Source organism: Vibrio rarus, from assembly GCF_024347075.1.
In the GTDB taxonomy this organism is placed as follows: domain Bacteria; phylum Pseudomonadota; class Gammaproteobacteria; order Enterobacterales; family Vibrionaceae; genus Vibrio; species Vibrio rarus.
Genome location: NZ_AP024900.1, coordinates 634,388 through 691,815 on the forward strand (window position 1 = coordinate 634,388; position 57,428 = coordinate 691,815).

Genomic DNA, 57,428 nt, shown 5'->3' on the forward strand with positions numbered 1-57,428 from the left:
TTTTAAGTGGTTGTGACCAAGCGCCTAAGCAAGTGGCTTTGCAGGGGAAAACGATGGGTACAACCTATCATATTAAATATATTGCGGATAAAAAGGGGAGCGATTCTCAACAAATGCAAACTCAGATCGACTTTCTTTTAGAGAAAGTAAATGATCAGATGTCAACCTATCGTCCTCACTCTGAACTCAGCCAATTTAATCAGTATAAAGGCAGTGAACCTGTTGCGCTGTCTCAGGATATGACCACTGTGATAGCCGAGTCTATCCGCTTAAATAAGCTCACAGAAGGGGCATTGGATGTCACCGTTGGTCCATTAGTTAATTTGTGGGGGTTTGGCCCAGAAGCTCGTCCTAATAAGATGCCGACAGAAGATGAGTTACAAGCGCGACGTGACATGATAGGGATTAACCACCTCTCGTTAACGAAGCAAGGTTTAGCTAAAGATCTACCGGATTTATATGTGGATCTATCAACCATTGCTAAAGGTTGGGGTGTGGATGTTGTAGCGAACTTCTTAGAGTCTCAAGGTATACACCGTTACCTTGTTGAAGTGGGAGGGGAGCTCAGAGTTAAAGGTAACAATAGCAAAGACATTCCTTGGAAAATCGCCATTGAGAAACCTACTGTGGATGCCCGTGAAGTAGAACTTATTGTTCAGCCAGGGAATATGGCAATGGCAACCTCTGGGGATTATCGTAACTATTTTGAACGTGATGGTGTGCGTTATTCACACATAATCAACCCTAAAACTGGTAAACCAATTGCACACAAGGTAGTCTCAGTGACAGCGATTCATCCATCCTGTATGACTGCGGATGGTTTGGCGACGGGCCTGATGGTTCTGGGTGCAGAAGAAGGCATTCGAGTGGCTAATCAAAATAATTTGGCTATCTTAATGATAGTTAAAACTGACGATGGCTTTGAAGAGGTATCTTCAGATGCTTTTGCTAAGTATTTGAATAAATAAGGCGATATTATGACAACATTCTTAGCCACTTTTGGCATTTTCCTCGGGTTTATCATTTTGATGTCCGTTGGCTATATCTTGCAAAAGAAAGTTGTAAAGGGGAGTTGTGGGGGCTTAGATGCCATGGGCATTGATAAAGTTTGCAGTTGCCCTGAACCTTGCGATGCACGTAAACGCCGAGAAGCAAAAGCTGCGGCTAGAGCTGAGAAGATAGCAGCTTGGGATAAAGATCGTATTGCCTAATTTGCCCCATCAAGTCTCTAGAATAATGCGTGATGCACCTTTTTGCGTATAAGCATTAATGGGATATAAACATAAAAAATGCCAAGCTAAAATAGCTTGGCATTTTTGTTTAAAAGATAAAATTCAGACGTTATTTCTTAGGTTCATCTTCAGTTTGAGCGATATCTGCACTCGTAGAGCCACTTAATTCTTTAGGCAGAATTAGGTTTAATAGAATCGCCATGATTCCACAAAGGCTAATACCATGAAGGTTAAAGTCGCCAATATTAACGCTCATGCCACCGATACCAAATACCAAAGTGACACCCACGATAACAAGGTTACGTGAGTTGTGTAAGTCAACGCGGTTTTGAATCAGAGTGTTCAAACCTACAGTGGCAATTGAACCAAACAACAGCATCATGATGCCGCCCATTACTGGACCTGGGATAGTTTGTAGTACACCACCTAATTTACCTACTAGCGCTAGAGCAATAGCCGAAAATGCTGCGTAAGTCATGATTTTAGGGTTGAAAGCTTTAGTGAGCATAACCGCACCAGTCACTTCACTGTAAGTGGTGTTCGGTGGAGCGCCCATCATGCTTGCCGCCATAGTCGCCAGTCCGTCACCCGCCATGGTTCTGTGTAGACCCGGTTTTTTAAGGTAATCTTTACCAGTCACATTTGAGATAGCAAGAATATCACCAACGTGCTCTACCGCAGGGGCAATGGCCACTGGCAACATGAACAAGATGGCATTAATGTTGAACTCAGGAGCGGTAAAGTTAGGAATGGCAAACCAAGCCGCATTGGCTACTGGAGTGAAATCCACGATACCGGCAAACAGGCTTAAAATGTAACCCACCACAATACCACCAAAGATAGGTAGCAGTTTTAAGAAGCCTTTAGAGTAAACGCTGATAAGAATAGTGGTAAGCAATGAAGCTAGTGAGATAGACAATGCCACTGTGCTATCAATCGCTTGCACGTCACCACTTTTACCTAGTGCCATATTGACCGCAACAGGTGCTAGGCCTAAACCGATCACCATAATTACAGGACCCACTACAACAGGTGGTAGTAGTTTATGGATAATAGCAACGCCACGAATGCGAATGATGCTACTAAAAATAAGGTATACAAAGCCTGCCGCCATTAGGCCACCCATAGTGGCTGGTATGCCCCATGTTTTTACGCCATATAGGATAGGTGCAATAAACGCAAAAGAAGACGCTAAAAAAATAGGTACAGAGCGTTTTGTGACTAATTGAAATATTAGAGTACCAACACCTGCACCAAACAGTGCAACGTTGGCATCTAGCCCCGTTAAAAGCGGGACCATAACGAGAGCACCAAATGCAACAAATAGCATTTGCATACCCTGTAAAATAGAAGCCATGATTTTCTTTCTCCATTTTTGGAAATCGACGAATACTATCATTAACTTACCAAATGTTACATTTATCAGATCAATTTTTCTTTAATTGATTTAATTTAACGCAAAATAATGAGTACTTAGTTTCAAATAACCTAAATGATGGGGTTTTATTCTGTACTGCAACGGCTGTGCTGAGTAAAAAAATGGTGTTAGCTTGACCTGCTATAGCTGTTTGTTAGGGGGTATCTTCATGTTTTTTCGTACACTTGACGTAAAAATATTTACTTCTGTTTCCCTTTCAGTACAATGAATTTAATTCGTACAGGAGACCCATTATTAATTGCGGAGGATATTCGCGTCATTATTAAAGGGCGCTGTCGTACTATCAATTATCTTTAGGCCAATATATGAATCCGTTAACTCAATCAATTTTTGCCAAAATAGCGGCAACACACCTATTAAATGACTGCAAATGGACTGAACACGAAGGCAGAGATTTTAAACATCAAGACTCTGTTTATTACTACACACCAAGCAAGCAAAGTAACGGCCGATTTAATGATATAAAAAAAAATCATAAGATCGTGACTCTGCGCAAAAACGCTAATGGCACCGTCAATGCGCTGACGGTCATTGTTAATGAAGTGACGATTGTTACTGCTACTCAAGGTGAGGTACGTGGACAGATTACACAAGTTGAGCATTTTAATGATAAATATCATGCAGCCGTAGAGTACCCTGAAATATTCGCTAAAAATGGCAACTGGAAACGAGCAAACATAGTTGGGCTTTAATTTGCACTTAATGCGTACACGTAACGAAATATTTTGACATGAACATCAAAGCATTCCGTTTAGTTATACCATTAATGACGACGATGGTATTTTAGGTGCATTAGCATTAACCACGTCACTCGTTGGATACGGTAAGCTGTTGGCACAAACCGTTGAAAGTTGCAGGTCTCGCTCATGAATAATGCACTTAGTGGCATCGAATATCGTCATAACTGAGCTGACTTTGCATGAGCTCAGTTGCCTAAAATGATCACTGATTTAATTGAAGATAAGGAGTAACTATGCCAAATCAAGGTGACTTATGTCCATTTTGTGGTTTGATCATTGTATTTCCGCCCGCTATTGACCCTATTTGTATGGGGTGCGGTGAAGACGTGACTGATGAGAGTGACGAGGATTAAGTTGAGGGAGTTATCTCAACTTAATCCTTGTTAGGGAGTTCAAGTTCTAGCAGATACCAAACTTGGAGTGCTTATTCATCTAACATTAACATCCTGATGGTAATTCCTAAGAGTTCGTCCGTGAGAGAGTAACTGGCGCCTGTTGAGTCGCTTACTAAGTCATACAAACGCTTGAGTCCAGCAGAAGCTTGAGCATTTTTTTTCTCTGTGGCGGTTGCGATTAATAACTCCATGACATACCTGAACTTCATATCGCTCATTGCGGTAACCCAACTGGCTCTTAATTCCTCAGCAGAAGTGAAGTCCAACTTTTGTATCACCACTGGGAATATTTTGCCTTTAGTGGCAGCCATTGGCCCATTCGGATAGTAACTCTGTAACGTACTACGTTGAATCCCCAGCTTTTTTGCGATAGCGCCTAATGTGACGGCTAAGTGGCCTTCATTGAAGAATGTGTCGAGTATGACTGCGTCGTATCGCTCTTGGTTCGCAGCTCTCTGCTGTGCGGAAATTTTTGCCATGTTGGCTCCTGTTCTCTTTTAAGTGGCATATCATATCATTGCGTCATCTGTACGCAAAACCGTTGCAATTGACGAGGCTGTTTGCTTGGATATAATTACTGGGTATATAAACAGTAATTTGTGAGCGGCAACATGTCTTTATTACATATCTGGGTGCAACTATGGGTGATGTAACCGCAGTACAGAAAATCATTCATGTGGATATGGACTGTTTCTTTGCCGCTGTGGAAATGCGCGATTTCCCTCAATATCAAGGTCGTCCTTTAGCGGTGGGAGGAAAAGAGCGGCAGCGCGGTGTACTGAGTACCTGTAATTATGAAGCTCGTAAATTTGGTATTCACTCAGCCATGGCCACTGCACAGGCGATGAAACTCTGTCCTCAGTTGTTGGTTGTGCCGGGAAGAATGCAGGTCTATAAGGAAGTCTCGGCTAAAATTAGAGCCATTTTCAAGCGTTACACCTCAATAATAGAACCCCTTTCATTAGATGAAGCGTACCTTGATGTTACAGATAGCCCACTGTGCAATGGCTCTGCAACGTTAATCGCTCAATCCATACGTCGTGATATTCAATCTGAACTTAGGCTTACTGCATCGGCAGGTGTTGCACCGCTTAAATTTTTGGCAAAGGTTGCTTCTGATATCAACAAACCGAACGGACAATACGTTATCCCACCCCATCAAGTGCAAGACTTTATAGACAGTATGCCATTACAAAAAATACCTGGCGTGGGTAAGGTGGCATTAACAAAACTGCATCGAACCGGGTTATATGTAGGAGAAGATGTACGTAAGGCCGATTACAGAGAACTGTTAATACGTCACGGGCGCTTAGGGGCGTCATTGTGGCAACGCTGTCATGGAATGGACAAGCGAAACGTACAGGTATCACGAGAAAGAAAGTCTGTTGGTGTGGAGCGAACGTTTAACCAAAATATACATTCCCTAGAGCAGTGCTGGGAGGTGATAGAGCAGCGTCTCTTTCCTGAGTTACTGCACAGAATGAATAAATTGAACAGTAAAGGTCAGCGGGCGATTATCAAGCAAGGCATCAAAGTGAAGTTTGCCGATTTTCAAGTGACGACCATTGAGACAGGATCTTGCGCCTTAAATTTAGCCGCGTTTTATCCCTTGTTAGAAGACATTTTAAAACGCCAGCAACAGCGAGAGATACGTTTACTGGGGCTGAATGTTATGTTGCAACCTGAAGCTCAAGCCAAACAGTTAAGTTTATTGGAGAGATAAGCAGTTTGGAGAAGTAAGCAATAGGCGTTACAGTAACCTCAACATCAGCTTACAAGGATATTTTAATGTTTAAGCGTTTTATCTATGGCTTATTAACAGCTTCTCTTTTTATGACGTCTCTGTCTCAAGCACACGTTATCGGTGGGTATAAAGCATGTAAAGTTGATTTACACCATGAGTTACATTTAGATGGGCAAGGGGTTCAAATCATCGATGCCGAAGGGCGTAAAGCGATCATAGACGCCAAAAAAGGGTTAGTAATAGAAGATAAACCCATTCATTTAAGCGCCCATCAACAACAGTTACTGCAACAGTATCGTCAACACTTAAACAGCGCTATCCCTAAGGTGAAAGAGGTCGGGCAATCTGGTGTCGCATTGGCTAATGAAGTGATTGATGAGGTGTCTACTAAGTTTAATAACACCCATGCCTTTGACAACGTGCGTCAATCAGTTAGCGACTTTTATAACAAGCTAGAACAGCGTTATCATCATAATGGTGAGTGGGTGTTTAAGCCTAAGGCATTAAGCGCTATGCACGATAATTGGCAGAAAGATTTTGCGGATGCCAAAAGGGTGTTTAACGCCGAGTTTTTCGCTAGTGCTTTCACTTTGTTACAACAAAAGATGTCGACTGATGAAGGCATTAATTTTACGGAATTACAAAAGCAATTGGCTGAATTGAAGGGGACAGTGCGACAAAAACTAAAGTCTCATTCAGCTGAAATCACTAAAAAAGCACAAGGTTACTGTGATGATATGGATAAATTAGCTAAAGAAGAGCGATCTTTGGTTGAAACTATCCCAGAATTACAGAATTATCAGCTGTTTAATATCTAAATGTTTGTAGCGTGGTTTCAGTGGCTTGAGATATTCCGCTTCAATGACACGGAAAATATCTAAAATTAACCACAGAAAAACGTTTACAAAGCCATAAACTTCTGTAGCATATGAATCGCTTCGTAAGGCAAAGTTATTAGATAAAAGTAAGCAAAAGCAAGTTTCAAATTTTATTGTAAAAAGTAAAGTAGTGTTTTCTGTTTTTCCCTTAACTTAATAACTAAAGCTTACGGACGTGTCGCATAAGCGACGAATAATTAATCTTAAATACTAAGGGACATCACATGTCAAAGACTACTGGTACAGTAAAATGGTTTAACGAAGAAAAAGGTTTCGGTTTCATTTCTCAAGACAACGGCGGTGCTGACGTATTCGTTCACTTCCGTGCAATCGTTTCTGACGGCTTCAAAACTCTTGCTGAAGGCCAAAAAGTATCTTTCGAAGTTGAACAAGGTCAAAAAGGCCCTCAAGCTTCTAACGTTACTGTAATCTAACTTAAAGTTTAGATTTAAAGTTTCTAAAAGCTCGCTGTTTCAGCGGGCTTTTTTGTTGCCTGCTCTATAGTAAAGTGGTTCCTCTTGCCTGTTAAGCGATGGTCATTCATAGCAAAGGCAACGCTTTATCAGCGCTACCTCATCCCGCACTATCTCTTGTTAGCGAAATTGCTTCGCACCTTCTAACCAGTCAAACCCGGCCAAAGAGAGTTTGTTACATAGCGCCTCTTTATCAATGTCATAATACTTTACGAGTTCATCTAAGTTGCCATTGAAGTCATCGCGTAACTTCATATTAATGATACTCATCAACATAACCGCATCCATAGATTCAAAGTTAGCTAAGTTCATGATTTAGTCCTCAAAGTCTGAAATAAGTAGGTTGGCTGCGGCAAAGGCAGCACGCTCGCGTGTCTCTTTTGGTAAATGAGTATCCGCAGCAATATCATTTAATGTTTTAAGGGCACAGGTGATGGCCTGTGGAATATAGCCTTGGTCGCCACTGCCAATCTGGGCGTACAGTTCACGGATTAGCTCACAGCAGTCATAGATCTTCATGGTGTTCTCCAAAAATGAATAAGGCAGCCTAAGCTGCCTTTATTAGAATGTATTGCCTCTTAGTAAGGAAAGCGTAAGGCTTATCTTATTTAAGCAACTGTTGGATATGGGGAACAATGTTTTCCATAGCCACAGGCACTTTCTCACCATCACGACGATTCTTGTATTCGAAGTGACCGTTGTCCATGCTGCGGTCGCCGACCACAACAGTATGCGGGATACCAATAAGTTCGATGTCTTTAAACATTACCCCTGGGCGCTCTTTACGGTCATCAAACAATACTTCAATGCCTTGTGCGGTAAGATCGGCGTACAGTTTTTCTGCCGCTTCTTTTACGCGCTCAGATTTATGCATATTCATTGGCACGATAGCCACTTGGAATGGAGCAATCGCTGCTGGCCAGATAATACCGTTATCATCGTGGTTTTGCTCAATAGCGGAAGCAACCACACGAGACACACCAATACCATAACAACCCATTTCTAGGATGGCACTCTTACCGTCAGGACCTAATACGCTACAGTTCATTTTCTCTGAATAGTTAGTACCTAATTGGAAAATATGCCCAACTTCGATACCACGTTTAAGTTGAATGACACCTTGACCGCATGGGCTTGGATCCCCTTCAACTACGTTACGTAGATCTTCAACTTGGCCTAACTCCACGTCACGTCCCCAGTTAATACCGAAAAAGTGTTTATGGTCAATGTTCGCACCGGCACTAAAGTCACTGATTACCGCAGCACTGCGATCAACAATAAACGGCAGTTGTAGGTTAACAGGACCAAGTGAGCCAGGACCTGCGCCAATAATGGCGCGGATTTGCTCATCGCTTGCCATCTCAAGAGGCGTGGCTACTTGAGGAAGGTTTTCCGCTTTCACTTCGTTCAATTCGTGATCGCCACGGATGATCAAACCAATGATCTCAGCGTCAACCTCATCAGAGGCTTTAACAAACAGGGTTTTTACTGTTTTCTCAATAGGTAGCTCAAATTGTTCAACAAGCTCTGCAATTGTTTTTGCGTTTGGCGTGTCGACTTCAGTCATCTCTTGAGTTGCAGCAGGCGTTGCTTCTGTTGGGGCTAACGCTTCTGCTTTTTCGATGTTTGCCGCATAATCCGATACGCTAGAGAAGGCGATGAGGTCTTCACCACTTTCGGCCAGTACATGGAACTCGTGTGAACCACTACCACCAATGGCACCGGTATCGGCAAGAACTGGACGATAATCCAGACCCATGCGATCGAATGCTTTACAGTATGCGTCATGCATAGCGGCATAAGATTCTTTTAGACCCGCTTTATCAATATCAAAGCTGTAAGCATCCATCATGCAAAATTCACGAGCACGCATTACACCGAAGCGTGGACGGCGTTCATCGCGGAATTTAGTTTGGATTTGATACAGGTTAATAGGAAGCTGTTTGTAAGAGCTAACTTCGTTGCGAACTAAGCTAGTAATAACTTCTTCTGCTGTAGGACTAAGAACAAATGGACGGCTATGACGGTCAGTAAAGCGCAGTAGTTCTGCCCCCATTTTTTCTGAACGGCCAGTTTCTTCCCAAAGTTCAAAGGGTTGCACAACGGGCATTAATGTTTCGACAGCGCCAGCACTGTTGATTTCTTCACGAACAATATTTTCCACTTTACGCAATACGCGTAAACCTGTGGGCAACCAAGTGTAAAGGCCTGAGGCTAGTTTACGAATCATACCTGCACGAAGCATTAACTGATGGCTAACTACTTCTGCATCGTTCGGCGTTTCTTTTAAAGTAGAAACTAGGTATTTACTGGTACGCATTGATGCTTTCCGTTGTAGATGTTTAGAAAAGTTAGAGTGTAAGAACCCTAAAAACAGCCTTATATAATAGCAGTCAATTGACTTACGCTAAAGGGGCAATATTGAGCACATGGATACCTTTATCATCGGCACAAAAGCTGACGTTCCAATCAAATAGACTGGCTGCATAGACTTTGCTGTCGGTCTTTCCTTTTTTATACGCAGGACGAGGGTCTTGGGACAAAATCTCGCTTAGCGCTTGTTTGCGGTAGCTATGGTCAGGGTGCTTATTTAAAACAGAATTGGCCTCTGCTGTAAAATGCACCGGCATAGAGATGGGAGCGCTATCAGCATACCCTCCCTGTGCCTCGGCAATGCTGTCGGAGTAGGGGATATAGGGTTTGATATCAATGATCGGAGTACCGTCAACCAGATCAACATTGCCAAGTTTAATAATCACTTGTCCTTGCTTTTGTTCAACCCCTAATAACTTCACCGCAGACATACCTATGCCATTAGGTCTAAATGTGGAGCGACTGGCAAATACTCCCACTCTTTCATTGCCCCCAAGGCGAGGAGGGCGCACGGTAGGCTTCCAGCCTGCTTGTAAATTTTGGTCAAACAGAAAGAGAAGCCATAAGTGGGAAAACTGCTCTAATTCACGCACTGCCGCTTCGGTGTTCGCCGCTCCGCTTAAATGCAATTCAGTGATAACACTGGGCGCTAAACTAGGTTGTCTTGGGATAGCGAACTTTTCTTTATAGGGGGTATGGATGGTACCTACAGGGGAAATAGTGTGCATTACTTGAGGCTCCTCATAGATTTTTCTGGCTCGAAATAAAGGGAGTTTGCCTCTAAGTATCACTTACTTACAAATGTTGATAACAGGTTTTGTTGCTATTTGTAAGTGCGACAGGTTATCCCTTACCCTTTATTCTACCTAAGTTTTTTGGTTAATTTCCTTTTAAAACTGCTCTTTTTACGCCTTTTTTACCTCATTTTGCTCCTACCTGCCTATTTGGGCTACTTTTCAATTCTTGAGCTGTGGGGTATGTTGCCGGCACCTTTTTGCTGCGTTAAGGACACAATGCCGATGGTAATAAATAACGGATTCAGCCTAGCGGTTTGAACACTTGATAACCAGGTTGAAGTTTTTGAATGTAGAACGATTACAGGTCAAAACTATCCCCGAGTTTTCCAGTGTTTTTCCTAAGCTATTTCGTAAACATGATCTTCCTATTATCGGTATAACGTACCCCAACATTGAGTTGTGGAGCAAAAAGAGAGATACAATAATTAAAGGAGAACTCAGATGAGCACGTCTGCTTCACAAGCACAGCAACCCCCAAAGAAACCGTTATTCACCCGATTTTTGGATAGCGTTGAATATTTAGGCAATTTATTACCACACCCCATCACTTTATTTGCCATTTTTTGTATAGCAATTTTAGTGATGTCCGGCATTGCAGGGTATTTTGATGTATCGGTGATTGACCCTCGCCCAGAAGGTGCTCCCGGTCGTAGCGCAGATGGCGTAATTCAAGTAGTTAGTTTATTAAATGGCGATGGCTTACGCTTAATCGTGACTAATTTAGTGACGAATTTTACGGGATTTGCCCCATTAGGCACAGTGCTAGTGGCGATGCTTGGTGTGGCCATTGCAGAACACTCTGGCATGTTGTCAGCAGCCATGCGTGGCTTAGTTATGAATGCTTCGCAACGTATGGTGACAATTACCGTTGTATTCGCCGGTATTATTTCTAATACGGCGTCAGAGCTTGGCTACGTGGTACTTATCCCTCTTGCTGCTATGTTGTTCCACTCTTTAGGTCGCCATCCATTAGCGGGTTTAGCTGCCGCCTTTGCCGGTGTGTCAGGTGGTTACTCGGCTAACCTTCTCATCGGTACGGTTGATCCATTGCTTTCGGGTATTACAGAAACAGCGGCCCAGATGATCGATCCTACTTATTCAGTAGGCCCTGAATCAAACTGGTACTTTATGTTTGTTTCCACTTTCTTTATTTCCATCACTGGTGCATTTGTAACGGAAAAAATTGTTGAGCCAAAGCTGGGTAAATACAATGCAGAGCAGGCAGGGGAAGATTTATCGAATGACAGCATGGGGGCACTTAAGGCCGAAGAAAAACGGGCTTTGAAGTTCGCAGGTTTTGCTGTAGTGGCGGTGAGTGCCATGCTAGCGTTGACCGTTGTTCCTGAGTGGGGTCCGTTGCGCCACCCAGAAACAGGGCTTGTCGCCGGCTCCCCGTTTTTGAAAAGTATTGTCGCTTTTATCTTTATTTTCTTTGCGATTCCCGGCTTTGTGTATGGTCGAGTCGTTGGCACTATGAAAACAGATCGTGATGTTATTGATGCCATGGCGAAGTCCATGTCTTCGATGGGGTTGTACATCGTATTGGTCTTTTTTGCAGCTCAGTTTGTGGCGTTCTTTTCTTGGACTAATTTTGGTCAAGTATTTGCTGTAGCGGGCGCGGACTTTTTACAAACGATTGGTCTTACCGGACCTATGCTGTTCTTTGCCTTTATCGTTATGTGTGGCTTCATTAACTTGATGATTGGCTCGGCTTCAGCGCAGTGGGCAGTGACGGCACCTATTTTTGTGCCTATGTTGATGCTGGTGGGGTACGCTCCTGAGACGATTCAAGCCGCGTATCGTATTGGTGATTCTACCACCAATATTATTACGCCAATGATGAGTTATTTTGGTTTGATTCTAGCGGTAGCGACTCGCTACATGAAGAACTTAGGTATAGGTACATTGGTTGCGACCATGCTTCCGTACTCGATCTGCTTCTTGTTTGGTTGGTCACTACTGTTTTATATGTGGGTATTTGTGTTTGGATTACCTGTAGGTCCAGGAGCTGCAACCTTTTACACCCCATAAATAAATTAAGCGCGTAGAAATGAAAAATGGTCAGCAATTGCTGACCATTTTTACAGGAGTTTTGCAAAGCGCGACTGCCAACATTCCATATTGATTCCTTGTCACGTCAATGCCCAAGTAGCATAAACCACTGTGGGTATATCTGTATGGATTGCAAGATTAGATTTGATTACTGATATTAAACAAGTGGCAATGAGGCGCAGGGAAGGTGTCACGATGACAACGGCAGAGATGAAAAAAGCGCTATTGAACACAATAGCGCTTTTTGTTTGTGCGCCGAGCATGGTGTCAACCTAGGAGGTGAAAGTCCTCTACGTGCCTTGTCGAGCAGGAAGCGTTAGCCTATGCAAGGGTGTCCATCGTGAGGTGGAATCTGAAGGAAGCAAATGGCAAAACATAGCTTTGACGAACAGAAATCTGATAGTAGGCATAATCAACTTGGGTAACCTAGCAATATATAGATTAGCCCGAAGTCTCGAACAGAAGTGTGATTATGTAAATCAGGCAGAGCTATGGGAAAGGGTGGCATCTTACCTCGGGAGGTCTTGTCAATTGTCTGAGAGACTAGGCTAGCAGTGATGCTAGACGAAGATTGATAAGAAGTCAGCAGAGGGCATAGTACCCACAGTGTGGGGAAGGCCTGAACCAAGGTATTAAGCCTACAGTTCACAGATTCTCAGTGTGTATGGAGTCTCAGTCAAAGTAGAAACCCTACAACTACGTTAGGAATGATGGTGAAGTCGGAAACGGATCTGTCACTAGCGAAGAGAGACAAGCCACATTGGCGTTGAAGTTAAATAGTAGATTTAAGCTAACGGAAGTTAGCCTACCTTGGAACCGCCGTATGCGACCCACGCTTGTACGGTGGTGTGAGAGGACGGAGGCCGTGAGGCCTCCTCCTACTCGATTTAGTGTGACTAGCTTGTCATTAAAGGGGGATTACCAGCCTTTAACTACGCCGTCGTTAAAGATTTTAGCCGCGCCTTGGTATACCGCTTCTGTTTGGTAAGCTTTCACAAAGTTTTGTACGTTTTGGTCGTTAACATTTTCTTTACGAGCAACGATTAGGTTTACATATGGAGACTCTTTACCTTCAACAAACAGTCCGTCACGTTGTGGTGCAAGGTTGATGGAGCTAGCGAATGTAGTGTTGATGATAGACAACGCCATATCGTCAAGAGAACGAGTAAGCTGTGCAGCATCTAGCTCAACAATTTTGATTTTCTTAGGGTTAGCTGTGATATCACGAACTGTTGCTAGAAGACCTGCGTCATCTTTTAGGGTAATTAAACCTTGTTGTTGAAGAAGAAGCAGTGAGCGACCTAGGTTAGTAGGGTCATTAGGCACGGCAATGCGATCACCTTCTTTAAGCTCATCAAGAGATTTGATTTTCTTAGAGTAACCAGCGATAGGGTAAACAAATGTATTACCCGCAATGGCTAATTTGTAGCCACGATCTTTAATTTGTTGATCAAGGTATGGTTTGTGTTGGAATGCATTTACATCGACAGAGCCATCATCAAGAGCAGCGTTTGGCGTAACATAATCGGTAAAAGTAATTAGCTCAACATCAAGGTTGTATTTTTCTTTAGCCACTTTTGCCGCAATTTCTGCTACTTGAGTTTCAGCCCCAGCAATAACGCCAACTTTAATGGTATTTTGATTTGTTTCTTTGTCTCCGCAACCACTTAGGATAAGTGCTGATGCCGTTACCGCAACTGTGAAAATGTGCTTTAGATTAAATTTCATTTTTATCTCCGTATAACAATAAGTGTCTTATCTGTGGTCGAATTTTTTCACCAGTGCATCACCCACTGATTGAATAATTTGTACTAAAACGATGAGCATGACAATGGTGACGGCCATGATGACAACATCGTAGCGATAAAAGCCATAGCGAATGGCCACATCGCCTAAACCACCGCCACCCACAGTACCTGCCATTGCAGAGTAACTGACCAAGGTAACTAGGGTAATAGTGACCGAGTTGATGATTGTCGGTAGTGCTTCGGGTAATAGTACTTTTTTAATAATTTGTAATGGTGTTGCGCCCATTGATTGAGCCGCTTCTACTAAGCCACTAGGTACTTCCAATAATGCCCCTTCCACTAAACGGGCGACGAATGGAATAGCACCAATGGTGAGAGGCACAATAGCCGCAGTCGTACCGATAAAGGTGCCGATGAGCAATTTGGTAAATGGAATGATAGCGACCATTAACACAATGAAAGGCACACTTCGACCAATGTTAACAATGGCACCAAGAATAGAGTTTAATTTGGGATTTTCTAATAGTCCGCCACGTTTAGTGGTATGCAATATCACCCCAAGAGGGATACCAACGGCAAAGCCAACGATGCCTGAAAACGCAACCATGTACAGGGTTTGCCATGTTGCCTTGAGCAGCAGGGCATTATTTGTATCAAACCAGTCAACTAATACATCATAAGACATAGCCTAGGACCTCTACTTTAATTTTTTGATCTTTAAGATATTGCATTGCCGAATCATAAGACGCCTCGTCACCGAATACTTCAGCAACCATCATGCCGAACTTAACGCCACCGGCGTAATCAAGATCGGAGCTTAAGATTGAAATATCAATATTGAATTTACGAGCAATTTGACTAATTACAGGTGCATTGACGCTGGCTCCGGTAAATTCCAATCGAACTAGGGCATAACTGCCTTCGCTTCGTTCTGGTTGCAAACGTAACTCATAATCTTCTGGGATAGACAGATCTAATGTAGAGCGAATAAATTGGTGAGCCAACTCTGTTTTAGGGTGCGCAAAAATCTCACCAACAGTGCCTTTTTCTACCAACTTGCCGTCACCAATAATCGCCACTTCATGACAGATGTTTTTTACTACATCCATTTCGTGAGTAATGATCAAAATAGTAATGCCTAGCTTACGGTTGATGGTTTTGAGCAAGCCTAGAATCGATTGTGTGGTGGCAGGGTCAAGAGCACTGGTGGCTTCATCACACAGTAATACTTTAGGATCGCTAGATAAGGCGCGAGCAATAGCCACACGTTGTTTTTGTCCACCACTCAAATTAGATGGGTAAGTATCGCTCTTATCAGTAAGGCCAACTAAGCCTAATAGCTCGGTGACTTTTTTAGCGATGTACTCTTTGCTTTTACCTGCAAGCTCTAAAGGAAGTGCGATATTATCAAAAACGGTGCGTGATGAAAGCAGGTTAAAGTGTTGAAAAATCATGCCTATGTTACGACGAGCTTCGGACAGCTCAGTTTTAGACAGTTTAGTGAGATCTATGCCATCGACAATCACTTCACCACTGCTTGGCGCTTCGAGCATGTTAACACAGCGAATAAGAGTGCTTTTACCTGCACCAGAAGAACCAATCACACCAAAGATATTACCTTTGGCGATGGTTAGGTTGATATCTTTTAAGGCATTAATAGGGGTAGAGCCTTGGTAGAATATCTTGTTAACTTGCTTAATCTCTATCATCAAAAAGCCTGCTTGATTAGGGAGAGGGTTGTAAACTAGCGTCGATGCTAGATATTTCACTGGCTCAAGTCAATAGATATTTTTACGTCTAGACGTCTAAAAGTAAAACCTAGGTGCGATAGACAGGAAAGCGTGCGATAATTGTTCGCATATTAAGGAAGCTAAACAGAGTAATTTACCGTGTCTAAACCCGCTGTTTTTTTGGATCGTGATGGTGTCATTAATGTGGATCATGGCTATGTGCATGACGAGCATGATTTTGAGTACATACCAGGAGTGTTTGAAGCTAGCAAAAAGCTACAACACATGGGCTACATGTTGGTGTTAGTCACCAATCAGTCAGGTATTGCTCGAGGTAAGTTTAGTGAAGAACGATTTGAGTCTCTAACCCAATGGATGGACTGGAATTTCTCTGATCATGGCGTTGAGCTTGACGGAATTTATTATTGTCCTCACCACCCAGAGCACGGTATTGGAGAATATAAGCAAGAGTGTGATTGTCGTAAGCCGAAACCCGGTATGTTTATATCTGCTCGAGATTTTCTGAAAATAGATATGAAAAACTCCGTTATGGTGGGTGATAAAGCAGAAGATCTGATGGCAGCAGAAGCGGCTGGAGTGGGGACTAAAATATTAGTGCGCACTGGCAAGCCGGTTACAGACAAAGGCGAAGACTTGGCTACCGTTGTGCTAGATAGTATTGCTGAAGTACCGTCTTATCTTGAGGCGAATTAGTCTCAATAGTTTCAACAACGGCTATTGCCACAATATGGAGGCAGTAGCCTTCCATGTTGTGGCACTGATAAGCGGATTATTTGTAGTGAACGGTATAGCGTGTCGGTTTATGGTTCATCCATAATATTAGGTTAATAAAGACCGCCCCTAAGATAGACCAAGCAATAAGAGACAAAGAGATAAAATACAGCGAACACAGCAAAATAGTGGTATCAAACAGCAATTGCGTCTTGCCTACCGAAATTCCCAACTTATCTTGAATCACCAAACATAATACATTAGACCCCCCTAAACTGGCTCGATGTCGAAATAGCACAAGCAGCCCTAAACCAATAAATGTGCCTCCAGATATCGCCGAGAAAATGGGGTTAAGAAGTTCAAATTGCAACACATAATGTAGGTTGTCGGCCATTAAAGAGACCAAAGAGACACATATAATGCTATTGATCGTAAAGCGTTTACCTAGTCGAGACCATGCCAAAAAATAAAAAGGGATATTCACCAAAAAATACATAGTACCGAAGCTTAACGGGATAAACTGAGTAAACAGTAAGCCTAACCCTGCCGTGCCTCCCACAATCATTGATGATGATTTTAAAAAATAGAGACCAATGGCAACTAATAGCGTGCCGGTAAAGATAGCTGCGCAATCTTCAAGAAAACTGTGTTTGTTCATTGTATTAACCTTGTGAAAACAGCGGCAAATAGTATAAGAAAAGGGCCCGTTACCGAACTCTTTGCATAATATTCTCGTGAATGCCGTGTAATTTTTCATTTACACGCTGTAAATTTAAGCAATTTGGTTAAGAGAATGGCAGATAGCTCTTTCTTCTGTAGTCGATTTAAGCGAATATATCTATAGAAAACAGGGATAAAAAATTTGTTATACAAGTTTAATTCGGTAAAATGCTGCTATCATCGTGACGAAAACGTTTGCTTTTGGTCATTGTGTGGTTTTTTGCTATTTACAGTTTAATCTGAGTCAGGAGATACAGATGCTAAAGCGTGACATGAACATCGCTGATTATGATGCGGATCTATTTACCGCTATTCAAGAAGAAACAGTGCGCCAGGAAGAGCACATTGAGCTTATTGCTTCAGAAAACTACACTAGCCCACGTGTAATGGAAGCTCAGGGTTCTCAGTTAACGAATAAGTATGCAGAGGGTTACCCTGGCAAGCGTTACTATGGCGGTTGTGAGTTCGTTGATAAAGTGGAAACACTGGCTATCGAACGTGCTTGTAAATTGTTTGGTGCAGAATACGCGAACGTTCAGCCTCATTCAGGCTCTCAAGCTAACAACGCTGTTTACATGGCATTGCTTAATGCGGGCGATACAGTGCTAGGCATGAGCCTTGCTCATGGTGGTCACTTAACTCACGGCTCTCCAGTTAACTTCTCAGGTAAACTGTATAACATCATCCCTTACGGTATCGATGAAACAGGTCAAATTGACTACGAAGAAATGGAAGCATTGGCTGTAGAACATAAACCAAAAATGATTATTGGTGGATTCTCAGCGTACTCACAAGTGTGTGATTGGGCTCGTATGCGTGAAATCGCAGATAAAGTTGGCGCGTACTTCTTTGTAGACATGGCGCACGTTGCCGGTCTTATTGCCGCAGGTGTGTACCCAACCCCTGTTCCTCATGCGCACGTTGTAACTACAACAACTCACAAAACTCTTGCTGGCCCTCGTGGCGGTCTAATTCTTTCTAACGAAGGTGAAGATCTTTACAAGAAACTGAACTCAGCGGTCTTCCCTGGTGGCCAAGGTGGTCCTTTAATGCATGTTATCGCAGGTAAAGCGGTAGCCTTTAAAGAAGCACTAGAGCCAGAGTTTAAAGAATATCAAACTCGCGTTGTTGCCAATGCTAAAGCAATGGTTGCCGAATTCTTGTCTCGTGGCTACAACATTGTTTCAGGCTCAACTGAGAACCATTTGTTCCTTGTTGACCTAATCGACAAAAACATTACAGGTAAAGAAGCGGATGCTGCTTTAGGTTCTGCTAACATCACGGTTAATAAAAACTCAGTACCAAACGATCCACGTAGCCCATTTGTGACTTCAGGTATTCGTGTTGGTTCACCATCAATCACTCGTCGCGGTTTCACTGAAGACGATGCGAAAAACCTTGCTGGCTGGATGTGTGACATCTTAGACAACATGGGTGATGAGTCTGTGATTGAAGCAACCAAAGCGAAAGTACTAGAAATTTGTAACCGTAAACCTGTTTACGCGTAAGCGTTTTTAATACCGATAAATACAGAAGCGAACCGAAAGGTTCGCTTTTTTTATACATGTTAGGATTGTTCTAGAGACATCATAAACAGACGTGCATCTAACTCTAACTGATGATAACTCGGCTCCATATGGCAACAGAGTGAGTAAAAGGCTTTGTTGTGTTCCTTTTCTTTTAAGTGTGCCAGTTCATGTACGATCAGCATGCGCAGTAGAGGCTCAGGGGCATTTTTAAAGACACTGGCAATGCGGATTTCATTTTTAGACTTCACTTTATTACCCTGAACTCTATTTACATATGAGTGCAGGCCAAGGGCATGATTAATCAGGTGAATTTTGCTGTCATAGATAACCTTGCTCAATGGTGGCGACTTTTTTAAGAAGCGCTGTTTAATGGCCATAGTGTAATCAAACAGGGCTTTTTCACTTTTGATGGTGTGATTGTCTGGATAACGTTGTTTGAACCAAGCGGTAAAACGGCCTGACTCAACCAGTTGCCCTACCGGTGTGGTGATGTGCTCTGGGTAGCCTTGAATATATCGAAGAGAAGGATGCATATAGAGGCCAGTAGAAAGATTAGAAGCGCATGATTTTACCTAATTATTCATTTAAAAAACATAACATCTGTTTTTTTAAATATAAGATAGATAGCAAGGTCTAATCTTTCATACCACTCGCCGATTATGGGTTTTTATTGATGCTTAATTGCGTCCCTGATTTACAGCGGAAGGTGTAGTAGCGACGGCTTTCATTGAACTTAGATAACCCCTCACCAGAGCAGTAATCCACATTGATATCCCGCATTATTTCTAATGTTTCTTCGCTACTTAAAGCAAATTTTGAATCATCAGCACAAATAATTCGTACCTTACCATCATCGCTTACAGAGTAGAGAGAGACCTCGGTGTTACACAGTTCAAATGATGCATCTAAGTAATTGTCTTCTTGCGTGTTTTTATCAGCGCAGCCCAAAAGGAATAACACTGATAGGGTACATAATAGCCGTTGCATTTAAATGCTCTCCTTGGTAAATAACCTATATCCTATAAGCATAATTGGGATTACCGAGAAAGCAAAAAAGCACTCAAAATGAGTGCTTTATAATAAAATTGCTAAGCCAATATGAGTGAGAAGTTACTTCACTTCTTCCCCTTTAGCTTGTAGATCCGCATGGTATGAAGAGCGGACAAATGGGCCACAAGCGGCATGTGTAAAGCCTAGCTCAAGAGCAATCTCTTTGAGTTCATCAAACTCAGCGGGTGGCACATAACGTTCAACAGGCAAATGGTGACGACTTGGTGCAAGGTACTGGCCTAAAGTCAACATAGTGACACCATGGGCTCTTAAGTCTTTCAGTACTTCAACAATTTCTTCTTTTGTTTCACCTAAGCCCATCATCAGTCCTGATTTAGTCGGAACGTCGGGATGTTGCTGTTTGAATTTTTGCAGTAACTGTAATGACCACTTGTAGTTTGCACCAGGGCGCACACGACGATATAGGCGTGGTGCCGTTTCTAAGTTGTGGTTGAAAACATCGGGTGGATTAAGCTTTAACTCTTCAAGAGCTTTGTCCATGCGACCACGGAAGTCAGGTACAAGAGTCTCAATACGAATAGTTGGGTTTAGTTTGCGGATTTCTTCATTGCAATCAGCAAAGTGTTTAGCGCCACCATCACGCAGATCGTCACGGTCAACAGAGGTGATCACCACATATTTTAGCTTCATATCTTTGATCGTTTGCGCGAGCTTTTGTGGTTCATTGGCTTCTGGGGTCACAGGACGACCATGAGCAACATCACAGAAAGGGCAACGACGAGTACAAATAGCCCCTAAAATCATAAAGGTAGCAGTGCCATGGTTAAAACACTCAGCAAGGTTTGGGCATGATGCTTCTTCACACACAGAATTGAGATTGTTTTTACGCATTGCGGATTTGATGTCTTGAATGCGTTGACTGCTGGCCGGAAGCTTAATCTTCATCCATTCAGGTTTACGAAGTACTTCACTGCGTTCAACGGGAACGGATTTTGTCGGGATCAGTGCCATCTTATCAGCGTCACGATATTTGACGCCTTTTTCCATTTGAATTGGTTTACTCATCGCTTTCTGCCATTTCTATTACGTCGGTGTAATCAAGTAAATTCGTTAACTCTTTTACCAGAATACTTTGAATGTCTGTACGTTGTTCTTTGCTTGTGAAGTCAGCAACTTGAGCCATTTCCATGCCAGCATAACCGCACGGGTTAATGCGTAGGAAAGGGGTGAGATCCATATCGATATTAAGAGCCAGTCCGTGAAAAGAGCAGCCTTTGCGGATTCTCAGTCCGAGTGAGCAAATCTTTTTATCGCCAACATAAACCCCAGGGGCGTCGGAGCGTGCTGCTGAGTTGATATTCAGTTTGCTTAGGGTCTGAATCACAATATTTTCGATGTCGGTGACAAGCTCACGCACGCCTAAATGACGGCGACGTAAATTTAATAGGAAATACACCACCATTTGCCCAGGCCCATGGTAAGTCACTTGACCACCACGATCACTTTTCACCACGGGAATATCACCGGTATTGAGCAGGTGTTCTTCTTTACCTGCTTGACCTTGAGTAAATACTGGGTTGTGTTCAACAATCCACACTTGATCTGCGGTATGTTCATCTCGCTCATCGGTAAACTTGTGCATTCTTTGCCATATTGGCTCGTAGTCTTGACGGCCAAGATGATGAATTTCTAGTTTATTAACCAAGGATGATAGCGATGTATCGGCTTGTTTATTTAGGTCGCTGGGCAATTCGTCACTTCCATGAATCAACGATATCGATGTACGCACATTACTAGTAAGTGAATGTTATTTCTACTAGAAAAGGGCGAACTTAGTATATTTGTATTATAAAAGACAGCGCTAACATCAAGCATTACTTTAAGATCAATGGCTTAGATGTTAGCCCTTGTTTTATAAAGGGTTATAGCACAACTCGCACGATTTCAATATCGGAAAGCTCTTTATACAGCGTTTCGACTTGCTCTATAGAGGTTGCAGTAATAGTGACAGAAACGGCATTGTAGGTGCCTTTGCCACTTGGCTTGATGGATGGGCTGTAATTGCCAGGAGCATGACGTTGGATAACTTCCAGTATAAGATCTGGTAGCTCAGGTTTTGCGTATCCCATTACTTTGTAAGTGAATTGACACGGAAACTCTAACAAGTCTTTTAGCTTTGCCTGCTCTTGCATGGTGGCGACTCCAAGTGGAAATGATGAAAAAAGGGCCAGTTAAGGCGCGCATATTACTTTGAATGATGCAAAAACTCAATATGAGGTTGCTAGGATGGAATTTCAAGCGGGCAATAAAAAAGAAGCGACTCTAAAGCCGCTTCTTTTTAGTATTGGGTAAAGCGGTTTAGTTAAAACCAGCTATTAAAGAGCAATACAATGTAGTCGATAAGTCGGCTAAATAGGCCACCTTCATCCACATTCTCTAAAGAAAGTAATGGGTATTGAGCAATGTCTTTGCCATCGACTTGATAGAAGACACGGCCAACAACATCACCTTGTTTGATTGGCGCTTTCAGTTCTTTATCTAGCACAAAGCTTGCTTTTAGGTTTTTAGCAACGCCACGAGGAAGCGTCACATAAGTATCTTCAGCAAGACCCAGCTTAACTGTATCTTGGCTACCCATCCAAATTTTCTCTTCAGCAAACACTTCACCTTTTTTGTGTGGTGCTACTGTTTCAAAGAAACGGAAACCGTAGTTTAGAAGTTTCTTACTTTCAGCTTTACGAGCGTTTGAGCTCTTGGTGCCCATAACAACCGCGACAAGACGCATTTGACCTTCAGTACCAGATGCAACTAAGTTGTATCCTGCTGTACTTGTGTGGCCTGTTTTAATGCCATCAACGTTCATGCTTTTATCCCAAAGCAAGCCGTTACGGTTGTATTGAGTGATGCCGTTGTAAGTGAATTGTTTTTGAGCATAGAGAGCGTATTCGTCAGGAACATCACGAATAAGCGCTTGGCCTAATAGAGCCATGTCGTATGGTGTTGAATATAAGCCGTCGTTATCAAGGCCATGCACGTTAGCAAAGTGTGAGTTAGTCATCTTAAGAGACTTAGCCCAAGCGTTCATAAGATCAACGAAGGCATCTTCTGAACCTGCAACATGTTCTGCCATTGCCACACAAGCATCGTTACCTGATTGGATAATAATACCGTGGTTTAGCTTATCAACAGTAACCGTGGTACCCACTTCAATGAACATTTTAGAAGAGTCAGGGAAGTTTTTCGCCCAAGCGTTTTTGCTGACTACAACTTCATCATCTTTCGAAATGTTGCCACGTTTTAGCTCTTGACCGATGACGTAACTGGTCATCATTTTAGTTAAGCTTGCAGGGTGAAGTTTAGTGTTCATTTCTTTCTGAGCAAGGACTTTGCCAGAGTTGAAATCCATTAGTACATAACCTTTTGCTGCGATTTGTGGCGCATCAGGAAGTACATTTGGTGCGGCCTGTGAGGCAGCAGAGAACGCAACGGATGCAAGGGCACCAGTGACGGCTAAAGACTTAAGTGATTGGGTTATTTTTTTCATCTTGTTCGTGTCATGTCCAAAGTGAAGGCAATACTGAGCGTATAAAAACTGAGTGTATAGTAGCAGAATCAAAAGCCTAAACTAGAGAGGCCGCCACTAAGCTTGCCAAAATGTATGTTAATTCCAGTCACATTTATTTCGGTTGATGCTTTTTAATAAATGCGCTCGGATGTCCGTTTTGTTGTAATTTTTTTAGAGTCTTATTCGCCTCTACAATATTAGCGATGGGACCAATAAAGACTCTATTGATACTGTTTTTTTGTTCTACATAGCTTGGTTGCTGGTACTCACTACTTAATTGCTTTGACAGCTTTTGCGAGTTGCTAGCGCTCCCTAGACTGGCAACTTGTATGGTATAGCTAGGGTGAGCGCCCTGTTTTGCCTTATTACCTTTAGGCTGAGTAGAAATAAACGCAATTTCCACATTCGCGACACCACTCTTAATTACTCCAAGTTTAGTCGCTGCTGCATAACTAAGATCAATAATTCGGCCATCATGAAAAGGTCCTCGATCATTGACTCGAACAATTGCAGTTTTACCGTTATCTAAATTGGTGACTTTAACGTAACTGGGTATAGGCAAATTTTTATGTGCTGCACTCATTGAGTACATGTCATAGGTTTCGCCATTTGAGGTTAAATGGCCATGGAATTTCTTGCCATACCACGAGGCTTTGCCTCTCTCTTTAAAACCGTCAGGACTATGTATCACAGAATAGGATTTGCCACGTACGGTGTAATCTTTGTTTCCACCTAAGCTATAGGGTTCATAGCGAGGTGTAGCGTCCTCTATATGCTGCAAAGATATAGGCGAATCAGGGGGAACGTCTTGTGATAGGGCGTAGCGATCCTTACCTGAACAACCAAAAAGTAGGGTTAGGCTAATGCCTAAAATAAGTATTTTAAGTTTGTGCATTAGTTCGCCTTTGAGAGCATTTTTCTATGAGTTTGTATGGACATTAATATACCGAATCCCGCCATTAGGGTAACCATGGAGGTACCGCCATAGCTGATCAGTGGTAGGGGAACCCCCACTACGGGTAAAATGCCACTTACCATGCCGATGTTAACAAAAATATAAACAAAGAAGCTAAGGACAATACTGCCTGCCATCATGCGACCAAATGCGCTTTGGGCTTGACTGGCAAGGTACAACCCTCGACCAATAATAAATAAATAAACAGATAGCAGTAAACAGACGCCAATTAACCCCCATTCTTCAGCAATAACTGCAAAAATGAAATCCGTATGACGCTCGGGAACAAACTCCAGTTGCGATTGAGTCCCATGGAGCCAACCTTTACCCATTAAGCCACCTGAACCTATGGCGATTTTACTTTGGATAATATGGTAGCCTGCGCCCAATGGATCGGACTCTGGATTAAATAAGGTTCTTACGCGCACTTTTTGATACTCACGCATTAAGAAGAACCATAAAATAGGGACAAACGCCCCAACGGCTATCGCCGCGGAGAAAATGATTTTCCAGCTGATACCGGCTAAGAAAATCACAAAAATGCCAGAAGCTGCAATTAAGATAGAAGTTCCGAGATCCGGTTGTTTGGCAATTAAAATAGTGGGTAACATTACCAGTAGCAATGAGGTTACTAATACTCGAAAGCTGGGAGGCAACGGGCGATTACCAATATAGCGTGCCACCATTAATGGCACAGCGAGCTTCATTAATTCCGAGGGTTGAAAGCGCACAATACCTAAGTTTAGCCAACGTTGCGCCCCTTTTGATGCTTCACCAAAAAACAACACTCCCAGTAATAGCACAAGACCTGTGGTAAATAAGAGCGGGGCAAGAGACTCATAAGTTCTAGGAGTGATTTGCGCCATGAGCACCATAATCGTCAGCGCTAACACCATACGCATCATTTGACGTTCCATCATCGCTAGGTTTTGTCCGCTAGCACTGTACATGATCACTAATGCGCACCCCATAAGGATGAGAAGCCCTAAAATTAAGGGAAGGTCGAGGTGCATCCGCTCGAACAGCGAGCGGTTCTTGCCTGTTTCAGGATCTAGTTTCATTTTTCAGGCTCAATATAGTCATAGTTTTTATCTAATAAAATATGGTCAAAGATCTGTCTGACCACCGGTGCCCCATGGCTTGAGCCGCCCCCTGCATTTTCCAGTACTATGGTGACGATCACTCTTGGATCGTCATAAGGTGCGAACCCTGTAAATAGAGCGTGATCGCGAAGGTGCTCGGCAATTTCATCAGCATTGTATTTTTGGTCTTCAGCAAGGCCAAATACTTGTGCTGTACCTGATTTACCGGCACTTTTGTATTTTAACCCAGCAAAAGCATGGCGTGCTGTGCCTCGTTTACCATGGTTAACCAGATACATACCGTGTTTTGCAATGGTCCAAAACTCTTTTTTGACACCGGTAATCGGAGGGTAAAGCTCCGGTTGCTTTAACTCTTCTACAGTGCGTTTATCGTCAAGGGTTTTGATGGTTGAATGCAAAATTTGCGGAGCCATCACCTTACCGTTATTGACCAGTACAGAGGTGGCTTTAGCGATTTGCATTGGTGTGGCAGTCCAATAACCTTGACCTATACCTACAGGAATAGTATCCCCTTGATACCAAGGCGTTTTATGTCTGGCTCTTTTCCATTCGCGAGTGGGCATGTTCGCTTTACTTTCTTCATAGATATCAATACCGGTATAGTCGCCAAAACCAAATTCTTCCATCCATTTAGAGATGCGATCTATGCCTAAGTCAAAGGCCACTTGATAAAAGAAGGTATCAACAGATTCTTCGATGGCTTTATTGATATTAACCTTGCCATGTCCCCAACGTAACCAGTCTCTAAATGGACGGGTTTTGGAGTTAGGAATACGCCAATAACCGGGGTCATTACGGGTCGTTGTTGGCGTAATGACTTTTTCTTGTAATGCCGCTACTGCCATAAACGGTTTTACCGTAGAGGCGGGTGGGTAAATACCGAGTGTGGCACGATTTACCAGTGGGCGATTAATGTCGTTGAGAAGCGCTCGGTAATCCTTGCTGGAAATCCCATGGACAAATGAGTTTGGGTCGTAACTAGGGCTCGATACCATAGCCAGTACAGCATCGGTATGAGGCTCTAAAATGACGGCACTGCCACGACGTTTATCGAGGAGTTTAAATAGATAGCTCTGCAGATTGATATCAATATTGAGCACAATATCTTGTCCCGGGATGGGCGGTTGATATTTTAGGGTACGAATAATGCGCCCACGGCTGTTAACTTCAACTTCTTGATAGCCTGGTTTGCCATGTAAAACATCTTCATAATAGCGTTCAATACCAAGCTTACCGATATCGTGGGTTGCTTGATAATCTTTAATTTTCTCTTCGCGAGCCAAACGTCGTAAGTCGCGATCATTGATGCGAGAGACATAGCCTAGTACATGGGTGAGAATTTCCCCATAAGGGTAATAACGTTTGAGTGTGGCTTTGACTTCTACCCCAGGAAATTCATGCTGATGAACAGAGAATATGGCCACTTGCTGCTCGGAAAGTTGATTAAGCAGAGGAACAGACTTGAAGCGTCGGGTATGTTTTCGGTCTCGTTTAAAGCGTGCATACGCATCATCAGAGATGGGGAATAGCGCTTTTAATCGAGTGATAGTTTCATCGAGATTCCCCACTCTTTCAGGGGTGATTTCCAGAGAAAATACAGGTCTGTTTTCCGCTAACACCACCCCGTGTCTATCGTAGATCAGACCACGGTTGGGCGCGATGGGAACCACTTTAATTCGGTTGTCGTTGGAGCGAGTTTGATAGTCTTTAAACTGATTGACCTGAATATGGTAAAGGTTACTAATGAGAACCGCCATCAGTATTAGGATACCGATGAAAGCAACTAAAGCCCGACTTCCAAAAAGTCGAGCTTCAAATTTATGGTCTCTAAAGTGAGAGCGCTTACGCATCATGCTTGATTACTCACGATGGTAGGGATGGTTAGCGTTTACGCTCCAGGCGCGATACAGGCTTTCTGCCATTACTACCCGCACTAATGGGTGAGGGAGAGTAAGAGGGGAGAGAGACCAGCTTTGTTCCGCTGCCGCTTTACATGCAGGGGCTAACCCTTCAGGGCCTCCGATAAGAATAGACACATCCCGTGCATCGAGCTTCCATCGTTCCATCTGTTTTGCCAATTGCGGCGTATCCCAAGGCTTGCCCGGAATATCTAAAGTGACAATGCGGTTTCCTTTCGGTATGGCTGCAAGCATCGCTTCGCCTTCTTTTTGTAAGATGCGCGCAATGTCGGCATTTTTACCTCGTTTACCTGCGGTTATCTCTATAAGTTCCAGCGGCATATCGTTTGGAAAGCGACGCTTGTACTCATTAAAACCTTCTTCTACCCATTTTGGCATTTTAGTGCCAACGGCAACGAGTTGGATTTTCACAGATTAACCCCAGAGTTTTTCAAGTTGATAAAGCTCACGCTGTTGTTCTTGCATGATATGAACCATAGTGGACCCCATATCTACGACAACCCATTCCCCTTCAAGTTCACCATCCATACCTAGCGGTTCGACGCCCACTTTTTTTGCTTCAATTGCAATATGTTGTGCAATGGATGAAACATGACGTTTAGAGGTACCTGTGCACACTAGCATATAGTCAGTTACGCTAGATTTGCCTTGCACATCTATAGTGACTATTTCTAGTGCTTTAAGATCGTCTGCCTTATCGGCTAAAAAGTTTTTCAATGCCTCGCCTTGCAATGGCGGCTCCTTATTAATGTTGAATGTATGAAAAGTATATAAGTGTCACACCATTTATGGGTGTTTTTGTATGCTCATATCTAACGTGAGTTGAGTCAGTATGGGCCAGACACTGTTGTCATAATCTGTTTTAGCCGTATGTTCTGCATTGGCTAAAGTACACACCATTGCATACAAGGCTTGGGGTGTATGACGATTGAGTGCGGCTGTATATAGGGGACGTTTATTGTTCCATACCCTATATTGGTCAAAAATTTGCTGCAGGCTTTGCTGATGTAATGCCTGTTTATAGCTCATTAAAGTATTGAGCTCTTTTTGCAAGGTGCGAAGCAAGATAACCGCTTCAATGCCTTCGTTATGCAACTCGCGTAAAATACGTTGGCTACGCTTAGCTTTGCCTGCCAGCATGGCATCAATCCAGTTAAATGCCGTAAAGTGGTTATGCCTGCTGAGTGCTGATTCTATACGAACTAGGGTAAGAACTCCGTCAGGATAGAGTAAACAAAGTTTTTCTAGGCTTTGCGTTAAAGCCAGAAGGTTGCCTTCATGCCACTGGGCTAACATTTGTACGGCTTCAGAGTCAGGCTTAAGGCCCATTTGATTACAACGTTGCATCACAAACTGAGGTAGACGCTGCGCATCTGGTGTGAGGCAGCTTACCCAGAGCCCATGACTCTCTAACGCTTTGAACCATTTGGCATTTTCTTGAGATTTGGTGAGTTTACTGCCTTGCACAAGTAAAATAACATCTGGGTTCAGCATTTGCTGTACGCTGAGTAACTGTTTACTAATGGCTTGGTTGACCCCCGACTCAGGGAGTTCGAGCTCTATAATTTTTTTCTCTGCGAACAAGCTCATGGCGTTGCAGGCATCAAAAATTTCGTTCCAATCGGTTTGAGTTGTGATGGCAAAGCGAAACACTTCACTAAAGCCATCCGCTTTAGCGCGTTGCTCTATGTGCGTTCGTGACTCTTGAATTAAGAGCGGTTCACCACCAAACAGCAGGTACACAGGGTGTAACTGACGCTGTAATATGTTAACCAACTTATCGGCAAAGGTACGCATGATGACTCTCTACTCGGCGGTGGTCTTTGTTGCTTGGGGTGAGTTGGCCTCATCACTGTTGCTTTCAGTGGTGCTGGGTGACGAATCGGTTGTACTTGTCTCTGCGTCAATTGCTGTGGAGTCTTCTGATTGCATATCAATGGTGATAGTGTCCGCCTTAGGCTGAATGGGCGCGATCATCATGCCATTATCATCAACGTCTAATCCCGGGATAGAGCCTACCTCATGATTGTCAATGTTATTGCGTAGGCGCGCCAGTTGTCGAATGAGTTGGCGAGAGGCTTGCTTGCGCATTTCGTTTTCTAGCATGTCTTGCTCAACGGATTTCGCTAACGCGGTCAATGGGTTATCAAGATAGCTACGACTCACTTGGGTGGTAAAAGTATTGGTGCCTATGTTCGGTACTACCACACGGTATTTCACCACCAACTTAATCTCTTTTTCTGCCGCGCGACTGTTTTGATAAAGCGATAAGGTACGGTCGCTGAGCGTTTCAGAAATTAAATGAATGTTGGTGATATTAGCCGCCGGCGTCACGATATTAATACCGTTATTTCTTAGCTCAGTTTTCACATCTCGAGTGAGTTGTGAGTAATCATCGTAACTGGACAGTGACATAGCATCCACTTCTTCAGGGACGAGGTAACTGCCCCGTAAGTGAAAACCACAGCCACTTAACAATGACGCGATAAGTAGAGCAAAAGCTAGACGTAAATGGGGAAGGCGTGCAATTTGAATCAACAGAATACTCTCTTAAGGAAGTTCGGCTTTTATCGTGCTTCTCTAGTATAGAAGAGCAGGATAAAAAACGAAAAGAGAGGGCTAGTCACTAGCCCTCAATATTAAGCGTAGATTAGTTTGCTACAATATTCAGTAGCTTACCAGGTACGTAGATCACTTTACGCACAGTTTTATCTTCGATGAACTTAACAACGTTCTCATCGTTTAGACCCAGTTCTTCAACTTGCTCTTTAGAAGCGTCGGCCGCTACGGTGAGTTTGGCACGAAGTTTACCGTTCACTTGTACAACGATTGTTTTTTCGTCTTCAACTAGTGCTTTTTCATCAAACGTTGGCCATGTTGCAAAATCAATGTTTGATTCACCTAATGCTACCCACATTTCGTGAGAGATATGTGGCGTCATAGGGTAAAGCATACGAACAACCGCTTTTAGTGCTTCATCAAGGATAGCGCGATCTTGCGCTGACTCTTGAGAGGCTTTAGCCAGTTTGTTCATTAACTCCATGATAGCCGCGATGGCGGTGTTGAAGGTTTGGCGACGGCCAATATCATCGGTAACTTTGGCGATAGTCTTGTGAACATCACGGCGAAGTGCTTTTTGGTTGCCAGATAAAGCCGCAGTATCAACAGTCTCTGCAGCACCTTGTGATGAGTGAGTATGAACCAGTTTCCAAACACGTTTTAGGAAGCGGTTAGCCCCTTCAACGCCAGACTCTTGCCATTCCAAGGTCATATCGGCAGGGGAGGCAAACATCATAAATAGGCGAACAGTGTCAGCGCCGTACTTATTAACCATTTCTTGTGGGTCAATACCGTTGTTCTTAGACTTAGACATTTTGATCATGCCTGAGTGTTCAACGTTACGGCCTTGGGTATCTACCGCTTTTTCAATGCGGCCTTTGCCATCACGCTCTACAGTAACGTCTGTAGGTGCAATCCACTCTTTTGTGCCTTTATCGTTCGTGTGATAGAAGGCATCAGCCAATACCATACCTTGACAAAGTAGTTGTTTAAACGGTTCATCAGAGGTGACGTAACCGGCATCACGCAATAATTTGTGGAAGAAGCGAGAGTACAATAGGTGCATACAAGCATGCTCGATACCCCCTACGTATTGATCCACTGGTAACCAGTAGTTGGCTTTTTCAGGATCAAGGATGTCGTCTGCTTGTGGTGAACAGTAACGTGCGTAGTACCAAGATGATTCCATGAAGGTATCAAAGGTATCTGTTTCGCGCAGTGCTGGTTCTCCGTTAAAGGTGGTTTTTGCCCACTCTTTATCGGCTTTGATAGGGCTAGTCACGCCATCCATTACCACATCTTCTGGAAGAATAACCGGTAGTTGGTCAGCAGGCACAGGATGAACTTCACCGTCTTCTGTGGTCACCATTGGGATAGGTGCGCCCCAGTAACGTTGACGAGAGACGCCCCAGTCACGTAAGCGGAAGTTAACCGTCTTCTTACCTTTGCCTTCAGATTCTAGTTTTGCAGCAATGGCATCAAATGCCTCTTGGAACGCAAGACCATCAAACTCACCGGAATCAAAAAGCACGCCTTTTTCTGTGTAAGCGGCTTCAGATACGTCAAGCTCAGAGCCATCTGCCGGTTTGATAACAGGGATGATGTCGATGCCGTATTTAGTGGCAAACTCGTAGTCACGCTGATCGTGAGCAGGAACCGCCATTACCGCACCCGTGCCGTAATCCATTAATACAAAGTTGGCAACGAAAACAGGAACCACACGGCCATTGAGAGGGTGGATAGCCGTTAGGCCCGTATCCATACCTTTCTTTTCCATGGTAGCAAGTTCAGCTTCAGCTACTTTAGTGTTACGACATTCGTCGACAAAAGCGGCAAGGTCAGGGTTACTCTTCGAGGCTTTTTCAGCAAGAGGGTGACCTGCAGCGATACCAACGTAAGAAACACCCATTAGTGTATCTGGACGAGTGGTATAAACTTCTAAAGGCGCTTCTTCACCGTTAACCGCGAAAGAGAGTTCAACCCCTTCAGAGCGACCAATCCAGTTGCGTTGCATGGTTTTCACCATATCAGGCCAACCTTCAAGGTTGTCTAGATCATCCAGTAGCTCTTGAGCGTACTCAGTGATTTTAATGAACCATTGTGGGATTTTTTTCTGTTCTACAGGTGTATCACAACGCCAGCAGCAACCGTCTTCAACTTGTTCGTTAGCCAGAACAGTTTGGTCGTTTGGACACCAGTTAACAGAAGAGGTTTTCTTGTACACTAAGCCTTTTTGGTAAAGTTTAGTGAAGAACTCTTGTTCCCAGCGATAGTATTCAGGAGTACAAGTTGCAAATTCGCGATTCCAGTCATAACCAAAGCCTAATAGCTTAAGTTGGTTCTTCATGTACTCGATGTTTTCATAAGTCCATGGTGCAGGCGCAGTGTTGTTTTTAACCGCGGCGTTTTCTGCTGGCAGACCAAAAGCATCCCAACCAATTGGTTGCATCACGTTTTTGCCTTGCAGGCGTTGGAAACGAGACACGACATCACCAATGGTGTAGTTACGCACATGTCCCATGTGTAAGCGACCACTTGGGTACGGGAACATAGAAAGACAGTAGAATTTTTCTTTGTTTGGATCTTCACTTACAACAAAGGTTTTATTGCTGTCCCAGTGCTTTTGAACTTTCTGTTCAATATCTTGCGGGTTGTATTGTTCTTGCATCGACGCTATCCGTTTTCTAGGAAACCATGAGACTGATAAAATCAGTTCATAAGAGATCCGCTTAGAATACCTAATGCAGAGAAAAGCAACAACCACAAAGCTAGCTTTAAGCAAGGATATTTGCGTAATGTTAATGAAATACGTGGTGCAGTGGCTTAATTCATTACTTAACGTCAGGCATTAGGCATGCCCGTCATGGAGAAGGGGGGAGTGAATGCCCCAAGAAATACACGAGTAACACTTTGTATTTCAAAAGGGGCATCACTTATAGGTTAAAACTGAGTATCACTGTCTGTTTTATTGATGGCTGACTTAAACAACTTAAGAATGAGCACAAAAAACAACGGAGCAAAGTAAATAACCAAAATGGTGGCCGCTATCATACCACCCATAACGGATGTACCTATGGCGTTACGCGCGTTCGCTCCGGCTCCAGTACTGATAACTAAGGGGAGCACCCCTAATATAAATGTTAGGGATGTCATCAAGATTGGGCGTAAACGCATTTCACACGCTTTGATGGTTGCATCCAGTAAGCTTGCCCCTTTTTCATAAAGCTCTTTGGCAAACTCCACGATAAGAATCGCATTTTTTGCTGTCAGACCCACGGTGGTGAGCACGCCAACTTGGAAGTAAACATCGTTTTCTATCCCTCTTAGCATGATTGCTGCTAGAGCCCCTAGAATACCCAGTGGTACGACTAAAATGATTGAAATAGGGATTGTCCAGCTTTCATATAGCGCTGCTAAACAAAGGAAAACCATCAGTACAGAGATGCCGTACAAAATAGGCGCTTGGTTACCTGCTTCCTGCTCTTGGTATGACATACCTGTCCAGCTGACTTGCACATTATTAGAGAGTTCTGCTGCCAGCCTTTCTACTTCAGCCATAGCTTCACCAGTACTAAAACCTGGAGCCGCTTCCCCTAAAATCTCAACGGCAGGATTACCATTATAACGAATTAATTGCGGTGAGCCTTTCCCCCAATGAGATGAACTAAATGCAGAAAGTGGCACCATTTCTTGTTTGTTATTACGCACAAACCAATGGTTCAGATCCTCTGGCGTCATGCGGTATTGAGCGTCCGCTTGAATATAGACCTTTTTAGAACGTCCACGGTCAATAAAGTCATTCACATAAGATGAGGCCCAAGCAATGGATAATGATTGGTTAATATCGGAGATTTGAATGCCTAATGTTTTGGCTTTTTCGTAGTCGATATCAAGGAATAGCTGAGCATTGTCCTCTAAACCATTGGGTCTTACTTTGGCTAGTACTGGGCTTTGGGCTATTTTCCCTAGTAGTTGATTACGAGTTTTAATCAGTTCGTCGTGACCAATATTACCCGTATCTTCGAGGTAAAAATCAAACCCGGAAGCTTGTCCCAATTCACGAATAGCTGGACTAGAGAAGGCAAATACCGCAGCCTTTTTATACGTTGAAAAATGCATCATGGCGCGCTGGATTATAGAGTTAACATCAGTGCCCGGTGCGGTTCTTTCAGACCAGTCTTTTAGATTAACGAACCCGATACCTGCGTTTTGCCCTTTACCTGCAAAGTTAAAGCCGGCAACGGTAAAAATGGCCTTTACGTTATCGGGTTCATTTTCATCAAAATAGGTTTTGATGTCGCTCATGACTTCATTGGTTTCGCGTAGAGTTGAACCTGTGGGTGCTTGTACCATCATAATAAAATCACCTTGGTCTTCACTTGGTAAGAAAGAGCTAGGTAATATGTTGTATAAGTAAGCCGCACAAGCTAATAACAAGCAATAGCACACTATGAAGCGAATGGGACGCAAGAGTACATGATGTACAGTAGAGCGGTATTTGGTCGACAACTTATCAAATAAGCTATTGAATACTTGGAATGGTTTAAAGCTAGGTGCTTTATTGGTTGGTTTAAGTAAAGTGGCACAAAGTACCGGTGTGAGCACTAGAGCGACTAATACAGACAATACCATTGCCGATACAATAGTGAGAGAGAACTGCTGATAGATAACACCGGTGGACCCTGACATAAATGCCATTGGGATTAATACCACCGCTAACACCATTGTAATACCAATTAAGGCACTGGTAATTTGTGTCATGGATTTCTTGGTAGCTTCAAGAGGAGACAGGTTATCCTCATGCATGATCCGCTCAACGTTCTCTACGACGACAATGGCGTCATCCACGAGCAAACCGATAGCCAATACTAAACCAAACATGGTTAAGGTATTAATGGAAAACCCGAGAATGGCCATAATGCCAAATGTTCCCAGCAGTACCACAGGAATGGCGATAGTGGGTATTAGCGTGGCACGTAAATTTTGCAAAAACAGCAGAATAACAAGAAATACTAGTACGATAGCTTCAAATAGCGTCTTAACCACTTCAGAGATGGAAAGGCGAATGAACTCATTACTATCAACGGCTTTAGCCAGTACTAATCCTTCCGGAAATCCTTTAGACAGCTGAGCCAGTTTTGCATCAACGGCCTCCTGAGTCTCTAGTGAGTTAGCACCAGAAGCTAAAGTGATGGCAATACCTGAAGAGTCGTAACCATTGAAGCGAGGGATAACACTTGAATCCTGGCTTCCTAGTTCAACACGCGCCACATCTTTTAATCGAACTTGAGAGCCATCTTCATTAACCTTAATGAGGATGTTTTTAAACTCATCCACTGTGGTTAATAAGCTTTGCGCGGTAATAGTGGCATTAATTAGTTGAGTGTCTGTGGCAGGCGCTCCACCAAGTTGTCCAACGGTTACTTGGCTGTTTTGTACCGATACGGCGTTAGAAATATCGACAGGAGTGAGACCATAACTGTATAGCTTGGCTGGGTCCAACCAAATTCTCATTGCGTAAGAGGGACCAAAAATAGTCACATCACCCACACCATTAACGCGGCTGATAATGTCCTTGATATTGGAGTTGGCGTAATCTTGAATATCGGCAGCACTCATACTGCCATCAGGAGAATAAATGTTGGTCACTGACATAAAGCCTGAGGTACTTTTCTTCACCGAAGTCCCTAAGCTTTGCACAATGATAGGCAGGCGGTTGGTAGCTTGCTGTAAGTTATTTTGTACCTGTACTTGAGCAATATCTGGATCGGTATCAGCACTGAAAGTCAGAGTAATAGAGGCATTGCCCGCAGAGTCACTGCGTGAGGACATATACAGCAGATTATCTATTCCCGTCATACTCTGTTCAATAACTTGAGTGACGCTGTCTTCAATGGTTTTGGCCGATGCACCAGGGTATGACGCCGAAATAGTGATCGCTGGTGGCGCAATGGTAGGGTATTGCGCTACGGGTAAATTCAAAATCGCCGTTAAACCGCTAATCATGATAATGATGGCAATTACCCAAGCAAAAATGGGTCTACTTAGAAAGAAACGAGACATAATTAATCCTGAGCTGTTGAGTTAGATTGTGTATCGCTATCGATAATGACGGATAAATTTGCTCTTATATTTGTTAGGTTGTTGAGTATGACTTTATCACCTGCTTTAAGCCCTTCTTTTACAACCCAGCCATTAGCGACTTCGTTACCCAGTACAACCGTGTGTTTCTGAGTTTTATTGTCTTCACTGACAACAAAAACAGAAGGCTCACCTGACTGACTTCTTACGACAGAAGATTGTGGTATAACGAGATAATCACGAGCTTCAGGCATCGCAATTTCAGCTCGAACATACATGCCTGCTAATAGGGTATTATCTGGATTAGGAGCAATGGCGCGCAACGTTACTGTACCCGTCGAGCCTTCAACTAACGTGCCAACAAATTGCAATTGACCTTGTTTATCATAAACAGAGCCGTCTTCTAGCTTAATAGACACTGGAACGGTGGCTTTTTTATTGACCGCACTTTTAAATTCTTGTTGAAGTTTATATAGCTCAACAGAAGATTGCTTCATATCCACATAGACATTATCTGTTTGAATAATCGTCGTCAGATAATCCCCTTGACCTGCGGTTAATAACGAGCCCTCTGAAACCTTAGAGAAACCAACTTGCCCTGATATTGGCGCTTTAATCTTGGTATAAGAGAGTTCGATATTGGCATAGTCCAAATCAGCTTGGCGAATTGCAACTTCTGCTTTTGCCTGCAAATAGGTGGAATTTGCTTCATCATAACTTTGTTGGCTGGTGAGTTTTTTGTGTAATAAATTGGTATAACGCTTAAGTTCTTTCTCTGCTATATCTTTGTTTGATTGAGCTTTTTTAAGCTGTGCTTGAGCGCTGTTTACGTTTGATTGATAAACAGTAGGATCAATTTGATACAGCACATCACCGGCCTTGACGTGGCTGCCTTCTAGATATAATCGATTTTGAATGATCCCTGTCACCTGAGGGCGAACTTCTGCTTTTTTAAATGCCACAACGCGACCGGGTAATTCAGTGCTTAATCTTAATCGTGTAGGCGCTATGGTGAGAGTATCAACATGAATGTTTTGTGGGGGTCTGTGTTCCATTCTTGGCTTTTCATTACATCCAGACATAACCAAAAGCAGTATAAAGACAAATGAAAATTTGAATGTTCTAGATAGAATCATATAAATCCCTTAAACAAAGTAAGATGTTAGCAATAAATTATAGGCACGATCATGGCAATGAAAGTAGTTAATCGGACCAACTTTCACAGGTCAGGCATTGCATTAAATAGCGCGATACGGGGGCGTTTAACTGCGATTACTGACCTCCACAACACCTAGGCTACTCATAATGAGAGGCTTATCGTTGGGCGGATTTGTTCGCGATGGCCTAAGCATCGGTTGTTTGAAATTGACTGGCGTATTAAGCAAATGCCGTAATTGAATAAAGGGCTCAGCTTTGCTAAAAGTACGACTTTATTCGCCAGCGATTACAATGACTTACTGTTGTGGATGGGTCAGTCACAATATGAGCTTTTATTGAAAGGAATGATGCGGTAACCAAAAGTGATAAAGCAATAATGTTATTCCAATTCATTTCATCAATGTCAGCATAAAAGTGTCACTTATTTAGTAGACCTATCCACTATGTCGCTAATTTACGGTCAGTTAGTAGATATGTCAACTTGTTTCATGTATAAGGAACTTAGTGAGTCGCCAGCAAAGCTCTTATAACTTATGAATGATAAACAACAGCACTACACAACTCGACCAAATAAGGATCGAACCTCCTTCGATAAAATGTTGGATGAGGTCTATCGTGATAAGAATAGATTGCTTTCCCACTTTTTGGATAAGTATTCTTTAGGCAACGGCCAGTTCCACATTTTAAATATGATTGCTTGGGATGAAGGCGCTTCTCAGGAGCGAATTGCGAGCCAGAGGAACATTGATAAATCGGCGATTGCAAAGTCGGTTAAGAAGCTGATTGACAATGGTTACATACATAAAGTGCGTGATGAGCAAGATAAGCGAGCTTTTCGTCTCTATTGCACGGAAAAAGGGAAGCAAGTGATTCCGGAAACGCGAAGAACCTTGCAGCAGCTTGAACAAATATTAACCAGTGGTTCAACCGTTGAGGAGTTAGACGTCTTTATACGAGTTATCCAGCGTATGAATAAAAATATCGAACACTTTCTCAGTGAAAAATAAGCGGGATTAGTTTGGACTTGACCTGTCAGTGCTAAAATCACGGTGCTATCAGACGACAGGTTACCCTAACTTGCTTCTGCCCGTGCGACCTGAAGTCGTATGAAGCGTTGTTCACCGCTTTATGAGTGAACCGACTGTATCACCAGACGACCCTAAACGTATGTTAGAGCAATTAGTAAGTTATTAATTGGTAAGTTGACGCCAAAGCTCCCCAAGATAACGTGCCACGTCAAAAAGTGATAACAGACCGGCTCGTTTCTATGTGACGGTGAAATAAGAAACTTGATATATATTCTTTAATTTTTAGTGGGTTATGGTAGGTTTGTTGTAATTTAGGCTGGTGGGAAAACGAGCCGGCCTGATATTAATAATGATACATCTCTCAAGGAAGTTATGAGCACTGATTCTAAAGAACCGCTGTATTACGCTAAACGTGAATTACGTATGGCTGAAAAAGCTATTGAACGTATGACACGAACTGAATCATTAGAAGATTTTGAAGATGAATGGAAAATATATTTAAACTCAATTGAAAAGGTATGGATTAAAGCTGAAAGAGCCTGTCAGCATGTACGCAATAGATTTGAACCTTGGCAAGGAACTTTTACCTCAGAGAGGAAGAAAGACGCATTGTTAAAGTATTTAAAACATGCAAGGAATGCAGATCAGCATTCAGTAGCAGAAACAATGGAAAAACAAGCTGCATCAAGTTCAATGTATATTGAAGGTGGTGCGGGTGTTACTCATATCGATAGATTGGTTATAAATAACGGCCAGATTCAAGAGTATAAAGGTAATAAGCCATTAATCATTGAAAATCTTCCTGAGCGACTTGAATTGCTAAAAGTTAAAGATAGAAATAAATGGTATAACCCACCCAAGTCCCATAAGAATATCAAACTAGCTTGGTCTTCACCAATTGATGTCGCAAACTTAGGCCTAAAATATTACAGAGATTTTCTCAAGAAGGCTGAGGAGAAGTTCTTTTAAACGAGATATAACAAGTTACTCAAAAGGGCAAATAACAGTTGGAGGCATTTTCAGTTCAAGTCGAGTTTTGGTGTTTACGATGCAATAGTTTAGGTGGAAGCGTTGCTCACTACTTAACGCGGCGTTGATACCGCAATTAATCATCTAACCTTTTCATGGCTTTACGGTAAACATCGCTACGTTCTCGTTTTCCGACTGCTAAGACGGTTACAGTGATGACATCATCTTCAACTTTGTAGACGAGACGGTAGCCCGATTGACGCAACTTAATTTTATACATATTGTCAGCTCCAGAAAGTTTTGAAGCCGGAACATGCGGGTTATCTAAGCGCTCGATTAGCTTTTTCTTAAATTGTTGTTGCAGAGTATAGCCAAGCTTTTGCCACTCTTTGAGTGCGCTCTTTTTAAAGTTGACTTTATAGGTCATCCATATTTACCGAAATGCTATCTTCTGATTCACGCTCTTTAGCGATAGCTAGTAGTTCAAGATCTTCGAGTCTATCCATCATCATTTCGTATGCTTCGGCTGGTACGCAATAAAATGCTGGCTCATTTCGGTTCAGTACAGCAACAGGTTCACCGTAAGCACTCGTTGCAACTTTCATAGGGTTAGCTTTCAACTCAGTAATACTTGCAGCTACATCGGCTAAAATTCTAGAGGTCATGTAATAGGTCTCTTAAGTAGTCTTTGTTTTGGTCATTTTAGCCTCAGCCAAGCGGTATAACAAGTTGCTTAAGAGTGATTCGCAACGCGTGGCATTTTTACTATGCGTTGGTTTATGTGTTTAAAGATGTCGTTGTGGTGCGATTAGCCTCCCCAGAAGTGTCATCTAAGCCTGAGTTTGATGTAGATATGCTAAAAGTCTTTAGTAAAATATCAAATGCGCTTACGCAATAAAAATAATCATCTACGTGGCCAATGTCTGTAGAGGAAAACAAGTAGACATTGACCTGACTTGTGGGGGGAATAGAGCCCTATACCACAGGTTTACTCAATATTGATGTATCAGCAATCTATGGAGAGCTAGCTGTTTGCTTGATTAATCAGGAGGTTACAGAAAATAAAAGTGTCAATTTGAGCGAACAATCACACAACATCAAAATAATTGATGAATCAGTAGCCCTTCATAAAAATCCTGTTATCTTTGCGAAATGCAGTTGCATATCAAGCTTCTTAACTCATTTAAGAGCGATTGCGCACTATCTAATTAGCCACTTTATAATCGTACTTATTGTTTAAAGGAAACTCTATGAACGCTTCCGTTTTTAATATTTCATTATTATCTTTATTCATCTTTGCTGCTGGACATATATCAGCAAAAGAACTCAACATTCCAACACAAGCACCTTACATAGCACTTAGCTTGAATTTAGACGAGCCAAACGGATATGGTTTTTGTCTAGATACTTTCGGTCGTGGCTACTCTGAGTTGATGCATACGCACACTTGTAAGCCACCTTCAAAAGACAAAAATGCGCCAAGAAATGATTCAAGCAATGATGCACGTTTTGAATACGATACAAAAACAAAACAAATCCGTTCATACGCTTACGAAAATCAATGTATGCAAGTGCTACTCGCCACAGGAAAAACAGAGTTCGCTCTACTTGAGTGTAATGACCATCCACACCAAAAGTTTGATTACAACACAGAAGATAAAACCATCAGACTCGATGTGGATCAAAACCGCTGTGTGTCTATTGATACCAAAACCATTAAGGCGGGCCCTTGGGTTAAACGTACTCTGAAATTAACAGAGTGTGATAAAACTGAGGATTCTTTGAAGCAGTGGGATATTGTCGCTAGCTAATAAACTGAAAATGGGGAATCTTATTTCCCCATTTTCCCCTTAACTCAAAACACTTTCAGCGTCATGCTGAGCTATTGATTAAAGCTTTTAGTAAACTCTACAATGCGAGCAGCATTGACGCCTCGATCACTTCTGCCAATTCGGGACACACTACGAATATCCACACGGCTTTGGTTGTCTATCGGGGTAACTTTAACAACCACATCATCCTTAAAGGCAAAGAAGGTCGTTTGAGCGGTCGCTTCAAAGTGTCGCAACTCAGGTTGCTGAGCAATAATTTCCCAACCTTTATCTTTGGCTATAGTTAGAGCTTTGTTATAGGCATCCGTGGCTGATAGGTTAGATTGGATTGGTTTAATGTATGGGTAAGCTTTTTTCTGTATCGTCGCCACTTTTTCCCCAGCATAAAGCAAAGAGTTCTTAGCCCCTTGGCGCGTATCATCTAATACTAAAAATGCGGGTGGATTAACTGTGTCAGTTGTAATGTCATGAATGGCAGGTGCTCGTTTCGCAGGTTTTATGAGGCCATGAAGCATAGGTGCGATGAGGGCTAGACCAATAAGCATCGCAACCAATGATTTAATAACTCCTGTACGGTTACTCGTTACCCATTGGGAGATCAGTGCAAGGGTGCTTAAAGCGAGCAAAGAGAGGCCCATAGGGTTGAGATAATTTCGAATATAGCCAAAACCAACAATGGGATCCCATAAGCCTAAACGAGCCCCAAAGATCATCACGACAACCGCTAGCACAGCGAGTATAGCGATGATTAATATCAATGTTCCAATACGAGATGTCCGGCGATTTGTCATTTTCTATCCTTTGACGGTTATTTAACGCGACATACGCTATTATGCATCTTCTTGAATGTAAACTTTTTAATGCTTTCAATAATTTACCTAAGCTATCTTCTGTGAAGTATCTCTAAAATCACAAGACCCTTTAGTGAAATTGTATAATTTGTGAGAAACGATAACTCGGTCGTAGGCATAACAGACTAAAATAAACGTAGAGCAAGTGGCGTGTCTATGTATTCCTATGTGCAGACATTGCTATTGATAAGGAGTGTATATGCCAAAAAATCAATCCAGATACGAAGAGTTGTTAACTGATGTTGTGGAAACACTCAAGCATAGTCCTGATGAAATAAACCATGTTATTGCCAACTCAGAAAAGGTGGTTGAAGCCGCTAATGACATGACCAAGGATGAACTGGCTTTGATCTCAGCTTATGTGAAGTCGGATTTGCAAGAGTTTGCCAGCAGCTTTGAAGAGAGTAAATCTGGGCCTTTCTATCTCATGATCGCTAATACGGTGTGGCAATCGCTACTTGATATTACCGATAAAACGAAACTGGAATGGGTAGAGTTTTTTAAAGAGTTGGATCATCAAGGTGTATACCAAACCGGAGAATTAATTGGGCTTGGGGTATTAATTTGTGAAAAATGTGGTCATCGTACTCAGTACAATCATGTCACCGAAATTCACTCATGCACTCAATGTGGTCACAATGAGTTCACACGCAAGGCGCTGAACCCTTAGCCTTTCTTCTTTAGTGGTGCCTGCGTTCTGCTAGATATGTTCGTCACAGAGCAGACACCACAAAGGTCATTAACGCTTTTCTTTCACTCTTTTTACTCTATCCCGCAGTGTGGGAAACAGAGCACTTAGTACAATTACTAGCACCAACATCTTAAGTGGTAACCCGCCGAATAATACATAAGGGGTTTTGCCATTTGTTGGCACTACGGTACCGCGCAATACCGCTTCTTTAAACTGAGGCAGTTCAGCGGTGATGTTACCTTGATAATCGGTAATGGCCGTTACGCCGTTGTTAGTGGCACGAATCACCGGCATACCAAACTCTAGGGCTCTCATTCGAGCGATGGCCATGTGTTGCAGTGGCCCTATGGAATCGCCAAACCAAGCATCATTGGATAAAGTTAAGATGTAATCGGTTTCGTCCGTGACGTTATCTCTTAGTTGCTGTCCAAATATTATTTCATAGCATAGGGCCACAACCATGTGCATGCCATGAGCCACAATATTGTCTTGGATGTATGCGCCACTATGAAATGAAGACATAGGCAAATTGAAAAACGGTGCTAAGGGTCTTAACCATTTTTCAAGAGGCACAAACTCGCCAAACGGCAATAAGTGGTGCTTATAGTAACGAGGTTGGTGTTGGTAGTCGTATTCCCCTGAAGGGGTGATGCCAAGTGTGGTGACACTGTTGTAGTAAACTCGGTGATCTTTTTGAGTTAATACCCCGGTAATAACAGCAGAGTCGTTCATTCGTGCCGCCTTATCTAGGTTACTCATAAAGTAATCTACTTGGTACTCAAAGGCCGGTATAGCCGCTTCTGGCCAGATGATGATATCAGCATCCCAGTTTTGACGGGTGTGGTCCATATACATCATTAATGTTGGCCAACGTTGGCTCGGTAGCCACTTGGTTTCTTGTTGTACATTACCTTGAATTAACGCCACCGTTTGTGCGCGGCTGTTGTCAGGAGTCACCCAGTGTAAAAAATGGCTTAAACTGCACAAGGCAAATAGGCCAAATGGGATCCACAGTTGTTTCCACTGACGGCGAACGGTGATCATGGCGAGGCTACTGGCAATACTCATCACCAGCATACTAATAAAGTCGACACCGCCAATGGGGGCAAGACCGGCCAGTGGGGAGTCTATTTGGCTATAACCGAGCAGCAACCAAGGGAAACCGGTGAGGGCCCATCCTCTTAGCCAATCACAAACGAGCCATAGAGCAGGAGTCACTAATAAGGCAGCAAACCAATTATGGTTGCCTTTAAAACGGCTGTATAAAGCGCCAAACAATGCGCTGTAAATGGCCAAATAGCCCACCAGTAAGATCATGAGCAACAGGCTGGCCGCTTTAGGCATGCCACCAAAGTTATCAATACTGACGTGTACCCAACTGATGCCCGTGGCAAATAGCCCCAGTCCCCATAGATAACCGGTTAGGGTCGCTGCGCGCCATGATTGCCCGTTAAGTAACAACAGTAACAATAACGGGCTAATGAGTGCCATTGGCCAAAGATCAAATGGGGCAAAAGAAAGGGTGGTGCTAGCGCCAACAAAAGCGGCCGCAAGCGGCCGTGTTAGGCGATGAGTCATCAATGATTTCATCTTAATATTGAATCTGTTTCTCTAGGAGGAAGCCGTGGCCAAATAATAGTGAGTTAATCACTATGCTCTTTATCAGATTCTTTATCTGGGACGGTAACCTGCAGTTGAATGATACGGCGATTATCTGCCGAGGTAACCTTAAACATATACTCATTGATTTCAACAATCTCACCCCGGCTAGGGAGGTGACCAAAGCGAGTCATAATTAACCCACCCACGGTATCGACTTCTTCATCACTGAATTTAGTATTAAAGGTATCATTGAATTCTTCAATGGTTGTTAGTGCTTTGACAGCAAAGGTATGTTTACTCAGTTGGCGGATCTCTAACTCTTCTTCATCGTCAAACTCATCTTCAATCTCACCGACGATTTCTTCAAGAATATCTTCGATGGTGATTAAACCTGAAACCCCACCAAATTCGTCCACCACAATGGCCATATGGTAGCGCTCTTCACGAAACTCTTTAAGTAGGCGATCAACACGCTTACTTTCAGGTACTACGACGGCTGGGCGAATGACTTGTTCAATATCGAACGGGGCACTAGCTGAACCTAGATACTTTAATAAGTCTTTAGCTAGCAGTATGCCTTCTACGTGATCTTTATCTTCGTTGATCACAGGGTAGCGGGAGTGCTGAGCATCAGTGATGAGGTTGATGAGTGCATCGAGATCATCTGTGCGTTCTACGGTTACCATTTGTGAACGTGGGATCATGATGTCACGAACCCTCTGTTCAGCGATTTCCATAACACCTTCTAGCATGTCCCTTGTGTCATGGTCGATCAGATCGTTTTCTTCTGAATCTCGAATGACGTCGACCAACTCTTGGCGGTCTTTAGGATCTACTTGAAAAAGTTGCACTAGACGTTCGAAGAAGGATTTCCTACTCGGACCTTCTGATTTTTCCTTTGAGCCCTCTGTAGAGGACGAGTTGCTTTCGCTGTTCATTGCTTCTCAATGGTTGGCGCTATCAAATGTGTAATAGCTCACTGTATCGTTGTTTGTTGTTACTCTTTTTCTGCAATATAAGGGTCTTCAAACCCTAATCCTTGCATGATATCGGTTTCTAGAGATTCCATCTCTTCGGCTTCTTCATCGATAATATGATCGTATCCCAGTAAATGTAAACTACCATGTACGACCATGTGAGCCCAATGAGCCTTTAATGGTTTCTGCTGTTGAATGGCTTCATCTTCAACCACTTGTTTACAAATGACAAGATCTCCAAGTAAATTAATTTCGACACCTGGAGGTGCTTCAAAAGGAAACGACAAAACATTGGTTGATTTGTCTTTGCCTCGATAATCGTGGTTAAGCTGGTGGCTTTCGTCATCTTCAACAATGCGGATAGTGAGCTCAGCATCTGCTTGAAATTGAGTTAGGGTAAAATCAAGCCAAGCTTGAAAATCTTGCTCGGAAGGTAATTGGCTGTCATCTTCGACAGCCAATTGTAGATCTAGATATATTGCCATTTATTTACTCACAAGTTGTGATTGTTGTTGAGTTTGAACTGCGGCTTGTGTAATTAATTTCGCTTCTCGATCTTCGCGCTCTTGTTGACGGCGTTGCTCAATGGCTTTCTTTTCTTTTTGATCTTGTACTTCCCATTTGTCATAGGCGTTAACAATACGTGCCACGACAGGGTGACGAACGACATCGTCAGCAATAAAGAAGTTAAAGCTAATATCGTCCACTTCAGAAAGCACTTCAATGGCATGACGCAGGCCTGATTTTGCCCCGCGAGGTAAGTCTATTTGCGTGACGTCACCGGTGATAACCGCACGAGAATTAAAGCCAATTCGAGTCAAAAACATTTTCATTTGTTCAATGGTGGTGTTTTGGCTTTCATCTAAGATGATAAAGGCATCATTCAAGGTACGTCCACGCATATAGGCAAGAGGCGCCACTTCTATCACGTTGCGTTCAATGAGTTTTTCTACGCGCTCAAAGCCAAGCATTTCAAATAACGCGTCATATAAAGGGCGTAAGTAAGGATCTACTTTTTGGCTAAGATCGCCGGGTAAAAAGCCCAGTTTCTCACCCGCTTCAACGGCGGGACGGGTTAATAAGATACGTCGAATTTCTTGACGCTCTAATGCATCAACAGCGGCCGCAACAGCAAGATAGGTTTTACCTGTACCCGCAGGACCTACACCAAAGGTAATATCATGGGTGACCATGTTTTGTAGGTATTGAGCTTGGTTGGGAGTGCGAGGTTTAATGACGCCTTTTTTGGTTTTGATAAAGACTTCTTTACCTGGGGTAAATTCAGACTCTATCACTTGCTCTAAGACACCACTTTCTTTGACTTCAAGGTGCACTTGTTCTGGCTCTATATCGCCAATCACGCCACGTACTGGAGCGGTTTGAACATAGAGACGCTTAAGGATATCAAAGCCGGCAGAGGCCGTATGCGCTTGACCGACAATAGAGAACGTATTGCCGCGGTGGTTGATTTCAACGCCCAGTCTGCGTTCTAGATGTTTAATATTATCATCGAAAGGGCCACAAAGGCTGGTAAGACGTTGATTGTTCGCTGGTTCTAGGTCAATTTCTAGAGTGACAATTTTATTGCTCAATTCTGCCTCGCATATGCTTTATCTAATAAGAGCCCAAATGGGCTCTTATTGTAACACTATGAGTATAGTGTTTAAGGCGTAAACGTTGCTACACCTAATTCATCTTCTCTTCGTGTTTTTGCCATCATTTCCGTTGGGGAAATAGCAATACGAAGATCCATTTCTGATTCCACTCGGACTACTTTACCACGAAGGGAGTTAGTAAATACGTCTGTGATCTCCACATCAACGAATTGACCAATAAGATCTGCGCTACCTTCAAAGTTAACGACACGGCTGTTTTCTGTACGAGCGCGAAGTTCCATTAGGTTTTTCTTCGATGGTCCTTCGACGAGAACTCGTTGCACTGTACCGAGCATTTGACGTGAATAACGCATCGCTTGGGCATTGACCGTTTGTTGAAGTTCCCATAGACGATCTTTCTTCTCTTGCTCAGGAACATCGCATGGGTAGTCAGCGGCAGGTGTACCAGGGCGAGGAGAGAATATGAAGCTAAAGCTCATATCAAAATCCACATCACGAATGAGTTTCATGGTGTCTTGGAAGTCTTTATCGGTTTCACCAGGGAAGCCGACGATAAAATCTGAACTTATTTGGATGTCTGGACGCGCTTTACGCAGTTTGCGAATAATAGATTTGTATTCGATAGCCGTATGAGGGCGCTTCATCATCGTTAGAATACGATCAGAGCCACTTTGTACAGGCAAGTGTAAGAAGCTAACCAATTCAGGGGTATCTTCATATACCGCAATAATATCATCACCAAACTCTAGCGGGTGGCTAGTGGTAAAGCGTAGGCGGTCGATACCATCAATGGCGGCGACTAAACGCAGTAGTTCTGCAAAAGTACAGATATCACCGTCATAAGTGAGCCCGCGATAGGCATTCACATTTTGTCCTAGTAGATTGACTTCACGAACCCCTTGCTCTGCAAGCTGAGCAATTTCGTATAAAACGTCATCCATAGGGCGACTTACTTCTTCACCACGAGTGTAAGGAACCACACAGTAAGTACAGTATTTAGAGCAACCTTCCATAATAGAAACAAAGGCTGTTGCCCCTTCAGCACGAGGCTCAGGTAGGTTGTCAAATTTCTCAATTTCAGGGAATGAGATGTCCATGACAGGCGCAGAATTACCTTGCGACTGCTTAATCATTTCAGGAAGGCGGTGCAGTGTTTGAGGACCAAAAATCACATCAACATAAGGGGCACGCTGGCGAATATGATCGCCTTCTTGTGTGGCCACACAGCCGCCGACACCAATAACTAAATCCGGTTTTTTGTCTTTTAGTGTTTTCCAACGACCCAGTTGGTGAAACACTTTTTCTTGTGCTTTTTCACGAATAGAGCAGGTGTTTAACAGCAGCACATCCGCTTCTGTCGGCTCTTCTGTCAATTCAAATCCATTGGCGGCATTTAACAGGTCTGCCATTTTAGATGAATCGTATTCGTTCATCTGGCAACCCCAGGTTTTGATCAGAAGTTTCTTACTCATTGCATTCATACTCGTGTTAATTAATCACTTTTTAACTGGCTTTATCGCTCAGCATTTCGCCACACAGAGTTGTGGCAAGCCGCGTATTGTACTGACTAAATGAGGTAATGACTAGCTTTCAAGCTTAAATTCCGTTCATTGTAGGCTAAGGTGTTGTTTGTATTGAGTGGCTTTGCTGTTAAATGAGCCAGAATAATGAATTGGATGGCTAGGGGATGACTCGTCCATTAAATTGTGTCGTGATACAGGTATTGCGTAGTGCTTTTCAGTACAATGAAAATAATGCACAAGCGAACGTTGTTAAAGGATAGGAAATGACAAAAACGCATTATGATGTGGCGGTAATTGGTGGTGGCATGGTGGGAGCGGCTACAGCCCTTGGTTTAGCAAACCAAGGAAAGACAGTGGCGATTATTGAAGGGCGTCAACCACGGGCTTTTGATGCCACCCAACAGCATGATATACGTATCTCTGCCATTTCAAAAACTTCCGTTGACTTGCTTGAGCGCCTCGGGGCTTGGTCCTTTATTCAAAGTAAGCGAGTTTACCCTTATACTGGTTTACAAACTTGGGAGCTAGATAACTGCTATACCCGATTTGATGCAGCGTCTCTCGATTTGCCTTTATTGGGCTATATGGTGGAAAACCGCCTTTTACAACTGGGTTTATGGGAAGCGATGCAGCCCTTTGCCAACATCCGCTTTTATTGCCCAGACGCCTTAGTGAGCATGGATGTCAGCTCGGCTGAAAAACAGATCACATTATCATCAGGCAAGGAGATTACTGCAGATCTTATTGTTGGGGCGGATGGAGCCCACTCAAAGGTGAGACAAAGTGTCGGTATTGGCATTACCGCATGGGATTATCGGCAAGACTGCCTGTTGATTAATGTTGATACCGATTGCCAAGATACCGACGTTACCTGGCAGTGGTTCACAGCAAGTGGTCCTCGCTCTTATTTACCAATGGGAGAGGGCGCAGGGTGTTTGGTGTGGTATGACTCTCCAAAGCGAATAAAACAGCTGAGCCAATTGGACCCCGCAGCACTCAAGCTAGAAATAGAAACGCACTTTCCTAAACGCGTTGGCAATGTCACAGTGAAAAACCATGCCTCTTTTCCTCTAAAGCGTCGTCATGCCCATCAATATTATAAAGAAGGAGTGGTATTAGTTGGAGATTCAGCACATACGATTAATCCACTAGCAGGGCAAGGGGTTAACTTAGGTTTTAAGGATGTATCTGCATTACTGCAGGCATTACAAGATAGCGATGACATGTTTTCTAGCTTGCACACTTATCAAAGTGCGAGAAAAGCGGATAATTTAATGATGCAGACGGCAATGGATGTGTTCTATCTAGGGTTTAGCAATAATATCGGCCCGTTTAAGATCTTGAGAAACATCGGCTTGAAGCTAGCCGATAATGCTGGACCATTAAAGCATCAAGCACTGAAGTACGCGCTTGGATTGTAATAGTGATTAATACTAATCGTAGTAATTAACTGATCATTCGAGCTTGTTAAAACACTTGATCACGGCGTTGCATTTTTTAATGTAGAACAACTACTTATCAAAAATAGCGCCTTGTTCTCAAGTGTTTTTCCTGCGCTATTTCTGACCACTTAATAAATTTGAATTCTTATCTACTGTATTCTACAGGCAATAAAAAACCCGCCTAAAAGACGGGTTTCTTGAATAATGGTGCGGAAGGAGAGACTTGAACTCTCACACCTTGCGGCGCCAGAACCTAAATCTGGTGCGTCTACCAATTCCGCCACTTCCGCATTGCTTGTTTTATCTCTAAGCCAGAGTGTAGTTCTACTGATGATTGGTATAATCAATAAAACGTTGTAAATGGTGGCTACTGCGGGATTTGAACCTGCGACCCCATCATTATGAGTGATGTGCTCTAACCAGCTGAGCTAAGTAGCCACTTTATCCCCAAGGTTTATACCTTAAGAATGAATATGGTGCGGAAGGAGAGACTTGAACTCTCACACCTTGCGGCGCCAGAACCTAAATCTGGTGCGTCTACCAATTCCGCCACTTCCGCATTGCTTGTTTCATCTCTAAGCCAGAGTGTAGTTAAAGAGACGATTGGAGAATCTCAGTAACGTTGTGTGCTCATAATTAAATGAACATTTTAAATAGTGGCTGGGCTACCTGGATTCGAACCAGGGAATGCTGGCATCAAAAGCCAGTGCCTTACCGCTTGGCGATAGCCCAACAGAAGAAGTTCAAAGAACTTAATCATAAAATAATGGTGCGGAAGGAGAGACTTGAACTCTCACACCTTGCGGCGCCAGAACCTAAATCTGGTGCGTCTACCAATTCCGCCACTTCCGCATTGCTTGTTTCATCTCTAAGCCAGAGTGTAGTTAAAGAGACGATTGGAGAATCTCAGTAACGTTGTGTGCTCATAATTAAATGAACATTTTAAATAGTGGCTGGGCTACCTAGAGCCGAACCAGGGCAATAACGTGGCATCAAATGCTTTGTTTTCCCTTTTAAAAAATGGCTGGGCTACCTGGATTCGAACCAGGGAATGCTGGCATCAAAAGCCAGTGCCTTACCGCTTGGCGATAGCCCAACAGAAGAAGTTCAAAGAACTTAATCATAAAATAATGGTGCGGAAGGAGAGACTTGAACTCTCACACCTTGCGGCGCCAGAACCTAAATCTGGTGCGTCTACCAATTCCGCCACTTCCGCATTGCTTATTTAATCTCTAAGCCAGAGTGTAGTTAAAGAGACGATTGGAGAATCTCAGTAACGTTGTGTGTTCATGATTAAATGAACATTTTAAATAGTGGCTGGGCTACCTAGAGCCGAACCAGGGAAATAACGTGGCATCAAATGCTTTGTTTTCCCTTTTTTAAAATGGCTGGGCTACCTGGATTCGAACCAGGGAATGCTGGCATCAAAAGCCAGTGCCTTACCGCTTGGCGATAGCCCAACAGAAGAAGTTCAAAGAACTTAATCATAAAATAATGGTGCGGAAGGAGAGACTTGAACTCTCACACCTTGCGGCGCCAGAACCTAAATCTGGTGCGTCTACCAATTCCGCCACTTCCGCATTGCTTATTTAATCTCTAAGCCAGAGTGTAGTTAAAGAGACGATTGGAGAATCTCAGTAACGTTGTGTGCTCATATATAATGAACATTCACTTTAAAATGGCTGGGCTACCTGGATTCGAACCAGGGAATGCTGGCATCAAAAGCCAGTGCCTTACCGCTTGGCGATAGCCCAACAGAAGAAGTTCAAAGAACTTAATCATAAAATAATGGTGCGGAAGGAGAGACTTGAACTCTCACACCTTGCGGCGCCAGAACCTAAATCTGGTGCGTCTACCAATTCCGCCACTTCCGCATTGCTTGTTTTATCTCTAAGCCAGAGTGTAGTTCTACTGATGATTGGTATAATCAATAAAACGTTGTAAATGGTGGCTACTGCGGGATTTGAACCTGCGACCCCATCATTATGAGTGATGTGCTCTAACCAGCTGAGCTAAGTAGCCACTTTAATTTTGAGCGAGAGAGGATAAACCAATCTCACATTATTTCCAATGATTTTTTATCAAAATCATGAAATAAATAGTGGCTAGGCTACCTAGAGCCGAACCAAGGCAATAACGTGGCATCAAATGCTTTGTATTCCCTTTCAAAAAATGGCTGGGCTACCTGGATTCGAACCAGGGAATGCTGGCATCAAAAGCCAGTGCCTTACCGCTTGGCGATAGCCCAACTAAATATGGTGCGGAAGGAGAGACTTGAACTCTCACACCTTGCGGCGCCAGAACCTAAATCTGGTGCGTCTACCAATTCCGCCACTTCCGCATATTTCCTAACAACTCTCTGAAAAAGAAAGCGTTTAGGAAATGGTGGCTACTGCGGGATTTGAACCTGCGACCCCATCATTATGAGTGATGTGCTCTAACCAGCTGAGCTAAGTAGCCATTACCATATTGTCTTTCTCTGTGCTGTTAGACAGCAGTGAGAACGGAGCGCATTATGCGGATATCCCTGGAAACCGTCAACAGTTTTTTTTGTAGATTTTGTCTGTTCGAGTCTGTTCGGTTTTTTTTTAAACAAAGCGTGCTGTTTTCACGCAAAACTGTATTAATAATTGCCCCAAGCACGGGCAGTTTGTTCTTAGATATAGCGCAGTGGGGCGATTAGCTGGGTGTGTTTCGCTCCCATAAAAAAAGATCGCTTGAGCGATCTTTTTAGTAAAACGTTAATCAGAGTCTAACTAAGTAACAGAATTTGACTAGACGTTAAAGCGGAAATGGATAACATCGCCATCTTTTACGATATAATCTTTACCTTCTAGACGCCATTTACCTGCGTCTTTAGCTCCACTTTCACCTTTAAATTGGATGAAATCTTCATAACCCACAACTTCAGCGCGGATAAAGCCTTTTTCAAAGTCGGTGTGAATTTTACCAGCCGACTGAGGGGCTGTTGCTCCTACAGGGATTGTCCAAGCGCGTACTTCTTTAACGCCCGCAGTGAAGTAAGTTTGCAGTGTTAGCAAATCGTAGCCAGAGCGGATTACACGGTTAAGTCCAGGCTCTTCAATACCCATATCTTCAAGGAACTCAGCACGATCTTCATCGTCAAGCTCAGCCATCTCAGATTCAATAGCGGCACAAACCGGAACAACTACGTTGTTTTCTTTTGCTGCAAATTCACGTACTTGATCTAAGTATGGGTTATTTTCAAAGCCATCTTCAGCAACGTTGGCAATGTACATTGTTGGCTTCAGTGTTAGGAAGTTAAGGTAACCCACAGCAGCAAGTTCTTCTTTGCTTAGCTCAACAGTACGTGCCATACCACCTTCAGTCAGTACTGGAAGCAGTTTCTCAAGGGTAGCCAGCTCAAATTTAGCGTCTTTATCGCCGCCTTTGGCTTTTTTAGCATTACGATGCATGGCACGTTCACAACTGTCTAGATCGGCCAGTGCGAGCTCAAGATTGATAACTTCAATATCTTCGATGGGTGCTACTTTACCTGAAACGTGAACGATGTTTTCATTCTCAAAACAGCGAACTACGTGACCGATAGCATCCGTTTCGCGGATGTTGGCTAGGAATTTGTTACCTAGACCTTCACCGCGTGATGCACCCGCTACAAGACCTGCAATGTCTACAAATTCCATTGTAGTAGGCAGAATTTTTTGTGGATTTACGATTTCAGCAAGAGCGTCTAAGCGTAGATCTGGCACAGGAACGATCCCTGTGTTTGGTTCGATAGTACAAAACGGAAAGTTAGCCGCTTCGATACCTGCTTTAGTAAGTGCGTTGAAAAGCGTTGATTTACCAACGTTTGGAAGACCAACGATGCCACATTTAAAACCCATGATTAAAACCTTATTCTGCTTTGAAGGTGTGTAAGCGATTTTGTGCTTTAGTTAAACCGTCTTTTAGCAATATATCTAAACTGCGTACGGACTCGTCGACTACGGCGTCTAGGCACTCTTGCTCTTTCGTTGGAGCTTTGCCTAATACATAGCCAGCAACTCGGTCTTTGTGACCGGGGTGGCCGATGCCAATGCGTAGTCGATAAAATTCTTTGTTATTGCCCAGTTTACTAATGGTATCTTTCAAACCATTGTGACCACCGTGGCCACCGCCTTTTTTGAACTTACCTACGCCAGGAGGCAAATCAAGCTCATCGTGGGCGAGCATGATTTCTTCAGGCTTTATTTGGTAAAACTTAGCCAATGCGGCGACAGATTTTCCTGAAAGATTCATAAACGTTGTTGGGATTAATAGGCGAAGATCATAGTTACTTGCTGTTATTCGACCTGTTAAACCAAAAAACTTAGGCTCATTTTTTAATGTCACATTATGTATGCGGGCTAACTCTTCAACGACCCAGGCACCAGCATTATGGCGTGTTCTAGTATATTCAGGCCCAGGATTGGCTAGACCGACAAGTAATTTGATTTCTTGACTCAAAATGCTGATCTCATTATAGGTGACAATAAAAAGCGCGACATGATAGCACGCAACATAGTTAAGAGTAAAAAATCCCGGTGCTTAATAGTAAGTACCGGGATTCTTGAATTTACAGCGGTTCGCAAGAACCCAATAGTGACAGCCACTGCATGAGTGGTTAAGAACTATTAGTTGCTGAACATCGCAGAGATAGACTCTTCGTTGCTAATGCGACGAATAGCTTCTGCAAGCATGCTAGACAGTGTTAGCTGAGACACTTTACCTGTAGCGGCCATCTCTTTGCTCAATGTAATTGAATCGGTAATGATAACTTGGTCAAGTACTGAGTTTTTGATGTTTTTCGCTGCACTACCAGAGAATACTGCGTGTGTTGCGTAAGCAAATACACGTTTAGCGCCACGCTCTTTAAGCGCTTCAGCTGCTTTACACAAAGTACCGCCAGTATCGATCATGTCATCAACGATAACGCAATCGCGTCCTTCAACGTCACCGATAAGGTTCATTACTTCAGAAACGTTCGCGCGAGGGCGACGTTTATCAACGATAGCAATATCAATATCGCCCAGTGCTTTAGCCGTAGCGCGAGCACGTACAACACCACCTAAATCAGGAGATACAACAACAGGATCTTCTAGACCGCGGTTAGCCATATCTTCAAGCAGTACAGGAGTACCGAAGATGTTGTCTACTGGTACATCGAAGAACCCTTGAATTTGTTCTGCGTGTAAATCGATAGTCAGAACGCGGTCAACACCCACGTTTGATAGGAAGTCAGCGACGACTTTAGCTGTAATAGGCACACGAGCAGAGCGCACGCGACGATCTTGTCGAGCGTAGCCGAAGTAAGGGATTACAGCGGTAATACGGCCGGCAGAAGCACGACGCATAGCGTCAATCATTACTACCAATTCGATCAGGTTATCGTTGGTAGGTGCGCATGTAGATTGGATGATAAATACATCACTACCACGAACGTTTTCATTAATTTGTACAGCGACTTCGCCGTCAGAAAAACGGTCTACAGTAGCATCACCTAGAGAAATGTATAGGCGATCAGCAATGCGTTGGGCTAGTTCAGGTGTTGCGTTACCAGCAAATAGCTTCATATCAGGCACGGTGGAAACCTCAAGGTTGCGTCCAGTTAATTGGGTTGGTTTTGGGCAGAATACTGCTCCAATGTCAGGTGCAAAGGAGATATATTGTTTCCTTGTGCAACAAATGCTGTTGTATTTTCAGGAAGTTGTCTTAATATATTTTCTGCTTCGAGTTGAGTTTCAAACTCTGCAAAAACACATGACCCTGTTCCTGTCAATCTTGACGGCGCGTATTGTAACAGCCATGAAAGTTGCTTATCAACCTCTGGGTACAGTAAACGCACTATTTTTTCGCAATCGTTTCCGTAGGATTGCCTTTGAAGCTCCTCCCAGCCACGTTTTACGGTGTTTCTGGTAAGATCTGGGTGTTGGAAAATATCTGCCGTTGAAATCGCTACATCGGGTCGAACAACCAGATACCACTTCTCTACAGGGGCAACTTGCGTCAGTTTTTCGCCAACACCTTCGGCAAAGGATGCAAACCCTTGCACAAAAACGGGAACGTCTGCTCCCAAGTCTAGTCCAATCTTTGCAAGTTGTGGCATAGGGATATTTAATTGCCAAAGATAATTTAACGCCACCAAAGTGGTAGCCGCGTTAGATGAACCGCCTCCAATACCGCCACCCATGGGTAATATTTTATCAATATGAATGTCAGCACCTAAAGTGCACTGGGTATATTCCTGCAGTGCTTTGGCCGCCTTCCAAATTAAATTTTGCTGTAATGGCACCCCTGTTAATTCTGGAGTAACGCGTATGTGTCCACTGCGGTTTGCTGTAATGGATAATTGGTCCCCATAGTTAATGAACTGAAATAGGGTTTGCAATTCATGATAACCGTTAGCGCGTCGCCCGGTGATATAGAGAAAAAGGTTTAATTTGGCTGGGGAAGGCCAGTGAGTGGTCGCAGTTATCATTGTATGTCCCATTTGCTGATGGCAATGTTCAGTTTTATCGGGCTTCGAGAGAGGGTCATTTTGTTGGGCAAAATAACCTCATTCTGTTCTTGGTAGCCTTTATAGTTCATTAACCAAGTTTGCCCACCTCTGGTTTGTTGTAGTGATGATAGGGTTCCATTATCCGCTACTTGGAAACTATCTGCCGCCGTGGGCTGGCCTTTTATCCAATCTTGCATATAGACAATGGGTAAGCGCATACCGGTTAATTGATAGAAAAGCAGATCGGCATCTTTATCAAAGTAGCGTTTACCTTCCAAGTCGGTGACGGTTGCCCCTTGTGCATCAATGGTCAAGCTAAGGACGGTTTTGCCTAAAAAAGTGGATAAGCGCAGTTCACTTTTTTGTGGGGATTGCTTCCAGTGAAAATTAAGGCTTTGTCGCTGCGTTGGATCGATATAGCCCAGTTTTCCGGAAATACGAAAATGGGTGAGTGCAAGCAACTTTTGTTGGTGGGATTGGTATTCCACACTGTGGGTTGGAATGGGCGCAGTGGTTTCACAACCGGAGAACAACAGCGCAAGTAAAATTGGTGTAAACCTAACCAACCATTTAAAAAAAGACGGTAATTGAGTGATTTGCATAGCAAGAATTAGAGTTCTGATTCAAGGTTTATGCCAATGATACAATAAAGCCTCTTTTATTGCTGTAATGGTTCAAGTAAAATTGCCCCTTTGTTTTATCCATGTCTAAGTAATTAATGTCTTTATTGACCATTGGAATCAATCACAATACCGCCTCGGTACAACTGAGAGAAAAAGTCGCCTTTTCTCCAGATAAAATGAGCGATGCCCTGCAACAGTTGCATTCTATGCCTGCGGTCAGCGGTAGCGTGATTTTATCAACCTGTAATCGTACAGAGTTGTATGTGGAGGTGGATGCTCAGGCAAGCAATGACATCATTCACTGGTTGATCGATTTCCATCAGGTCAATGAAGAGGATATTAAGCCTAGCCTCTATACTCACACGAATGAGGAAGCCACAAAGCATCTAATGCGAGTAGCGTGCGGTCTTGACTCGTTAGTGCTTGGGGAGCCTCAGATTTTAGGCCAAGTAAAGCAGGCTTATGCGCAAGCAAGAGAAAACGAGGCTGTACAAGGTAACTTAGACAAACTGTTTCAAAAAGCCTTCTCTGTTGCAAAACGAGTGCGAACGGAAACAGAAATTGGCAGCAGTGCGGTGTCGGTGGCGTATGCAGCTTGTACTCTGGCTAAGCATATTTTTGAATCGTTACGTCATTCCCGAGTATTATTAGTCGGTGCTGGTGAAACGATAGAACTGGTCGCTAAGCACTTATCGGACAATGGCTGTCGCCAAATGACGGTTGCCAACCGTACCAAAGAGAGAGCGTCGGGCTTGGCCGAGCAGTTTGATGCTCAAGTGATCAGCTTAAGTCAAATCCCCACCGCCTTAGTCAATGCCGATATAGTGATCAGCTCTACGGCAA

The 57,428-nt window shown here is 43.2% G+C and carries 54 protein-coding genes and 15 tRNA genes (2 of these 69 running past the window's edge); 15 read left to right on the plus strand and 54 right to left on the minus strand.

Annotated features, from left to right (window positions below):
* Both OCU56_RS02955 and nqrM read left to right on the plus strand, forming a co-directional pair.
* On the plus strand, window positions 1-968 hold the 3' portion of the coding sequence (locus OCU56_RS02955) for an FAD:protein FMN transferase (protein ID WP_261874087.1). Its footprint begins 67 nt before the window's first position; the window shows 968 of its 1,035 coding nt (coding positions 68-1,035); its start codon lies off the left edge, out of view; the stop codon is at window positions 966-968.
* 9 nt (window positions 969-977) lie between these two features.
* On the plus strand, window positions 978-1,211 hold the full coding sequence (nqrM, locus tag OCU56_RS02960; protein ID WP_261874088.1) for a (Na+)-NQR maturation NqrM: 234 nt from the start codon (window positions 978-980) through the stop codon (window positions 1,209-1,211).
* Window positions 1,212-1,341: 130 nt separating this feature from the next.
* Here the strand turns inward: nqrM and OCU56_RS02965 are convergent, their stop codons facing one another.
* Window positions 1,342-2,589, minus strand: a complete 1,248-nt coding sequence (locus OCU56_RS02965; protein WP_261874089.1) for a uracil-xanthine permease family protein — start codon at window positions 2,587-2,589, stop codon at window positions 1,342-1,344.
* Window positions 2,590-2,975: 386 nt separating this feature from the next.
* Between OCU56_RS02965 and OCU56_RS02970 the strand changes: the two genes are divergently transcribed.
* Window positions 2,976-3,362, plus strand: coding sequence for a hypothetical protein (locus OCU56_RS02970; RefSeq protein WP_261874090.1), 387 nt, complete (start codon window positions 2,976-2,978; stop codon window positions 3,360-3,362).
* Window positions 3,363-3,834: 472 nt separating this feature from the next.
* On the opposite strand, the gene OCU56_RS02975 is transcribed toward OCU56_RS02970, so the two are convergent.
* On the minus strand, window positions 3,835-4,284 hold the full coding sequence (locus tag OCU56_RS02975) for a hypothetical protein (RefSeq protein WP_261874091.1): 450 nt from the start codon (window positions 4,282-4,284) through the stop codon (window positions 3,835-3,837).
* A 161-nt stretch (window positions 4,285-4,445) separates the two neighbouring features.
* Here OCU56_RS02975 and dinB point away from each other — a divergent pair, with 161 nt between their 5' ends.
* The 3 genes from dinB (at window position 4,446) to cspE (ending at window position 6,861) form a co-directional block, all read left to right on the plus strand.
* Window positions 4,446-5,528, plus strand: coding sequence for a DNA polymerase IV (gene dinB, locus OCU56_RS02980; RefSeq protein WP_261874092.1), 1,083 nt, complete (start codon window positions 4,446-4,448; stop codon window positions 5,526-5,528).
* Between the two features lie 65 nt (window positions 5,529-5,593).
* Window positions 5,594-6,367, plus strand: coding sequence for a YggN family protein (locus OCU56_RS02985; protein ID WP_261874093.1), 774 nt, complete (start codon window positions 5,594-5,596; stop codon window positions 6,365-6,367).
* A 284-nt stretch (window positions 6,368-6,651) separates the two neighbouring features.
* Window positions 6,652-6,861, plus strand: a complete 210-nt coding sequence (cspE, locus tag OCU56_RS02990) for a transcription antiterminator/RNA stability regulator CspE (RefSeq protein ID WP_021714757.1) — start codon at window positions 6,652-6,654, stop codon at window positions 6,859-6,861.
* 159 nt (window positions 6,862-7,020) lie between these two features.
* Here cspE and OCU56_RS02995 read toward each other — a convergent pair whose 3' ends face one another.
* From OCU56_RS02995 to tsaA, 4 genes are all read right to left on the minus strand, one after another.
* Window positions 7,021-7,212, minus strand: coding sequence for a DUF4250 domain-containing protein (locus OCU56_RS02995; protein WP_261874094.1), 192 nt, complete (start codon window positions 7,210-7,212; stop codon window positions 7,021-7,023).
* 3 nt (window positions 7,213-7,215) lie between these two features.
* Complete coding sequence (locus tag OCU56_RS03000; RefSeq protein WP_261874095.1) at window positions 7,216-7,419, minus strand: YaeP family protein; 204 nt, start codon at window positions 7,417-7,419, stop codon at window positions 7,216-7,218.
* An 85-nt stretch (window positions 7,420-7,504) separates the two neighbouring features.
* Window positions 7,505-9,220 (minus strand): proline--tRNA ligase, encoded by a 1,716-nt coding sequence (locus OCU56_RS03005; RefSeq protein ID WP_261874096.1) that lies wholly within the window; start codon window positions 9,218-9,220, stop codon window positions 7,505-7,507.
* An 82-nt stretch (window positions 9,221-9,302) separates the two neighbouring features.
* Window positions 9,303-10,001: a tRNA (N6-threonylcarbamoyladenosine(37)-N6)-methyltransferase TrmO gene (tsaA, locus tag OCU56_RS03010; protein WP_261874097.1), complete on the minus strand. Its 699-nt coding sequence runs from the start codon at window positions 9,999-10,001 to the stop codon at window positions 9,303-9,305.
* A 510-nt stretch (window positions 10,002-10,511) separates the two neighbouring features.
* On the opposite strand from tsaA, the gene OCU56_RS03015 reads away from it, so the two are divergent.
* Window positions 10,512-12,101: an AbgT family transporter gene (locus OCU56_RS03015; RefSeq protein WP_261874098.1), complete on the plus strand. Its 1,590-nt coding sequence runs from the start codon at window positions 10,512-10,514 to the stop codon at window positions 12,099-12,101.
* Window positions 12,102-13,040: 939 nt separating this feature from the next.
* Here OCU56_RS03015 and OCU56_RS03020 read toward each other — a convergent pair.
* Genes OCU56_RS03020 through metN form a run of 3 tightly spaced genes read right to left on the minus strand, consistent with a single transcriptional unit; the run spans window position 13,041 to window position 15,579 of the window.
* On the minus strand, window positions 13,041-13,850 hold the full coding sequence (locus tag OCU56_RS03020) for a MetQ/NlpA family lipoprotein (RefSeq protein WP_261874099.1): 810 nt from the start codon (window positions 13,848-13,850) through the stop codon (window positions 13,041-13,043).
* A gap of 27 nt (window positions 13,851-13,877) precedes the next feature.
* The gene (locus OCU56_RS03025; protein ID WP_261874100.1) at window positions 13,878-14,555 is read right to left on the minus strand and encodes a methionine ABC transporter permease; all 678 of its coding nucleotides are present in this window, start codon (window positions 14,553-14,555) and stop codon (window positions 13,878-13,880) included.
* Window positions 14,545-15,579, minus strand: coding sequence for a methionine ABC transporter ATP-binding protein MetN (gene metN, locus OCU56_RS03030; RefSeq protein WP_261874101.1), 1,035 nt, complete (start codon window positions 15,577-15,579; stop codon window positions 14,545-14,547). The genes OCU56_RS03025 and metN overlap by 11 nt, the downstream gene beginning before the upstream one ends.
* Before the next feature lie 180 nt (window positions 15,580-15,759).
* On the opposite strand from metN, the gene gmhB reads away from it, so the two are divergent.
* Window positions 15,760-16,314, plus strand: coding sequence for a D-glycero-beta-D-manno-heptose 1,7-bisphosphate 7-phosphatase (gene gmhB / locus OCU56_RS03035; protein ID WP_261874102.1), 555 nt, complete (start codon window positions 15,760-15,762; stop codon window positions 16,312-16,314).
* A gap of 76 nt (window positions 16,315-16,390) precedes the next feature.
* On the opposite strand, the gene OCU56_RS03040 is transcribed toward gmhB, so the two are convergent.
* Window positions 16,391-16,990 (minus strand): YitT family protein, encoded by a 600-nt coding sequence (locus OCU56_RS03040; protein ID WP_261874103.1) that lies wholly within the window; start codon window positions 16,988-16,990, stop codon window positions 16,391-16,393.
* 319 nt (window positions 16,991-17,309) lie between these two features.
* Here OCU56_RS03040 and glyA point away from each other — a divergent pair, with 319 nt between their 5' ends.
* Entirely contained in the window at window positions 17,310-18,560 is a 1,251-nt protein-coding gene (glyA, locus tag OCU56_RS03045; RefSeq protein ID WP_261874104.1) for a serine hydroxymethyltransferase, read from the plus strand.
* Between the two features lie 59 nt (window positions 18,561-18,619).
* On the opposite strand, the gene OCU56_RS03050 is transcribed toward glyA, so the two are convergent.
* The 16 genes from OCU56_RS03050 to OCU56_RS03125 all read right to left on the minus strand — a co-directional run bounded on the left by OCU56_RS03050 (window position 18,620) and on the right by OCU56_RS03125 (window position 36,910).
* On the minus strand, window positions 18,620-19,114 hold the full coding sequence (locus OCU56_RS03050; protein ID WP_261874105.1) for a M48 metallopeptidase family protein: 495 nt from the start codon (window positions 19,112-19,114) through the stop codon (window positions 18,620-18,622).
* Window positions 19,115-19,238: 124 nt separating this feature from the next.
* Entirely contained in the window at window positions 19,239-19,568 is a 330-nt protein-coding gene (locus tag OCU56_RS03055) for a hypothetical protein (protein ID WP_261874106.1), read from the minus strand.
* A gap of 123 nt (window positions 19,569-19,691) precedes the next feature.
* Entirely contained in the window at window positions 19,692-20,657 is a 966-nt protein-coding gene (gene lipA / locus OCU56_RS03060) for a lipoyl synthase (RefSeq protein WP_261874107.1), read from the minus strand.
* Window positions 20,650-21,297, minus strand: coding sequence for a lipoyl(octanoyl) transferase LipB (lipB, locus tag OCU56_RS03065; RefSeq protein ID WP_261874762.1), 648 nt, complete (start codon window positions 21,295-21,297; stop codon window positions 20,650-20,652). Before lipB ends, lipA begins: the two co-directional genes overlap by 8 nt.
* Before the next feature lie 217 nt (window positions 21,298-21,514).
* Window positions 21,515-21,784, minus strand: coding sequence for a DUF493 family protein YbeD (gene ybeD / locus OCU56_RS03070; protein ID WP_261874108.1), 270 nt, complete (start codon window positions 21,782-21,784; stop codon window positions 21,515-21,517).
* A 170-nt stretch (window positions 21,785-21,954) separates the two neighbouring features.
* Window positions 21,955-23,136, minus strand: coding sequence for a serine hydrolase (locus tag OCU56_RS03075; RefSeq protein WP_261874109.1), 1,182 nt, complete (start codon window positions 23,134-23,136; stop codon window positions 21,955-21,957).
* 133 nt (window positions 23,137-23,269) lie between these two features.
* The gene (locus OCU56_RS03080) at window positions 23,270-24,052 is read right to left on the minus strand and encodes a septal ring lytic transglycosylase RlpA family protein (protein ID WP_261874110.1); all 783 of its coding nucleotides are present in this window, start codon (window positions 24,050-24,052) and stop codon (window positions 23,270-23,272) included.
* Window positions 24,052-25,173 (minus strand): rod shape-determining protein RodA, encoded by a 1,122-nt coding sequence (gene rodA, locus OCU56_RS03085; protein ID WP_261874111.1) that lies wholly within the window; start codon window positions 25,171-25,173, stop codon window positions 24,052-24,054. Before rodA ends, OCU56_RS03080 begins: the two co-directional genes overlap by 1 nt.
* Window positions 25,170-27,068, minus strand: coding sequence for a penicillin-binding protein 2 (gene mrdA, locus OCU56_RS03090; protein WP_261874112.1), 1,899 nt, complete (start codon window positions 27,066-27,068; stop codon window positions 25,170-25,172). The genes rodA and mrdA overlap by 4 nt, the downstream gene beginning before the upstream one ends.
* Window positions 27,069-27,074: 6 nt before the next feature.
* Window positions 27,075-27,545, minus strand: a complete 471-nt coding sequence (gene rlmH / locus OCU56_RS03095) for a 23S rRNA (pseudouridine(1915)-N(3))-methyltransferase RlmH (RefSeq protein WP_261874113.1) — start codon at window positions 27,543-27,545, stop codon at window positions 27,075-27,077.
* Window positions 27,546-27,548: 3 nt separating this feature from the next.
* On the minus strand, window positions 27,549-27,866 hold the full coding sequence (rsfS, locus tag OCU56_RS03100; RefSeq protein WP_261874114.1) for a ribosome silencing factor: 318 nt from the start codon (window positions 27,864-27,866) through the stop codon (window positions 27,549-27,551).
* A 54-nt stretch (window positions 27,867-27,920) separates the two neighbouring features.
* Window positions 27,921-28,931, minus strand: a complete 1,011-nt coding sequence (holA, locus tag OCU56_RS03105; protein ID WP_261874115.1) for a DNA polymerase III subunit delta — start codon at window positions 28,929-28,931, stop codon at window positions 27,921-27,923.
* Between the two features lie 9 nt (window positions 28,932-28,940).
* Complete coding sequence (locus OCU56_RS03110) at window positions 28,941-29,669, minus strand: LPS-assembly lipoprotein LptE (RefSeq protein WP_390904860.1); 729 nt, start codon at window positions 29,667-29,669, stop codon at window positions 28,941-28,943.
* Window positions 29,670-29,784: 115 nt separating this feature from the next.
* Window positions 29,785-32,361, minus strand: a complete 2,577-nt coding sequence (gene leuS, locus OCU56_RS03115; protein WP_261874117.1) for a leucine--tRNA ligase — start codon at window positions 32,359-32,361, stop codon at window positions 29,785-29,787.
* A 272-nt stretch (window positions 32,362-32,633) separates the two neighbouring features.
* The gene (locus OCU56_RS03120; protein ID WP_261874118.1) at window positions 32,634-35,756 is read right to left on the minus strand and encodes an efflux RND transporter permease subunit; all 3,123 of its coding nucleotides are present in this window, start codon (window positions 35,754-35,756) and stop codon (window positions 32,634-32,636) included.
* Between the two features lie 2 nt (window positions 35,757-35,758).
* A complete protein-coding gene (locus OCU56_RS03125; RefSeq protein ID WP_390904850.1) occupies window positions 35,759-36,910 on the minus strand; it encodes an efflux RND transporter periplasmic adaptor subunit in 1,152 nt (383 codons plus the stop codon).
* A gap of 555 nt (window positions 36,911-37,465) precedes the next feature.
* Here OCU56_RS03125 and OCU56_RS03130 point away from each other — a divergent pair.
* Complete coding sequence (locus OCU56_RS03130; protein WP_261874120.1) at window positions 37,466-37,939, plus strand: MarR family winged helix-turn-helix transcriptional regulator; 474 nt, start codon at window positions 37,466-37,468, stop codon at window positions 37,937-37,939.
* 393 nt (window positions 37,940-38,332) lie between these two features.
* Window positions 38,333-38,929: a hypothetical protein gene (locus tag OCU56_RS03135; RefSeq protein ID WP_261874121.1), complete on the plus strand. Its 597-nt coding sequence runs from the start codon at window positions 38,333-38,335 to the stop codon at window positions 38,927-38,929.
* 136 nt (window positions 38,930-39,065) lie between these two features.
* Here OCU56_RS03135 and OCU56_RS03140 read toward each other — a convergent pair whose 3' ends face one another.
* Window positions 39,066-39,356 carry a type II toxin-antitoxin system RelE family toxin gene (locus OCU56_RS03140; RefSeq protein WP_261874122.1) on the minus strand — a complete coding sequence of 97 codons (291 nt, stop codon included), beginning with the start codon at window positions 39,354-39,356 and terminating at the stop codon, window positions 39,066-39,068.
* Window positions 39,346-39,594 carry a type II toxin-antitoxin system Phd/YefM family antitoxin gene (locus tag OCU56_RS03145; protein ID WP_261874123.1) on the minus strand — a complete coding sequence of 83 codons (249 nt, stop codon included), beginning with the start codon at window positions 39,592-39,594 and terminating at the stop codon, window positions 39,346-39,348. Before OCU56_RS03145 ends, OCU56_RS03140 begins: the two co-directional genes overlap by 11 nt.
* Window positions 39,595-40,179: 585 nt before the next feature.
* Here OCU56_RS03145 and OCU56_RS03155 point away from each other — a divergent pair.
* The gene (locus OCU56_RS03155) at window positions 40,180-40,740 is read left to right on the plus strand and encodes a ricin-type beta-trefoil lectin domain protein (protein ID WP_261874124.1); all 561 of its coding nucleotides are present in this window, start codon (window positions 40,180-40,182) and stop codon (window positions 40,738-40,740) included.
* A gap of 71 nt (window positions 40,741-40,811) precedes the next feature.
* Here OCU56_RS03155 and OCU56_RS03160 read toward each other — a convergent pair whose 3' ends face one another.
* Window positions 40,812-41,552, minus strand: a complete 741-nt coding sequence (locus OCU56_RS03160; protein WP_261874125.1) for a DUF1499 domain-containing protein — start codon at window positions 41,550-41,552, stop codon at window positions 40,812-40,814.
* 259 nt (window positions 41,553-41,811) lie between these two features.
* Here OCU56_RS03160 and OCU56_RS03165 point away from each other — a divergent pair, with 259 nt between their 5' ends.
* Window positions 41,812-42,282, plus strand: coding sequence for a zinc ribbon-containing protein (locus OCU56_RS03165; protein ID WP_261874126.1), 471 nt, complete (start codon window positions 41,812-41,814; stop codon window positions 42,280-42,282).
* A 69-nt stretch (window positions 42,283-42,351) separates the two neighbouring features.
* Here the strand turns inward: OCU56_RS03165 and lnt are convergent, their stop codons facing one another.
* The 5 genes from lnt to miaB form a co-directional block, all read right to left on the minus strand.
* Entirely contained in the window at window positions 42,352-43,893 is a 1,542-nt protein-coding gene (gene lnt / locus OCU56_RS03170; protein ID WP_261874127.1) for an apolipoprotein N-acyltransferase, read from the minus strand.
* 53 nt (window positions 43,894-43,946) lie between these two features.
* Window positions 43,947-44,843 (minus strand): CNNM family magnesium/cobalt transport protein CorC, encoded by an 897-nt coding sequence (gene corC, locus OCU56_RS03175; RefSeq protein ID WP_261874128.1) that lies wholly within the window; start codon window positions 44,841-44,843, stop codon window positions 43,947-43,949.
* Between the two features lie 59 nt (window positions 44,844-44,902).
* The gene (gene ybeY / locus OCU56_RS03180; protein ID WP_261874129.1) at window positions 44,903-45,367 is read right to left on the minus strand and encodes an rRNA maturation RNase YbeY; all 465 of its coding nucleotides are present in this window, start codon (window positions 45,365-45,367) and stop codon (window positions 44,903-44,905) included.
* Window positions 45,368-46,474: a PhoH family protein gene (locus OCU56_RS03185; protein ID WP_261874130.1), complete on the minus strand. Its 1,107-nt coding sequence runs from the start codon at window positions 46,472-46,474 to the stop codon at window positions 45,368-45,370.
* Window positions 46,475-46,545: 71 nt separating this feature from the next.
* Complete coding sequence (gene miaB, locus OCU56_RS03190; RefSeq protein ID WP_261874131.1) at window positions 46,546-47,970, minus strand: tRNA (N6-isopentenyl adenosine(37)-C2)-methylthiotransferase MiaB; 1,425 nt, start codon at window positions 47,968-47,970, stop codon at window positions 46,546-46,548.
* A 314-nt stretch (window positions 47,971-48,284) separates the two neighbouring features.
* Between miaB and OCU56_RS03195 the strand changes: the two genes are divergently transcribed.
* Entirely contained in the window at window positions 48,285-49,442 is a 1,158-nt protein-coding gene (locus OCU56_RS03195) for an FAD-dependent oxidoreductase (protein ID WP_261874132.1), read from the plus strand.
* Between the two features lie 226 nt (window positions 49,443-49,668).
* Here OCU56_RS03195 and OCU56_RS03200 read toward each other — a convergent pair.
* The 20 genes from OCU56_RS03200 to lolB all read right to left on the minus strand — a co-directional run bounded on the left by OCU56_RS03200 (window position 49,669) and on the right by lolB (window position 56,564).
* Window positions 49,669-49,753: transfer RNA gene (locus OCU56_RS03200), tRNA-Leu, on the minus strand.
* A 71-nt stretch (window positions 49,754-49,824) separates the two neighbouring features.
* Window positions 49,825-49,901, minus strand: a tRNA-Met gene (locus OCU56_RS03205).
* A 36-nt stretch (window positions 49,902-49,937) separates the two neighbouring features.
* Window positions 49,938-50,022: transfer RNA gene (locus OCU56_RS03210), tRNA-Leu, on the minus strand.
* A 98-nt stretch (window positions 50,023-50,120) separates the two neighbouring features.
* Window positions 50,121-50,195: transfer RNA gene (locus OCU56_RS03215), tRNA-Gln, on the minus strand.
* A 35-nt stretch (window positions 50,196-50,230) separates the two neighbouring features.
* Window positions 50,231-50,315, minus strand: a tRNA-Leu gene (locus OCU56_RS03220).
* 169 nt (window positions 50,316-50,484) lie between these two features.
* Window positions 50,485-50,559 (minus strand) — tRNA-Gln (locus OCU56_RS03225).
* 35 nt (window positions 50,560-50,594) lie between these two features.
* Window positions 50,595-50,679: transfer RNA gene (locus OCU56_RS03230), tRNA-Leu, on the minus strand.
* A gap of 169 nt (window positions 50,680-50,848) precedes the next feature.
* A tRNA-Gln gene (locus OCU56_RS03235) sits at window positions 50,849-50,923 on the minus strand.
* A 35-nt stretch (window positions 50,924-50,958) separates the two neighbouring features.
* Window positions 50,959-51,043: transfer RNA gene (locus OCU56_RS03240), tRNA-Leu, on the minus strand.
* A 99-nt stretch (window positions 51,044-51,142) separates the two neighbouring features.
* Window positions 51,143-51,217: transfer RNA gene (locus tag OCU56_RS03245), tRNA-Gln, on the minus strand.
* Window positions 51,218-51,252: 35 nt separating this feature from the next.
* A tRNA-Leu gene (locus OCU56_RS03250) sits at window positions 51,253-51,337 on the minus strand.
* Between the two features lie 71 nt (window positions 51,338-51,408).
* Window positions 51,409-51,485 (minus strand) — tRNA-Met (locus tag OCU56_RS03255).
* 151 nt (window positions 51,486-51,636) lie between these two features.
* Window positions 51,637-51,711 (minus strand) — tRNA-Gln (locus OCU56_RS03260).
* An 8-nt stretch (window positions 51,712-51,719) separates the two neighbouring features.
* Window positions 51,720-51,804, minus strand: a tRNA-Leu gene (locus OCU56_RS03265).
* Window positions 51,805-51,846: 42 nt separating this feature from the next.
* Window positions 51,847-51,923 (minus strand) — tRNA-Met (locus tag OCU56_RS03270).
* Window positions 51,924-52,237: 314 nt separating this feature from the next.
* Window positions 52,238-53,329: a redox-regulated ATPase YchF gene (gene ychF / locus OCU56_RS03275; protein ID WP_261874133.1), complete on the minus strand. Its 1,092-nt coding sequence runs from the start codon at window positions 53,327-53,329 to the stop codon at window positions 52,238-52,240.
* A 10-nt stretch (window positions 53,330-53,339) separates the two neighbouring features.
* On the minus strand, window positions 53,340-53,930 hold the full coding sequence (gene pth, locus OCU56_RS03280) for an aminoacyl-tRNA hydrolase (protein WP_261874134.1): 591 nt from the start codon (window positions 53,928-53,930) through the stop codon (window positions 53,340-53,342).
* A gap of 167 nt (window positions 53,931-54,097) precedes the next feature.
* Window positions 54,098-55,045 carry a ribose-phosphate pyrophosphokinase gene (locus tag OCU56_RS03285; protein ID WP_261874135.1) on the minus strand — a complete coding sequence of 316 codons (948 nt, stop codon included), beginning with the start codon at window positions 55,043-55,045 and terminating at the stop codon, window positions 54,098-54,100.
* 26 nt (window positions 55,046-55,071) lie between these two features.
* The gene (gene ispE, locus OCU56_RS03290; protein ID WP_261874136.1) at window positions 55,072-55,941 is read right to left on the minus strand and encodes a 4-(cytidine 5'-diphospho)-2-C-methyl-D-erythritol kinase; all 870 of its coding nucleotides are present in this window, start codon (window positions 55,939-55,941) and stop codon (window positions 55,072-55,074) included.
* Window positions 55,938-56,564, minus strand: a complete 627-nt coding sequence (gene lolB, locus OCU56_RS03295) for a lipoprotein insertase outer membrane protein LolB (RefSeq protein WP_261874137.1) — start codon at window positions 56,562-56,564, stop codon at window positions 55,938-55,940. The genes ispE and lolB overlap by 4 nt, the downstream gene beginning before the upstream one ends.
* Window positions 56,565-56,680: 116 nt before the next feature.
* Between lolB and hemA the strand changes: the two genes are divergently transcribed.
* Window positions 56,681-57,428 carry the 5' portion of a glutamyl-tRNA reductase gene (gene hemA / locus OCU56_RS03300; protein WP_261874138.1) on the plus strand. 509 nt of this gene lie beyond the right edge of the window, so 748 of the gene's 1,257 nt are visible here — the first part of the coding sequence; the start codon lies at window positions 56,681-56,683; its stop codon lies off the right edge, out of view.

What these genes read in the sequence shown, in the direction of transcription:
- holA (WP_261874115.1), bottom strand. Translation starts at nt 28,931, where the DNA reads ATGCGTACCTTTGCCGATAAGTTGGTTAACATATTACAGCGTCAGTTA.
- OCU56_RS03025 (WP_261874100.1), bottom strand. Translation starts at nt 14,555, where the DNA reads ATGTCTTATGATGTATTAGTTGACTGGTTTGATACAAATAATGCCCTG.
- cspE (WP_021714757.1), top strand. Translation starts at nt 6,652, where the DNA reads ATGTCAAAGACTACTGGTACAGTAAAATGGTTTAACGAAGAAAAAGGT.
- corC (WP_261874128.1), bottom strand. Translation starts at nt 44,843, where the DNA reads ATGAACAGCGAAAGCAACTCGTCCTCTACAGAGGGCTCAAAGGAAAAA.
- OCU56_RS03015 (WP_261874098.1), top strand. Translation starts at nt 10,512, where the DNA reads ATGAGCACGTCTGCTTCACAAGCACAGCAACCCCCAAAGAAACCGTTA.
- OCU56_RS03125 (WP_390904850.1), bottom strand. Translation starts at nt 36,910, where the DNA reads ATGATTCTATCTAGAACATTCAAATTTTCATTTGTCTTTATACTGCTT.
- nqrM (WP_261874088.1), top strand. Translation starts at nt 978, where the DNA reads ATGACAACATTCTTAGCCACTTTTGGCATTTTCCTCGGGTTTATCATT.
- OCU56_RS02975 (WP_261874091.1), bottom strand. Translation starts at nt 4,284, where the DNA reads ATGGCAAAAATTTCCGCACAGCAGAGAGCTGCGAACCAAGAGCGATAC.
- OCU56_RS03005 (WP_261874096.1), bottom strand. Translation starts at nt 9,220, where the DNA reads ATGCGTACCAGTAAATACCTAGTTTCTACTTTAAAAGAAACGCCGAAC.
- ispE (WP_261874136.1), bottom strand. Translation starts at nt 55,941, where the DNA reads ATGATAACTGCGACCACTCACTGGCCTTCCCCAGCCAAATTAAACCTT.
- OCU56_RS03040 (WP_261874103.1), bottom strand. Translation starts at nt 16,990, where the DNA reads ATGAACAAACACAGTTTTCTTGAAGATTGCGCAGCTATCTTTACCGGC.
- OCU56_RS03140 (WP_261874122.1), bottom strand. Translation starts at nt 39,356, where the DNA reads ATGACCTATAAAGTCAACTTTAAAAAGAGCGCACTCAAAGAGTGGCAA.
- ybeY (WP_261874129.1), bottom strand. Translation starts at nt 45,367, where the DNA reads ATGGCAATATATCTAGATCTACAATTGGCTGTCGAAGATGACAGCCAA.
- OCU56_RS03000 (WP_261874095.1), bottom strand. Translation starts at nt 7,419, where the DNA reads ATGAAGATCTATGACTGCTGTGAGCTAATCCGTGAACTGTACGCCCAG.
- OCU56_RS03055 (WP_261874106.1), bottom strand. Translation starts at nt 19,568, where the DNA reads ATGCAACGGCTATTATGTACCCTATCAGTGTTATTCCTTTTGGGCTGC.
- OCU56_RS02965 (WP_261874089.1), bottom strand. Translation starts at nt 2,589, where the DNA reads ATGGCTTCTATTTTACAGGGTATGCAAATGCTATTTGTTGCATTTGGT.
- OCU56_RS03160 (WP_261874125.1), bottom strand. Translation starts at nt 41,552, where the DNA reads ATGACAAATCGCCGGACATCTCGTATTGGAACATTGATATTAATCATC.
- lolB (WP_261874137.1), bottom strand. Translation starts at nt 56,564, where the DNA reads ATGCAAATCACTCAATTACCGTCTTTTTTTAAATGGTTGGTTAGGTTT.
- lipA (WP_261874107.1), bottom strand. Translation starts at nt 20,657, where the DNA reads ATGAGTAAACCAATTCAAATGGAAAAAGGCGTCAAATATCGTGACGCT.
- OCU56_RS03135 (WP_261874121.1), top strand. Translation starts at nt 38,333, where the DNA reads ATGAGCACTGATTCTAAAGAACCGCTGTATTACGCTAAACGTGAATTA.
- OCU56_RS03050 (WP_261874105.1), bottom strand. Translation starts at nt 19,114, where the DNA reads ATGCATCCTTCTCTTCGATATATTCAAGGCTACCCAGAGCACATCACC.
- rodA (WP_261874111.1), bottom strand. Translation starts at nt 25,173, where the DNA reads ATGAAACTAGATCCTGAAACAGGCAAGAACCGCTCGCTGTTCGAGCGG.
- OCU56_RS03080 (WP_261874110.1), bottom strand. Translation starts at nt 24,052, where the DNA reads ATGCACAAACTTAAAATACTTATTTTAGGCATTAGCCTAACCCTACTT.
- mrdA (WP_261874112.1), bottom strand. Translation starts at nt 27,068, where the DNA reads ATGATGCGTAAGCGCTCTCACTTTAGAGACCATAAATTTGAAGCTCGA.
- leuS (WP_261874117.1), bottom strand. Translation starts at nt 32,361, where the DNA reads ATGCAAGAACAATACAACCCGCAAGATATTGAACAGAAAGTTCAAAAG.
- OCU56_RS02985 (WP_261874093.1), top strand. Translation starts at nt 5,594, where the DNA reads ATGTTTAAGCGTTTTATCTATGGCTTATTAACAGCTTCTCTTTTTATG.
- OCU56_RS02970 (WP_261874090.1), top strand. Translation starts at nt 2,976, where the DNA reads ATGAATCCGTTAACTCAATCAATTTTTGCCAAAATAGCGGCAACACAC.
- OCU56_RS03145 (WP_261874123.1), bottom strand. Translation starts at nt 39,594, where the DNA reads ATGACCTCTAGAATTTTAGCCGATGTAGCTGCAAGTATTACTGAGTTG.
- metN (WP_261874101.1), bottom strand. Translation starts at nt 15,579, where the DNA reads ATGATAGAGATTAAGCAAGTTAACAAGATATTCTACCAAGGCTCTACC.
- OCU56_RS03165 (WP_261874126.1), top strand. Translation starts at nt 41,812, where the DNA reads ATGCCAAAAAATCAATCCAGATACGAAGAGTTGTTAACTGATGTTGTG.
- OCU56_RS03120 (WP_261874118.1), bottom strand. Translation starts at nt 35,756, where the DNA reads ATGTCTCGTTTCTTTCTAAGTAGACCCATTTTTGCTTGGGTAATTGCC.
- tsaA (WP_261874097.1), bottom strand. Translation starts at nt 10,001, where the DNA reads ATGCACACTATTTCCCCTGTAGGTACCATCCATACCCCCTATAAAGAA.
- OCU56_RS03130 (WP_261874120.1), top strand. Translation starts at nt 37,466, where the DNA reads ATGAATGATAAACAACAGCACTACACAACTCGACCAAATAAGGATCGA.
- OCU56_RS03075 (WP_261874109.1), bottom strand. Translation starts at nt 23,136, where the DNA reads ATGAAAAAAATAACCCAATCACTTAAGTCTTTAGCCGTCACTGGTGCC.
- miaB (WP_261874131.1), bottom strand. Translation starts at nt 47,970, where the DNA reads ATGAGTAAGAAACTTCTGATCAAAACCTGGGGTTGCCAGATGAACGAA.
- OCU56_RS03155 (WP_261874124.1), top strand. Translation starts at nt 40,180, where the DNA reads ATGAACGCTTCCGTTTTTAATATTTCATTATTATCTTTATTCATCTTT.
- OCU56_RS02995 (WP_261874094.1), bottom strand. Translation starts at nt 7,212, where the DNA reads ATGAACTTAGCTAACTTTGAATCTATGGATGCGGTTATGTTGATGAGT.
- OCU56_RS03195 (WP_261874132.1), top strand. Translation starts at nt 48,285, where the DNA reads ATGACAAAAACGCATTATGATGTGGCGGTAATTGGTGGTGGCATGGTG.
- ybeD (WP_261874108.1), bottom strand. Translation starts at nt 21,784, where the DNA reads ATGCAAGAGCAGGCAAAGCTAAAAGACTTGTTAGAGTTTCCGTGTCAA.
- dinB (WP_261874092.1), top strand. Translation starts at nt 4,446, where the DNA reads ATGGGTGATGTAACCGCAGTACAGAAAATCATTCATGTGGATATGGAC.
- OCU56_RS03020 (WP_261874099.1), bottom strand. Translation starts at nt 13,850, where the DNA reads ATGAAATTTAATCTAAAGCACATTTTCACAGTTGCGGTAACGGCATCA.
- ychF (WP_261874133.1), bottom strand. Translation starts at nt 53,329, where the DNA reads ATGGGTTTTAAATGTGGCATCGTTGGTCTTCCAAACGTTGGTAAATCA.
- glyA (WP_261874104.1), top strand. Translation starts at nt 17,310, where the DNA reads ATGCTAAAGCGTGACATGAACATCGCTGATTATGATGCGGATCTATTT.
- lnt (WP_261874127.1), bottom strand. Translation starts at nt 43,893, where the DNA reads ATGAAATCATTGATGACTCATCGCCTAACACGGCCGCTTGCGGCCGCT.